The organism is Sorangium sp. So ce204, assembly GCF_051526795.1.
Classification (GTDB): Bacteria; Myxococcota_A; Polyangia; order Polyangiales; family Polyangiaceae; genus Sorangium; species Sorangium cellulosum_B.
The window spans coordinates 5565319-5621575 of sequence record NZ_CP150317.1 but is presented as its reverse complement, the minus strand read 5'-3'; the positions used below and the strand labels follow the sequence as shown (position 1 = coordinate 5621575).

Annotated in this window: 52 protein-coding genes (2 of these 52 running past the window's edge); 15 read left to right on the top strand and 37 right to left on the bottom strand. The window is 70.6% G+C overall.

Annotated elements, in window-relative coordinates; all coding sequences use genetic code 11:
* Positions 1 to 814, bottom strand: partial view of an isoaspartyl peptidase/L-asparaginase gene (locus WMF22_RS20880; RefSeq protein ID WP_437300799.1) — the 5' portion only. The gene continues 83 nt to the left of window position 1, outside the view; 814 of the gene's 897 nt are visible here — the first part of the coding sequence; its start codon is at positions 812 to 814; the stop codon falls past the left edge of the window.
* Positions 815 to 1083: 269 nt separating this feature from the next.
* On the opposite strand from WMF22_RS20880, the gene proS reads away from it, so the two are divergent.
* The gene (gene proS / locus WMF22_RS20875; protein ID WP_437300798.1) at positions 1084 to 2640 is read left to right on the top strand and encodes a proline--tRNA ligase; all 1557 of its coding nucleotides are present in this window, start codon (positions 1084 to 1086) and stop codon (positions 2638 to 2640) included.
* A gap of 88 nt (positions 2641 to 2728) precedes the next feature.
* Here the strand turns inward: proS and WMF22_RS20870 are convergent, their stop codons facing one another.
* The 10 genes from WMF22_RS20870 to WMF22_RS20825 form a co-directional block, all read right to left on the bottom strand.
* Complete coding sequence (locus WMF22_RS20870) at positions 2729 to 3691, bottom strand: hypothetical protein (RefSeq protein WP_437300797.1); 963 nt, start codon at positions 3689 to 3691, stop codon at positions 2729 to 2731.
* 77 nt (positions 3692 to 3768) lie between these two features.
* Positions 3769 to 5412: a serine/threonine-protein kinase gene (locus WMF22_RS20865; RefSeq protein WP_438036797.1), complete on the bottom strand. Its 1644-nt coding sequence runs from the start codon at positions 5410 to 5412 to the stop codon at positions 3769 to 3771.
* Positions 5413 to 5550: 138 nt separating this feature from the next.
* Complete coding sequence (locus WMF22_RS20860; protein ID WP_438036796.1) at positions 5551 to 6162, bottom strand: hypothetical protein; 612 nt, start codon at positions 6160 to 6162, stop codon at positions 5551 to 5553.
* Positions 6163 to 6295: 133 nt separating this feature from the next.
* The gene (locus WMF22_RS20855) at positions 6296 to 7222 is read right to left on the bottom strand and encodes a PfkB family carbohydrate kinase (protein WP_437300794.1); all 927 of its coding nucleotides are present in this window, start codon (positions 7220 to 7222) and stop codon (positions 6296 to 6298) included.
* 187 nt (positions 7223 to 7409) lie between these two features.
* Positions 7410 to 8291: an S-methyl-5'-thioadenosine phosphorylase gene (mtnP, locus tag WMF22_RS20850; protein WP_438036795.1), complete on the bottom strand. Its 882-nt coding sequence runs from the start codon at positions 8289 to 8291 to the stop codon at positions 7410 to 7412.
* Complete coding sequence (gene gmk / locus WMF22_RS20845) at positions 8288 to 8926, bottom strand: guanylate kinase (protein ID WP_012236392.1); 639 nt, start codon at positions 8924 to 8926, stop codon at positions 8288 to 8290. Before gmk ends, mtnP begins: the two co-directional genes overlap by 4 nt.
* 9 nt (positions 8927 to 8935) lie before the next feature.
* Positions 8936 to 9805 carry a YicC/YloC family endoribonuclease gene (locus tag WMF22_RS20840; protein ID WP_437301583.1) on the bottom strand — a complete coding sequence of 290 codons (870 nt, stop codon included), beginning with the start codon at positions 9803 to 9805 and terminating at the stop codon, positions 8936 to 8938.
* A gap of 27 nt (positions 9806 to 9832) precedes the next feature.
* Positions 9833 to 10879, bottom strand: a complete 1047-nt coding sequence (locus tag WMF22_RS20835; protein ID WP_437300792.1) for an SDR family oxidoreductase — start codon at positions 10877 to 10879, stop codon at positions 9833 to 9835.
* Between the two features lie 23 nt (positions 10880 to 10902).
* The gene (locus tag WMF22_RS20830) at positions 10903 to 11220 is read right to left on the bottom strand and encodes a hypothetical protein (protein ID WP_012236389.1); all 318 of its coding nucleotides are present in this window, start codon (positions 11218 to 11220) and stop codon (positions 10903 to 10905) included.
* Between the two features lie 207 nt (positions 11221 to 11427).
* Positions 11428 to 11940: a DUF507 family protein gene (locus WMF22_RS20825; RefSeq protein ID WP_012236388.1), complete on the bottom strand. Its 513-nt coding sequence runs from the start codon at positions 11938 to 11940 to the stop codon at positions 11428 to 11430.
* A gap of 233 nt (positions 11941 to 12173) precedes the next feature.
* Between WMF22_RS20825 and WMF22_RS20820 the strand changes: the two genes are divergently transcribed.
* A complete protein-coding gene (locus WMF22_RS20820) occupies positions 12174 to 12914 on the top strand; it encodes a Crp/Fnr family transcriptional regulator (RefSeq protein ID WP_231864933.1) in 741 nt (246 codons plus the stop codon).
* Positions 12915 to 13164: 250 nt separating this feature from the next.
* Here the strand turns inward: WMF22_RS20820 and WMF22_RS20815 are convergent, their stop codons facing one another.
* The 6 genes from WMF22_RS20815 to WMF22_RS20790 form a co-directional block, all read right to left on the bottom strand.
* Entirely contained in the window at positions 13165 to 14256 is a 1092-nt protein-coding gene (locus WMF22_RS20815; RefSeq protein ID WP_437300791.1) for a TIGR04552 family protein, read from the bottom strand.
* A 93-nt stretch (positions 14257 to 14349) separates the two neighbouring features.
* Positions 14350 to 14529, bottom strand: a complete 180-nt coding sequence (locus WMF22_RS20810) for a hypothetical protein (protein WP_012236385.1) — start codon at positions 14527 to 14529, stop codon at positions 14350 to 14352.
* 507 nt (positions 14530 to 15036) lie between these two features.
* A complete protein-coding gene (locus WMF22_RS20805) occupies positions 15037 to 15480 on the bottom strand; it encodes a hypothetical protein (RefSeq protein ID WP_437300790.1) in 444 nt (147 codons plus the stop codon).
* A gap of 6 nt (positions 15481 to 15486) precedes the next feature.
* A complete protein-coding gene (locus WMF22_RS20800) occupies positions 15487 to 15936 on the bottom strand; it encodes a c-type cytochrome (protein ID WP_437300789.1) in 450 nt (149 codons plus the stop codon).
* Positions 15937 to 16136: 200 nt separating this feature from the next.
* On the bottom strand, positions 16137 to 16760 hold the full coding sequence (locus tag WMF22_RS20795; RefSeq protein ID WP_437300788.1) for an OmpA family protein: 624 nt from the start codon (positions 16758 to 16760) through the stop codon (positions 16137 to 16139).
* A 466-nt stretch (positions 16761 to 17226) separates the two neighbouring features.
* Positions 17227 to 18300, bottom strand: a complete 1074-nt coding sequence (locus WMF22_RS20790) for a hypothetical protein (protein WP_438036794.1) — start codon at positions 18298 to 18300, stop codon at positions 17227 to 17229.
* 253 nt (positions 18301 to 18553) lie between these two features.
* Between WMF22_RS20790 and dnaE the strand changes: the two genes are divergently transcribed.
* Positions 18554 to 22192: a DNA polymerase III subunit alpha gene (dnaE, locus tag WMF22_RS20785; protein ID WP_437300786.1), complete on the top strand. Its 3639-nt coding sequence runs from the start codon at positions 18554 to 18556 to the stop codon at positions 22190 to 22192.
* Here the strand turns inward: dnaE and WMF22_RS20780 are convergent.
* The 5 genes from WMF22_RS20780 to WMF22_RS20760 form a co-directional block, all read right to left on the bottom strand.
* A complete protein-coding gene (locus tag WMF22_RS20780; protein WP_438036793.1) occupies positions 22185 to 23186 on the bottom strand; it encodes an AAA family ATPase in 1002 nt (333 codons plus the stop codon). The two genes, dnaE and WMF22_RS20780, sit on opposite strands and share 8 nt — an antisense overlap.
* A gap of 88 nt (positions 23187 to 23274) precedes the next feature.
* A complete protein-coding gene (locus WMF22_RS20775; RefSeq protein WP_438036792.1) occupies positions 23275 to 23886 on the bottom strand; it encodes a D-glycero-alpha-D-manno-heptose-1,7-bisphosphate 7-phosphatase in 612 nt (203 codons plus the stop codon).
* 7 nt (positions 23887 to 23893) lie between these two features.
* Positions 23894 to 24514: a D-sedoheptulose-7-phosphate isomerase gene (locus WMF22_RS20770; RefSeq protein ID WP_437300783.1), complete on the bottom strand. Its 621-nt coding sequence runs from the start codon at positions 24512 to 24514 to the stop codon at positions 23894 to 23896.
* Positions 24515 to 24577: 63 nt separating this feature from the next.
* Positions 24578 to 25573 (bottom strand): GHMP family kinase ATP-binding protein, encoded by a 996-nt coding sequence (locus WMF22_RS20765; protein WP_012236376.1) that lies wholly within the window; start codon positions 25571 to 25573, stop codon positions 24578 to 24580.
* Complete coding sequence (locus tag WMF22_RS20760; protein WP_437300782.1) at positions 25570 to 26316, bottom strand: nucleotidyltransferase family protein; 747 nt, start codon at positions 26314 to 26316, stop codon at positions 25570 to 25572. Before WMF22_RS20760 ends, WMF22_RS20765 begins: the two co-directional genes overlap by 4 nt.
* A gap of 123 nt (positions 26317 to 26439) precedes the next feature.
* Here WMF22_RS20760 and WMF22_RS20755 point away from each other — a divergent pair, with 123 nt between their 5' ends.
* The 6 genes from WMF22_RS20755 (at position 26440) to WMF22_RS20730 (ending at position 31403) form a co-directional block, all read left to right on the top strand.
* Positions 26440 to 26712 carry a hypothetical protein gene (locus tag WMF22_RS20755; RefSeq protein ID WP_437300781.1) on the top strand — a complete coding sequence of 91 codons (273 nt, stop codon included), beginning with the start codon at positions 26440 to 26442 and terminating at the stop codon, positions 26710 to 26712.
* Positions 26713 to 27082: 370 nt separating this feature from the next.
* On the top strand, positions 27083 to 27679 hold the full coding sequence (locus WMF22_RS20750; protein ID WP_049876294.1) for a hypothetical protein: 597 nt from the start codon (positions 27083 to 27085) through the stop codon (positions 27677 to 27679).
* A 263-nt stretch (positions 27680 to 27942) separates the two neighbouring features.
* Positions 27943 to 28572, top strand: a complete 630-nt coding sequence (locus WMF22_RS20745) for an ATP-binding protein (RefSeq protein WP_438036791.1) — start codon at positions 27943 to 27945, stop codon at positions 28570 to 28572.
* Positions 28569 to 29135 (top strand): SpoIIE family protein phosphatase, encoded by a 567-nt coding sequence (locus WMF22_RS20740; RefSeq protein WP_272099468.1) that lies wholly within the window; start codon positions 28569 to 28571, stop codon positions 29133 to 29135. Before WMF22_RS20745 ends, WMF22_RS20740 begins: the two co-directional genes overlap by 4 nt.
* Positions 29136 to 29142: 7 nt before the next feature.
* Positions 29143 to 29706, top strand: a complete 564-nt coding sequence (locus WMF22_RS20735) for an STAS domain-containing protein (protein ID WP_437300779.1) — start codon at positions 29143 to 29145, stop codon at positions 29704 to 29706.
* 191 nt (positions 29707 to 29897) lie between these two features.
* Positions 29898 to 31403 (top strand): HAD-IG family 5'-nucleotidase, encoded by a 1506-nt coding sequence (locus WMF22_RS20730; protein ID WP_437300778.1) that lies wholly within the window; start codon positions 29898 to 29900, stop codon positions 31401 to 31403.
* A 39-nt stretch (positions 31404 to 31442) separates the two neighbouring features.
* Here WMF22_RS20730 and dusB read toward each other — a convergent pair whose 3' ends face one another.
* The gene (gene dusB / locus WMF22_RS20725; RefSeq protein ID WP_437300777.1) at positions 31443 to 32429 is read right to left on the bottom strand and encodes a tRNA dihydrouridine synthase DusB; all 987 of its coding nucleotides are present in this window, start codon (positions 32427 to 32429) and stop codon (positions 31443 to 31445) included.
* 567 nt (positions 32430 to 32996) lie between these two features.
* Between dusB and WMF22_RS20720 the strand changes: the two genes are divergently transcribed.
* Entirely contained in the window at positions 32997 to 34523 is a 1527-nt protein-coding gene (locus WMF22_RS20720; protein WP_437300776.1) for a serine/threonine-protein kinase, read from the top strand.
* A gap of 384 nt (positions 34524 to 34907) precedes the next feature.
* On the opposite strand, the gene WMF22_RS20715 is transcribed toward WMF22_RS20720, so the two are convergent.
* The 9 genes from WMF22_RS20715 to WMF22_RS20675 form a co-directional block, all read right to left on the bottom strand.
* Positions 34908 to 35408 carry a hypothetical protein gene (locus tag WMF22_RS20715; RefSeq protein ID WP_438036790.1) on the bottom strand — a complete coding sequence of 167 codons (501 nt, stop codon included), beginning with the start codon at positions 35406 to 35408 and terminating at the stop codon, positions 34908 to 34910.
* A 1004-nt stretch (positions 35409 to 36412) separates the two neighbouring features.
* Positions 36413 to 37477 carry a 3-isopropylmalate dehydrogenase gene (gene leuB / locus WMF22_RS20710; RefSeq protein ID WP_437300774.1) on the bottom strand — a complete coding sequence of 355 codons (1065 nt, stop codon included), beginning with the start codon at positions 37475 to 37477 and terminating at the stop codon, positions 36413 to 36415.
* Positions 37474 to 39120: a citramalate synthase gene (gene cimA, locus WMF22_RS20705; protein WP_437300773.1), complete on the bottom strand. Its 1647-nt coding sequence runs from the start codon at positions 39118 to 39120 to the stop codon at positions 37474 to 37476. The genes leuB and cimA overlap by 4 nt, the downstream gene beginning before the upstream one ends.
* An 83-nt stretch (positions 39121 to 39203) precedes the next feature.
* Entirely contained in the window at positions 39204 to 40898 is a 1695-nt protein-coding gene (locus WMF22_RS20700) for a 2-isopropylmalate synthase (RefSeq protein WP_437300772.1), read from the bottom strand.
* Between the two features lie 34 nt (positions 40899 to 40932).
* The gene (gene ilvC, locus WMF22_RS20695; RefSeq protein WP_437300771.1) at positions 40933 to 41946 is read right to left on the bottom strand and encodes a ketol-acid reductoisomerase; all 1014 of its coding nucleotides are present in this window, start codon (positions 41944 to 41946) and stop codon (positions 40933 to 40935) included.
* A gap of 115 nt (positions 41947 to 42061) precedes the next feature.
* A complete protein-coding gene (gene ilvN, locus WMF22_RS20690) occupies positions 42062 to 42610 on the bottom strand; it encodes an acetolactate synthase small subunit (protein WP_437300770.1) in 549 nt (182 codons plus the stop codon).
* A gap of 137 nt (positions 42611 to 42747) precedes the next feature.
* On the bottom strand, positions 42748 to 44457 hold the full coding sequence (ilvB, locus tag WMF22_RS20685; RefSeq protein ID WP_437300769.1) for a biosynthetic-type acetolactate synthase large subunit: 1710 nt from the start codon (positions 44455 to 44457) through the stop codon (positions 42748 to 42750).
* 94 nt (positions 44458 to 44551) lie between these two features.
* Positions 44552 to 45004: a hypothetical protein gene (locus WMF22_RS20680; RefSeq protein WP_437300768.1), complete on the bottom strand. Its 453-nt coding sequence runs from the start codon at positions 45002 to 45004 to the stop codon at positions 44552 to 44554.
* A 106-nt stretch (positions 45005 to 45110) separates the two neighbouring features.
* Positions 45111 to 45341, bottom strand: coding sequence for a hypothetical protein (locus WMF22_RS20675; RefSeq protein WP_437300767.1), 231 nt, complete (start codon positions 45339 to 45341; stop codon positions 45111 to 45113).
* Positions 45342 to 45753: 412 nt separating this feature from the next.
* On the opposite strand from WMF22_RS20675, the gene WMF22_RS20670 reads away from it, so the two are divergent.
* From WMF22_RS20670 to WMF22_RS20655, 4 genes are all read left to right on the top strand, one after another.
* A complete protein-coding gene (locus tag WMF22_RS20670) occupies positions 45754 to 46770 on the top strand; it encodes a hypothetical protein (RefSeq protein ID WP_438036789.1) in 1017 nt (338 codons plus the stop codon).
* A gap of 148 nt (positions 46771 to 46918) precedes the next feature.
* Complete coding sequence (locus tag WMF22_RS20665) at positions 46919 to 48379, top strand: amidase (protein WP_438036788.1); 1461 nt, start codon at positions 46919 to 46921, stop codon at positions 48377 to 48379.
* A 37-nt stretch (positions 48380 to 48416) separates the two neighbouring features.
* On the top strand, positions 48417 to 49613 hold the full coding sequence (locus tag WMF22_RS20660) for a saccharopine dehydrogenase family protein (RefSeq protein WP_437300764.1): 1197 nt from the start codon (positions 48417 to 48419) through the stop codon (positions 49611 to 49613).
* A gap of 43 nt (positions 49614 to 49656) precedes the next feature.
* Complete coding sequence (locus WMF22_RS20655; RefSeq protein ID WP_437300763.1) at positions 49657 to 50241, top strand: gamma-glutamylcyclotransferase; 585 nt, start codon at positions 49657 to 49659, stop codon at positions 50239 to 50241.
* 9 nt (positions 50242 to 50250) lie between these two features.
* Here WMF22_RS20655 and gyrA read toward each other — a convergent pair whose 3' ends face one another.
* The 5 genes from gyrA to WMF22_RS20630 form a co-directional block, all read right to left on the bottom strand.
* Entirely contained in the window at positions 50251 to 52872 is a 2622-nt protein-coding gene (gene gyrA / locus WMF22_RS20650) for a DNA gyrase subunit A (protein ID WP_437300762.1), read from the bottom strand.
* 440 nt (positions 52873 to 53312) lie between these two features.
* Entirely contained in the window at positions 53313 to 53888 is a 576-nt protein-coding gene (locus WMF22_RS20645) for a hypothetical protein (RefSeq protein WP_438036787.1), read from the bottom strand.
* A 226-nt stretch (positions 53889 to 54114) separates the two neighbouring features.
* Positions 54115 to 54531, bottom strand: a complete 417-nt coding sequence (locus WMF22_RS20640) for an HNH endonuclease (RefSeq protein ID WP_438036786.1) — start codon at positions 54529 to 54531, stop codon at positions 54115 to 54117.
* Complete coding sequence (locus WMF22_RS20635) at positions 54528 to 54761, bottom strand: hypothetical protein (RefSeq protein WP_044965251.1); 234 nt, start codon at positions 54759 to 54761, stop codon at positions 54528 to 54530. Before WMF22_RS20635 ends, WMF22_RS20640 begins: the two co-directional genes overlap by 4 nt.
* A 79-nt stretch (positions 54762 to 54840) precedes the next feature.
* A complete protein-coding gene (locus tag WMF22_RS20630) occupies positions 54841 to 55572 on the bottom strand; it encodes a hypothetical protein (protein ID WP_438036785.1) in 732 nt (243 codons plus the stop codon).
* Between the two features lie 182 nt (positions 55573 to 55754).
* Here WMF22_RS20630 and WMF22_RS20625 point away from each other — a divergent pair, with 182 nt between their 5' ends.
* Positions 55755 to 56257, top strand: partial view of a protein kinase domain-containing protein gene (locus tag WMF22_RS20625; RefSeq protein WP_437300758.1) — the 5' end (the start) only. It continues 1039 nt past the right edge of the window; 503 of the gene's 1542 nt are visible here — the first part of the coding sequence; its start codon is at positions 55755 to 55757; its stop codon lies beyond the right edge, outside the window.

Below are 56257 nucleotides of genomic sequence, written 5' to 3'. Positions count from 1 at the left end.
CGAGCACGTCGGGGAACATCGCGACGCCGCGCTGCGCGGCGCGCGCGGGCGCGACGCCATCGGCGAGCCAGTCATAGACGGTCCGCGCGAGGAAGCGGCGCGCGATCTCCTCGCCGACGCCGGTCGCCGCCACGGCGCCGTGCGGGCCAGCGTAGATCCCCGCGCCGAGGAGCGGCACGTCACCGACGCGGCCACGGAGCGAGTAGGTCGACCCGCCCGTCGACGCCGCGGCGGCGAACCGGCCGTGCGTGTCGCGCACGACGGCCCCGACGGTGTCGCACTCGATCGGCTCGGCGTCGAAGTTCCAGAACCGCGTCGCCGTGAGCGCACGGAAGCGCGCCGCGTCGTTCGTTGTCTCGTCGTCTCCACCCTCGCCGCGCAGCGCGGCGAGGGCGCGGGCGTGCTTCCGGCGCGCCTCCTCGGTGACAGGATCATGGTCGGCGAACCCCAGCCGGCGAGCGAACGCCGTCGCGCCGGCGCCGGCGAGGAGCAGGTGCGGCGTCTCCATCACCTTCGCGGCGACCAGGACGGGGTTCTTCACCCGCTCGATGCACGCCACTGCGCCGAACCGTCCGTCGCTGGCCATCACGGCCGCATCCATCTCGACCGTCCGCCCGTCGAGGCGGAGGTTCGAGCCCGTCCCGGCGTTGAAGCGTGGGTCGTCCTCGAGGCGCACGGTCGCTCCGATCGCCGCCGCGAGCGCCTCTCCGCCCTCATCGAGCGCGCGGCGCGCCTCGTCGGCGGCCCTGGCGCAGCTCTCCGAGCCGCTCTGCGGCGCGGTCACCCCGCCGTGCGTGAGGATGACGTAGTTCACGTCGTTCTCCTGCGCGTACCACGACGGCGCGCCGCCGCGAAGGCAGCCTGGCGCGCGGCGGCCGGTGGGGCGAGCGGCATCGCTCCAGCCAGCGGGAGGGCGGCGCGGCTCCGGCGCTGGGACCGCTGCGCTCGACACCCTGCCGCGCTCCTGATACGTCGCGCGCTCAGCCCGGAGCGGGGCCGGCGCCAGCCGACCGTCCGCAGCGGGACGAAGGCGGCCCGGTCGAAGGCCGCCGGCCAAGCCGCCCATCGAGGAGAGCAGAGACCGTGGCCAAGAACGAAGCGCCGAAGACCGCCATTACGCCCACCCGCAACGAGGACTACCCGGAGTGGTACCAGCAGGTCGTGCGCGCGGCCGACCTCGCGGAGAGCTCCCCGGTCCGCGGCTGCATGGTCATCAAGCCGTGGGGCTACGCGATCTGGGAGAACATCCAGCGCGAGCTCGACAGCATGTTCAAGGCGACCGGGCACAAGAACGCCTACTTCCCGCTGTTCATCCCGAAGTCATTCCTCGAGAAGGAAGCCGAGCACGTCGAGGGGTTCGCGAAGGAGTGCGCCGTGGTCACCCACCACCGGCTCGTCCCCGGCCCTGGCGGCGGGCTCATTCCCGACCCTCAGGCCCGGCTGGAGGAGCCGCTCATCGTGCGCCCCACGTCCGAGACGATCATCGGCGCGGCGTTCGCGAGCTGGGTGCAGAGCTACCGGGATCTCCCCTTGTTGATCAACCAGTGGGCGAACGTCGTGCGCTGGGAGCTCCGGACGCGCCTGTTCCTGCGGACGGCGGAGTTCCTGTGGCAGGAGGGGCACACGGCGCACGCCAGCGAGGCCGAGGCGCGCGAGGAGACGCTGCGCATGCTCGGGGTCTACGCGACGTTTGCGCGCGACTTCATGGCGATGCCCGTCCTCGAGGGGCCGAAGACGGCGAGCGAGCGCTTCCCCGGGGCGGTCGACACCTATGCGATCGAGGCGATGATGCAGGATCGGAAGGCCCTGCAGGCCGGGACGAGCCACTTCCTGGGGCAGAACTTCGCGAAGGCGAGCGGCATCAAGTTCCAGACCAAGGAGGAGACCGAAGAGCACGCCTGGACGACGTCCTGGGGCGTATCGACGCGCCTCGTCGGCGGGCTGATCATGACCCACAGCGACGACGACGGCCTGGTGCTCCCGCCGCGCCTCGCGCCCGCGCACGCCGTGATCCTGCCCGTTTACCGGGGCGACGACACGCGCGCCAAGATCGACGAGTACATCGACGGGCTCGCGAAGGAGCTCCGGGCGCAGCGCTTCGGCGAGCGCCGCGTCGAGGTCGAGATCGATCGGCGGGACATCCGCGGCGGCGACAAGCAGTGGGAGTGGGTGAAGAAGGGCGTCCCCCTGCGCATCGAGATCGGGCCGCGCGACGTCGACGCCGGCGTGGCCATGGTGATGCGCAGGGACCGCTCGCCGAAGGACAAGTCGAGCATGGCGCGCGGGGAGCTCGTGGGCCGCATCACCGAGATCCTTGGCGACATCCAGGCGACCCTCTACGCGCGCGCGCTCGCCGTGCGCGACGGCAACACGCACGTGATCAACAGCCGCGCAGATTTCGACGCGTTCTTCGCGTCGACCGGGGGCAAGGAGGCGCAAGGCGGGTTCGCGCTGGCGCACTGGTCCGGCGATCCGGAGATCGAGACGGCGGTGAAGGATGCGCACAAGGTGACCATCCGCTGCATCCCGACCGGGGGGTTCGAAGGGGCGCCGTGGGCCGACGCGCTGACGGGTGAAGGGCAGTGCATCTTCACCGGCAAGCCCAGCCCGCGGCGCGTGGTGTTCGCGAAGTCGTACTGAGCCGCGGCGGTTCGCAGGGCGCGCGCCGGCGCGTCGGCGCGTTCTCTCACCGAAAAGACGCCGCGCGCTTCCTCGCAGCAGCGGCGCCTCAACGGCGAAGGGCCGGGAGCACGTGCTCCGTCAGAATCGCGGGGAGCAGCCGCAGCTGCGCGCAGTGCTCCCCGGGGCCCGTTCCGGCGTAGCCGCGCACGTAGAGGCTGCCGCCGTCGTACATCCGGGTGAGCCGCAGCGCGTCTCCTGCCTCCGCCGCGCGGTCGCCCGGCGCGCCGGGTGCGGCGGAGGGGGCCTCGTCCCCGCTCGAGGTCACCGCGATGGGGGTGGCTCCGAGCTCGCGAAGAAGGAACGTGGCCGCCTCTTTCGTGGACGCGTAGCCGCTGGTCGGGACCTCGGTGTGCGTCAGGTAGAAGACCGGCGCGCCGCGCGCGGCGGCGTTGGCCAGCGCGACGTACGGGGCGAGCTGCCCCTGCGCGAGCGACGTCTGCCCCGGCATGTAGGAGCCATAGAGGGAGTCGAGCAGGATCAGCGCATCCAGGTGGCTGCTCCCGCGCTCGACGATCCTGCCGATCGCGCCGGACCCAGCGCTCCAGGACGACAGCACCAGGCGGCGCACGTGCGCGCCCGCGCTCCCGGATGCGCTCTCGACCTCGCGGTCGATCGCCTGGAGCAGCGCGTCCCAGGTGCCGCCCTCGAGCGCGCGCGCGTAGTCGCTCGATCGGGTCCCCACGTCGACCCCGGCGATGACCAGATCCATGTCCCTGGGCGCCAGCACCTTCCGGACAGGCTCGGCGCCGTGGAAGTGGATCAGAAGATCGTAGCCGCCATCCGAGCGAATCGCGTGCGCCGGCGGGACGAGGAGCCTTCCCAGCGGAAGCGGACGCCATCGCTCATAGACGCCGAACCCTTGGTCGGCAAAGCCGCACCCCGCTTGCGCTTCGTGCTGATCGAGCGCCGCGCGCTCGGGCTCACCGCCCCTGGGCAGGGGCGACGGCTCCGCGGACGCGCTCGCCTGCGCCTGGGCTGGCGAGGCGCTGGACGCTCGGCTCCGCCGCAACAGCAGGGCGCCGCCTACGACGCCCAGGCTTGCTGCCAGGAGGAGCGCGTCGCGGAGCTGCCGCGCCCTGCGGCCGCTCAGAACCCGGGGTTGGTCACGGTCGGTACCCACTTCGTCGATGGACGCTTGCCCGGGGTTGTTCTGCGCGCGCTCGTGGCGCTCGATCCAGCAGCCGTCGCGCTCGGCGTCGCGGCGGTCGTTGCGCCTTTGGCCGTCGGGTCCGGAGCGCTCGCCCCGCGCCCCTCCGGGTCGCTCGCCTCGGGGGCTGACCGAGCATCCACGCCGCCGTGGTCGGCCAGGAGCGTGGGCGCGCCGTCCGGCCTTGGCGCTGCGCCCGTCGTGGCCGCGGTCGCCGCCGGGCCAGCGCCGTGGGCGTGCACCGTGAGCTCCTCGGACGTGCTCTGCTGCGGCGCGGTCCGCCGGAGCCACATCACCCCGGCGCCCAGCAACGTGATGAGCGCGAGCGCAGCGGCTGCGACCCGCGTCCCCGAGCGGCGGCGCGCCGCCGGGACCTCGATCGGGCCCAGCTGAGTGTCCTGGCCAGGCGAGCTCGGGATCCGCGACTCGGATGGCAGCGACGGCAGCGCCTGTCGCGAGGGCGCGGGCGTGCTCCGGCGGGGCGCGGGGAGCTGAGCGTTCGGGTGACCAGGAGGGAGCTGCGTGAAGAAGAGCTCGCTGATGCTGTCGCGAACGAGCATCGCCTCGGGCGGGTGGGCGGCGCGCTCGTCGAGCATGCGGACCGTGTCGCGCAGCGCTGCGCGCCGGCGCTGGTTGCGCTCTCCCAGGAGCCCGCGCACGAACGCCCCGACGTCGTGGTCCGTCACCGTCGGCTCCCTGGCCAGCACGGCCTCCAGGGCGCTCTCCAGCTCGAGCATCGTCTGGTACCGCCGCTCCGGCTCCTTCTGCAGGCACTTCATCAGCACCTGGTCCAGCTCGGGCGGGAAATCCGGGTTCTTCAGGCGAGGCGAGAGCGCCGGTCGCGAGGTGATGTACCTGAGCGTGAGGAGGTCGTTCTCTGCGGCGAAGGGGTGCTCTCCCGTCGTCAACTTGTAGAGCACGATCCCCATCGCGAAGACGTCGGTGCGCCGGTCGACCCGCTCGCCTCGCGCCTGCTCCGGGGACATGTACGGCACCTTGCCCTTGATCTGTCCCGCGGTCGTGTCGTTGTGCGTGCGGTTGGTGGCCTTGGCGACCCCGAAGTCCACGAGCTTCACGTGGCCGTCGTACGTCACGAGGATGTTCTGGGGTGACACGTCGCGGTGCACGAGCCCGAGCAGCTGGTCGTCGTTCTGCGGGTCCCGGAGCTCGTGCGCGGCGTGCAAGCCGAGGCAAGCGCGGCCGAGGACGCGGAGCGCGATGCGCAGCGGGACGGCCACGCCGCGCTTGCTCGCCGCCTTCGCGATGACCGACAGCGCCTCGCCGTCGACCCACTCCATCACGATGTAGAGGACGTCGTCCTGCTCGCCGAGGTCGAGGAGCTCGGCGACGTTCGGGTGATGGATCCCCGAGGCGAGCCGCGCCTCCTCGAGGAACATCTTCTCGAACTGGGGATCATCCGAGAGCGACGGCAGCATCGTCTTGATGGCGACCGTCTTCTGGAAGCCACGACGACCCTTGTGGCGCGCGGCCCACACCGTGGCCATTCCCCCCTGCGCGATGGGCAGGAGGAGCTCGTAGTGCCCGAGCTCCTTTCCCGGCAACAGCTGGGGTTGGGGGTTCATGACGTCGTGCGGCGCGCTCCTGACCGATACGCGGGGACCTCGGAAGCTCGATCAAGTCTAGCCATCCGGACCCTGCGGTCACGATATGTGGTACTGATTACAAATTAGACCAGCGGAGCTCCTCGCCGCGGCAGGGGATCACGCGCCGGGCGGGACCGCCTGTCCCCAGAGCTGCTGGTAGATCTCGCTCAGCTTCTGGTGGGTCTCGGACGAGAAGCCGTTGGTCGCGTAAGGCCAGCGGAAGCCGTCTCCCATGGCCTGGTTGCACGAGAAGGAGACGAGCAGGTCGACCGGCGTGGGGTTGTTCGGCCGCACCATCGAGATGCCCAGGCCGGGATAGAAGCAGTTGCCGCGGTCCGCGGTGAAGCTGTCCTCGTCGCCGAAGACGTCGAGGATCTGGTCCTTGAGCTCCTCGTCGGCGTCGCTGGTCGTGAGCTGACGCTGCTGGAGGATGACGAAGTTCTTGAAGCGCGGCTGCGCGGGCAGGACGGGCGTGCTGGCGGTCTGCCCCGGGATGAGGTTCGGCGGGATGAGCCCGGGCAGCGCCTGCTGCAGCCCCTGAAGGGCTGCCTGCCCCATCTGCTGCAGCTCGGGCGGGATGCCCGGGATGAGGGTGGGGGCCCCGGTCGTCGCCACGGGCGTCGGGGCCAGCTCCTGCCCCTGGAGGCGGAGGACCGTGATCTGCGCCTTGTCCATCTCGTCGAACGGCGCCGTACGGGCCGCGCAGCCGAAGACGAGGGGGGCCAGCAAGGCAATGCCTGCGAATGTACGGGTGGTGAGGTTCATGTTCACTTTGACGGTCGTCTAGCACGGCTATGCGCCGGAAGGTGAACAGCGACCGCACACGGCAGGCGCCCGCGCCCGCGCCGCCCCCGGGCGGGCTTCACATGGTGCTTGCGCCGAACTCGTACAGCGCCCGGATCTCGGTCAGTCGCGCCGCGATGTCGGCTCGAGTCACCGTCGCGATCCGCCGCGTGCCGACCGCTTCGACGCAGAACGACGCCGTCGCCGTCGCATGGAGCATGCCGCGCCGGAGCGCGAGCGGCGTGATCTCCGGCTGGCACGCCAGGTAACCGATGAGCCCGCCGGCAAAGGCATCGCCGGCGCCCGTGGGGTCGATGACGTCCTCGAGCGGGAAGCCGGGCGCGGCGAACACGCCCTCCTCGTCGAAGAGCAGCGCGCCGTGCTCGCCACGCTTGATGATCAGCCGGCGCGGACCGCGGGACAGGATCTCCTTCGCCGCGCGGCGGATGTTGTACTTGCCCGAGAGCTGGCGCGCCTCCTCGTCGTTGACCACGAGCGTGTCGATGCGGCGCAGCATCGCCGCGACCGCCTTCGGCTCCCCCTCGATCCAGAAATTCATCGTGTCGGCGAGGACGAAGCGCGGCGCGCGGACCTGCTCGAGGACGTCGAGCTGGAGCGCGGGATGGATGTTGCCGAGCAGCAGGAAGGGCGTGTCGCGGTAGGTCTCCGGCAGCTTCGGCGCGAACGACGCGAACACGTTGAGCTGCGTGTCCAGCGTCGTGCGATGGATGAGATCCACGTCGTAGCGCCCGGCCCAGCGGAACGTCTTCCCTGGAGCGCGCTCGACGCCCTCGATCGAGATCCCTCGGGATCGCATCGCCGCGAGGGTCTCTTCGGGGAAATCATCGCCCACCACGGCCACGGTGCGCACCGGAGCGAAGCACGAGGCAGCGAACGCCGAGTAGGTGGCCGAGCCACCGACGACGTCTCTTTCGTTGCCGGAGGGGAGCTCGAGGTCGTCGAACGCCATCGAGCCGATGATGAGGATCGCGGATGAGGTCGTCACAGGACGCCTCTTAGCCAGGTTTGTGCGTAGCCGCTAGCCGCGCGTTTCGTTTCTGCGACAGCGCCGCTGCGCCGCGGGAGCACCCGAGGCCAGCAGAGCCCGCCTTTCCCCTCGCGCCCCCCCTCGCGCCCCCTCCGACCCGCTGCGCGGAGGAGCAGGTGCAGCTCCGAGGGGTGCTGAGGTCAGCTCAGTCGGCCTTGCGCCGAGGGCCGATGAGCCACTCGAGCCGCGCCTCTGCGTCGGGCGATGACGCGCCGGTCGCGGTCATGATGCACTTCTCCAGCGCGTTACGGGCCGGGCTCTGCGACACGTCGGGGAGCTTGCGGGCAAGGGACTTCGCGACGTCCCGCGCATACCCGATATTGCGGTTGAGCACGGCGATGACCGCCTCGACGCTCACCGCCTCCTCGCTGACGTGCCAGCAATCGAAGTCGGTGGTGAGCGCGAGCGTGGCGTAGGGGAGCTCCGCCTCGCGAGCGAGCTTCGCCTCGGGCAAGTTGGTCATCCCGATGACATGCGCGCCGAACATACGGAACATGCGGCTTTCGGCCCGCGTCGAGAACTGAGGGCCCTCGATGCAGACATAGGTGCCGCCGCGGTGGACGCGCGCGCCTGTGGCGAGCGCCGCGTCGTGGACGGCGCTCGCCAGGATCGGGCACACCGGATCGGCGAACGGCACATGGGCGACGAGGCCCTCGTCGAAGAACGTCGAGATCCGCCGCTTCGTGAAATCGATGAACTGGTCGACGACGACGAGGTCGCCAGGCACGATGTCCTCGCGCAGGGAGCCGACGGCGCTCACGCTGAGCACGTGCGTGGCGCCGAGCATCTTCAGCGCGCAGATGTTCGCGCGGTAGTTGATCGTCGACGGCGAGAAGCGGTGCCCGCGGCCGTGGCGCGGCAGGAAGAGCACCGTCGCGTCGCCGCCCTTGACCTGCCCGCGCAGCACCACGTCGCTCGGCAGCCCGAAGGGGGTGGAGACCGAGACCTCCTCGACGTCCTCCAGCCACCCCATCTCGTAGACGCCGCTGCCGCCGATGATCGCGAGCACGTCGCGCGTCGCGCTCATCGCTCGAACCTCCGCTCCGAGAGCAGCCGCTCGCAGAGGGCCGCGCGCCGCTGGCGGCGGCACCGCTCGGCGAAGACGAGCGACCGCAGCTGCTCGTAGGCGCGGTTGATCTCGTCGTTCACGATCACGTAGTCGAAGAAGCCGTAATGCTCGATCTCGCCCTTCGCGTTGCGGAGGCGGCGGAGCGTCGTGGGCTCGTCCTCGGTGCCGCGCCCGCGCAGGCGCCGCTCGAGCTCGGCGAGCGACGGGGGGAGGATGAACACGGCGACCGCCTCGGGCAGGCTCGCCTTGATCTGCCGCGCGCCCTGGTGGTCGATGTCGAAGAGCACGCCGCGCGCGGTGGCGCGGGCGATCTCGATCTCCTTCAGGCTCGTGCCGTAGAGGTGATCGTGCACCCTGGCCCACTCGGCGAACGCGCCGATGCGGATCATCTGCTCGAACGTGTTCGGGTCGACGAAGTGGTACTCCCGGCCGTCGACCTCGTTCGGGCGCGGGCGCCGGGTCGTGTGGGAGACCGAGAAGCGCAGGTCGGGGAACTCGCTGCGCAGCCTCCCGCAGAGCGTCGTCTTCCCCGCGCCGGACGGGGACGACACGATGAGGAGGAGGAAGTCGTCACTGAGTGCTTCGGTCGACATGCTCTCCTGTCACTCGATGTTCTGGACCTGCTCCCGCAGGCGTTCGAGCTCCACCTTCATCGCCACGACGTGATGGGAGATGGCGGCGTCCTGCGCCTTGGAGCCCAGCGTGTTCGCCTCGCGTACCATCTCCTGAAGCAGAAAGTCGAGCCTCCTTCCGCAAGGGTCGCCGCTCGGGGCCGCGAGCGCGCCGCCGAACTGGTCGAGGTGGCTCCGGAGGCGGGTGACCTCCTCGGTGATGTCGCTGCGCTCGGCGAGCAGCATCACCTCGGCCTCGATCCGCGTCGCCTCGAAGCCGGCCTCGACCCCCTGGAGCAGGCGCTCGACCCGCTCGCGCAGGCGGCGCCTGAGCGCCTCGCGCGCCTCGTCCGCGCGCGCGACGACCTCGGACGCGAGCGCGCGCAACGTGGCCACCCGCCCGCGCATGTCGCTGGCGAGCGCCTCGCCTTCGCGCAGGCACATGCCCTCCATCGCGTCGATCGCGCGCTCGATGGCCAGCTTGAGCGCCGCGCGGACGGCCGCGATCTCGTGGCCGCCGGCGGGCGCGAAGAGGTCCGGCACGGCGCAGAGCAGCGAGAGCGGCACGTCGGCGCCCGGCGCGAGCTCGTCGCGGAGCTCCGCCAGGTCGCGGAACGCCGCGCGCGCCTTCGATTTGTCGAGCGTGCTCGGGGCCAGCACCGCGCCCTCGGTGCGCACGATGATCTCGATGCGCCCCCGCCGCAGGCGCTCGCGCGCCACCTGCTCGGCGAACATCGTCAGATCGACGAGCTCGCGCGGGAGCCGCGCGCGCACGTCGAGGAAGCGCTGGTTCACCGAGCGGATCTCGGCGACGACGCGCCCATCGGTGAGCGAAGCGTCACCGAGCCCGAAGCCGGTCATGCTCCGCACGAGCCGCCCCCGCTCTACCTAGCTCGCCTTTTGTCCGCTGTCCGAGGCCCCTTGGGCCTTGGGCAGCGGGACCTTGCCACAGGTCACCGTGGCCGACGCGGCCGCGGGGCCCTTCTCACGGAGCGTCCGCAGGTACGTGACCGTGGGGACGATGCCGTCCTCCCAGCGCACGCGGGGCTCGTACCCGATGAGCTCGGCCGCGCGCGAGATGTCGGCGAGCGAGTGGCGGATGTCCCCGGCGCGGGCGGGGAGGTGCTCGACCGCGACGTCCCGCCCGAGGGCCCGCGAGATCTCCTTGCAGAGCTCATTCAGCCCGATCCTGCGTCCGCCGGCGATGTTGATGACCTCACCCTTGAACTTCTTCGACGACGTCGCGCCGAGGAGGTTCGCGAGCACGGTGTTCTCGATGAAGCAGAAGTCGCGCGTCTGCTCGCCGTCGCCGAAGATCGGGATCGGCCGGCTCTGCAGGGCGGCGTCGACGAACCGCGGGATCGCCGCAGCGTAGGCGCCGTCCGGCGTCTGGTTCGGCCCGAAGACGTTGAAGTAACGCAAGCTCAGGGTCTCGATGCCGTAGATGCCCGCGAAGACCTTCATGTAGTGCTCGCAGGCGAGCTTCGTGACCGCGTAGGGCGACAGCGGCATCGGCTCCATGCCCTCGTGCTTCGGGAGGACGGGCGTCTCGCCGTACGCGCTGGACGACGCGGCGAAGAGCACCCGGCGCACGCCCTGGCGGCGCGCCACGTCGAGCACCGTGACCGTGCCGCCGACGTTGACGGCGTTCGACTCGATGGGCGACTCGACGCTGCGCGGGACCGAGCCGAGCGCGGCCTGGTGGAGGATGACCTCGACCCCCTTGGCCGCCGTCGCGACCGCCGCCGCGTCCCGGATGTCCCCCGTGATGCGCTCGATCAGCGACTGGTGGGGGAGCCCGTCGAGGTTCTCCCATCGGCCGGTCGCGAGGTTATCGAGGACGCGGACCCGCTCGCCGGCGGCGGTCAGCGCCGCGACGAGGTTGCTTCCGATGAACCCGGCACCGCCGGTGATCAAGTAGCGAGGCGTGGACATGTGCGTGCTCCCCCAGCGGGCGCCTACTTCTTCTTGAAAAGGTTGTCGAGCTTGGAGCGAGAATCCGCGATGCGCTTCGAGTTGTCTTCCGGTACGCCGTTCTTGAACGTGAAGAAAGTACAATAATTCGCTCTCTCCCGATCCGGGATGTACTCGGCGATGTGCTCCTTGCACTGGTTGTGCGCGGCCGGGTCCCAGTTCTCGCAGTTCCTGCAGCAGTGGAGGTCGACACCGCAGTGGGGACAGGTGTCCGCGCGCTGGAGCTTCACCTCGAAGATGAGCTCGTTCTTGCATTTATGACAGAAGTGGCGCTTCGCCTCGACCTTCGGAATCCAGCTCATGATGTCCTCCGGTACCACGACGAAGCCCGATCTGGCAGAAGGAACGCTCCGCCTCGGGTATGGTCGCAGGTGGTGCGCGCTTATCCTACAGGCGAACTCCCTGCGGATCGGGCACCGAGGCCATGGGCGGACGGCGTCTCGTGGACCGGCAAACGCCGCAGGCGGTTCGCTTGCTCGGCGGAGAGCCCGCCTGCCTGGCGGCGGCGATTACAGCAGCCCCTTGCGCCGCTGGATCTCGCCCATGACCCGCTGGTATTCGATTTCCCAGGTGCGGGAGCCCTCCTGCACGTGGCGGAGCTTGCCGCGCACCTCGGTGTCGAGCGCCTCGTCCATCTCGAGGTACTTTCGAAGGATGGGCCTTATCCGGCGGCGCAGGTCGTGGTCCTCGACGAACACCTCCTCGACGTTGTTCGAGTGCATCAGCATCTCGAGCAGCTGGTCGAGGAGATAATCCATGGTTTCCTCGCCGGTCTTGATTCCTTTCTGCTCCGCGGCCAGGCGCTTGACCCGGTTGAACTCGCCCTGAGGCAGTCCGCGTGCCTGGAGGATCTCTTTCGCCCGCTCGGTCGCTTCCCGCTCTGCGTGCAGGTAGCTCGTGAAGACCGACTCGACGTCGAGCGCGACCTCTTTCTTCGATTCGCACTCGATATCGCGGTTGTCCACGAGCGCGCGGACGAGTTCTTCTGTGAGGGGAGTAATTTTGCCGCTAAAGAGGCGCATCCAACGTCCGTAGCTGGAGGAGCGGTCGAACTGGCTCCCCCGTGCAGGGGTTCATTCACGGGGCGTGCCCGGCTCGAACCGAAAGGTACGGGCCGGGTATCCAGGATGTCAACGCAAGTGGGAGGTTCCGGCACAAGTCGGGCCCCCCCCAGCCGGTGGGGGCCCCCCGGAACAGTAGGACCGCGACACCGCAAACCGCAGGAGCAGCCGCGATGATGATGGGTAAGGATGCGATGGCACGGAGCGTCAGGGTGCAGCCTGGCGCGCTCGGGAACGACGGTGGACTCGACCTGGACTCCCGCAAACGGCGGGTTGTCCGGCGCGGCGCGATCGGCAACGCGGCCTCCCCGGCCACGCAGTCGGCGCTGGCGGACGGAGGGACGATCCAACGCGTCGCGAAAGGGCGTCACCTCGTGACGCAGGGCGACGCAGCGACCGCGCTTGCCATGCTCAGCCTCGGCCGAGTCCGGCTGGTGCGTGGGATGAGCGACGGGCGCAGCCTGTCGCTCGGCTACAGAGGGGCCGGCGACGTGCTAGGCGAGGCTGCGCTCGGGGGCGTCACGGCCCACCGGGAGAGCGCGATCGCCACGGAGGACGTCGAGGCGCTCCTCGTCCCCCTCGCGACGGTGCGCAACCTGATGGCGACCGACGCCAACTTCGCCGCCGCCATCGTGACCACGCTGGTCGAGCGGCACACGGACACCGAGGAGCGCCTGGCGTCCATGCTCTTCCGCAACGTGGAGGCCCGCCTCTGTGAGTTCCTGCTCAAGGCCGCGACGCGCTGGGGCATCCCCGATCCGCGCGGGGTGCTCATCTCCGCGCCGTTCACCCATCAGGAGATGGCGAGCATGATCGGCTCCACGCGCGAGACCGTCACGCTCACCCTGGGCGATCTCCGTCGCAAGGGGGTGATCGAGATCGATCGCCGCCGGATCGTCGTCCTCGATCGCGACGCGCTGAAGGGCCGCATCTGAGCCCGCTCGTCCGGCGGTGTCATTGAGGGGCTGGCAGGCCTCCTCGATCGAGCGCCGTCGGTCACCGTCCATGCTGTTCGCTCGGCGGCCTCTGCTCCGATAGCCCGACTGCTCCCGGCGTCGCAGCGGTGTTCGCCGCCCTGCTCACGCGTGCCGCTCTCCGGGGACCCACCCCCGATGTCTCGCGGATCTCTCCGGTCTGCCCACTCGGTTACGGCGTCTGGACGGCGACTCGCGCCGAGCGCGGCGCCTAGCGATCTCGCTTGGGTCCGCCGCTCGCCGGGTCGCGGGTGGAGCGGACCCCGAGCTTGAGCCTGCGCATGACGGCCTGCTTCTGCCGTTCCTTGTACCTGGCGTGGCTCGCCTCGCCGACCTCGTTCGCCGCCTCGGTCTCGCGGTCGATCAGCTGGAACTCGCACAGGACGAAGATGATCGGCCCGAGCGCCCAGGCCGCGGGCGGCGCCATGTCGAGGATCTCGGCGGGGAGCCGCACCGGCAGATCGACGACGAAGTGGATCACGCGGTAGCTCCGATCGCTGAAGCTGTTGTCGCCTGCCGTGAGCCCGTCGTCGACGTCGGTCTGCAACGCGTCGAGCATCGGCTGAAGGAAGGGCCGCGTCTCGCAGTAGCTCCGGAACCGCAGGATCGTGTTGGTGCTCTCGCCTGGCACGACGTAATTGAACGGGAACAGCCGCTCGGACAGGTACAGGAGCACCGGCAGCAGATCGTCCACGGTGCGGCAGACGATGCGGAAGCGGAGCTTGTCGTAGATGGCCGCCGCGGTCGTGTCGGTCTTCGACAGGAGCTTCGTGTAGAGCGAGTCCTTGTTCTTCCGCCCGCCGATGAACTCGGTGATCGGGAAGCCCGCCGCGAGCATGCCGCCGATCACCCGGTACACCTTCTCCTCGACGAGGTGGAAGACGTCCTGGTCCGACATGGGGATCGAGAAGAGGAGCTCGCGCCCGGCCAGGTGATGGATGATGTGCATCGCCTTGAGGATCGTGCAGGCGCAGAGCTGGCGGTGGCCCTTGGCCGAGGCGAGCAGCAGGATCTCCTCGACCGAGGCCCGGGCGACCGGGCTCGGGATCGGGAACTCGAAATGGCGGCGCAGGTACGCGATCGCCTCGTTCTTGACGCTCTCGAGGTGGGCGCGATCCCCCGGCTCGTCCGGGCGGAACTCCTGCGCCAGCAAGAGATCCCGCGCCGCCTGCTCGCCCTGCAGGTTGAGCCTCCTCCAGTCGATGACCGAGTCGCCGCGCAGGATGAGGTGCACGGACTCCAGGTCCATGAGCGTGAAATCTTCAAGCCGCTTGAGCCGGCCGACCGAGGCGTCTTGCGTCATGACCTCACGCTCCCCGAGCGTAAGCGCCAGCGCTGTCGCGCGCTCGGGAAACCCTCGCGTCGAGGTGCAGCAGGCGGCAGCTGGGCGAGAAAGTCAGGAGACAGGGGCGTTCGGCGGGGCGGGGCTCGAGCTCGGGGTGCGGCCGAGCGAAAGGGTCCCGAGGAAGATGCCGATCGTCAATGCGACGACAGCGGCGTGACCGAGGTACGCGCCACTGCAACCAATGGCGGCGAACGGGGCGAGCGCAGCCAGATACCACGGGGTGATCCTCATCGGTTCTCCTTCTCCGCCTCCAGCGGCACTGTACAGGCCGCATGGTCGCTCCCTCCGGGGGGGCACCACGATGCACCACGGTCGTCCCAGTCAGAGCGTGTAAGTGGTTGTAGGATAAGGTGCCACGCCCTGCTTCCGCGGGCCAAGAAGTAGCGGTTTCGGGGGGAACGCATCAAGGGAATTCGTTCTCACATTCCATTCCCACCCGAAACGTTGCCACTGGAAGCAAGAAAATGTCAACAATAACAACGATTTATAATTAAGAGCGAAGGCCTTTCATCAAGGGCTGCGTGCGGCTTGCTGGACGCGAGGTGGTACCTCACAGACACGCGTCCAACTCACGGCGGTGCCTTGCTTGTCGGTTTCCGGGCGTCAACGGTCTCGTGCGCCGGGCGGCGGCAACTCACGGCGGCGGGGCTCCGGCGCATCCGGATGCTGTCGGGCTCGCTCCAGGAGCGCCGGCCGAAGCGCGCTCCGCGAGGCCGGCGGGAACGCGCGGGGCGCCGTTCAACGCACGAACAGCGTGATCCGGGACTCGTCCGCGAGCGTGACGGCCCGGCTCGTCACGTCGCGCCCGCCCTTCCTGCCGACCGTGATCTCCACCTGGTAGAGGCCGTCCGGGAGCGACACCTTCGTGAGGACAGCCCGTGGGGCCGTGCCCTCGGCGAAGCGCCATGAGCTGTCGATGACCGTCGCCGTGTCGTCCGCACGGTCGCCCGAAGAAGAATCCGTCCACGTCACGTCGAGCTGCACGACAGTCGCTGCGTCGTCGAGCCGCAGCTCGACCTCCCGCTCTTCGGGCAGGCGCTTGAAGAGGATGCTCCCCGCAACCAGCGCACCCAGCAGGAGGATCGCTGGCGCGAGACGCCGGACCCACGGCGGCCGGCCCTCCGGCTCCGCCGGCGTCTCCTCCGGCGCCTCATCGAAATCGTGCTGCGGGGTCGCGCTCATCGAGCTTCAGCGCGCTCGGTTGGTGCGGACGCGCTTCACGAGGCCCTCGATCACCGGCTGCGGCAGGTCGAAGGCGGGCATCTTGTTCTTGCCCTTCCTGATCGTGTCGGCCATCTGGGCGTCGGTCACACGATCCTGCCATGCCGCGTCGGTGAGGTCCGGGGCGCGGACCATCGGGCCTTGCGGGCCGTCGCCGCGCCCGGCCCTGCCGTGGCAGGTGGAGCAATTTCGCTGCCAGGCGAGCTCGATCAGCCCTGGATCGGTCTCATCGGACGCGACCGGCCGAGCGGCTACCTTGCCGCCCTGGCCCTGCCCCTCGCCGGGGTTCGGCGGATCGTGGTCGTCCCGCGTCCACGGGCGGACGTCGCCCGCCCCGGAGGTGCAGCCGGAGAGGCCGACCGCGAGGAGGGCGATGGAAAGGAGGCGACCCAGGGACCTGTCGTGACGTCTCCGCATGTCGTGGAGACGTACCGATAGTGAAGCTGGTGGGGGAGGCAAGAAAAGAAGGATCGCAGGGCGGCGTCGGCCGCCGGCGCGCGGAGAACGCAGCGGCACCGGCCACCGGCGCCGCTGTCAGCAGAAGGGGAGCGCCCCGACGTGCCCGGGCCCGCGGTGAGCGCGGCGCGCGGCACGAAGCGCGCCCGGGCGCAGCGGCGTCACTTGCAGGCGTCGCCGGCGACCTTGCCGCCGCCGTCCACGGGCTGCTTGTCGACCGCCTTGCCCTTGATGGCCGCGATGAAGAACCCGGTGCGGCGGTTCTGGGCCTTGCCCTCGGGCGTGTTGTTGTCGGCGACCGGCTTGGTCTCGCCGAACCCGACGGCGATGAAGCGCTTGCAGTCGTTCCCCTTCGCGACGAGCCAGCGAGCGACCGCCATCGCGCGCTTCTCGGACAGCGTCTGGTTCGCGGCGTCCTCACCGTCCGAGTCGGTATGGCCCTCGACGCGGAGCAGGCTGACGTCCTCCCGCTGCTTCAGGAACTCGTCGACGAGGTTGAGGACCTCGTCGCTCTCGGGCAGGAGCTTGTCGCTGTTCGTCTCGAAGACCACCGGGCCGGGGAGAGAGACCTCGTTGCCCTTGAGCTTGAACGTCAGCTTGAAGCGCGGGCGGGGCTTCTTCTCCTCCTTCGGCTCGGGCTTCGGCTCCGGCGGGGGCGGGGGCGGGGGCTCGGCCACCGGCTCCTTGCCGGCGTTGAACGAGGCGCTGGCCGTGCAACCCGCCGTCGCGGCGGCAGCGCCAATCATCATCACGGCGCACAGAACGGAAGCGACGTATCTACGCATGGACCTTGTTCTCCTCTGAGGGGCACGAGCCAGAGCTCGCATCGGCGACCCGCCGGGCGGACGCCCTTGGACGGCGGCTCGCCATGAATCTTCACCGCCATCGGGTACTTGCGTGGTGGACGCTCGAAGCGATGCCGACTTCTAGCGAAAAGTCAGGACGAACGAAACCAGGAAGAGGGCGCCTCGCGGCCCGCCCACCAGCGGGCGGACCGAGAGAGCGCGCTGGCAAGACCTCCCTTGCCTCAGCGCGTACCCTGGACGGGTGGGGTCGCTCCTTGAGACGCTCGCGGGGGGCGCGACGGCTCAAGCGCGAGCACGATCTTCGCGGGTGGTCGGAGCCAGCGGAGCAGGCTGCACGTCGCAGGCTGTGGGGATTCCGGCGGGCGCGGGCACCCGGGAGGTGCCCGCGGAGCCGAGGAGGCGTGCGCGACGCGGCGGCCGCCGGTGGATGGGAGTCGCGCGGCGATCAGCCTTCGTCAGCGGGCGCCGGCTGGCACGGCACGCCGGTCGTCTCGGCAGGCGGCGCGATCTCGCCCAGCTGGACCGTCTTCGCGGTGAACCCGATGCCGATGGAGATTGCGTCGCACTCCTTGCTCGGGTCCTGGCTGCCATCCTTCATGATGTCCGAGGCGCGGCGGACCTGGTCGAGGATCGTCTCCAGCGCGGCGCTTTCGCAGAAATTCGGCTGTACGGCGCCGATGACGCCGCGGAGCTCCTCGACGAGGACAGCCGTCTCGAGCACGCCCGCGATGGTCCCTTTGACCACCGATCTGTGATCGGGCGCGAGCTCCATCGCGATCCTCACGTTGCGGATCGTGAGGCCGATGATGGTGTCCGAGACCGTCAGGTTCAGCTGGAACGTGACCTGTGAATCCGGGCCCGAAACCCATGTGTCGTCGACGACGTAGCTGGCCGGGAACACCACCTTGGAGCTCTCGACGTCCTGAGCGTCGTCGAGGAGCTCCGGTACGACAGGCCACCGGTCTGCGCCATCCCAGGTGGGCGCCGCGCCCAGCGTGGCGCCGCCGTAGAGCTTCGCGGTGAGGGGGTTGTAGGACGACCGCTCGCCGAGCCCGTCGACCTTCAAGATCACCGTGAAATCGCCGTTGCCGATGGCGTCGCTGACCCGGGTCGACGGCTCGGTCAGGAGGTTGGAGATGAGGCCGACGAGCTTGCTGCCAAAGGCGTTGTCGATCCCGTCGGCGCCGTCCGGATAGACCTCCGAAGGGGCGGTGTCATCCACCGGCTTGCACAGGTCCTGTGATACGGTGCTGGACATCTTGCCGTCGAGGTTGAACCCGTACTGCTTCCAGCTGCCGGCCACCTTCTTCCCGTCGCGATCGGTATCGCCGAGGAAGAGCCGGTCGATCGCGAACGCGACGCCCTCGCCATCCCCCGCCTGCTCCGGCCCCGGCGCGGGTGGCTGACCGAGGTCGACGTCTTGAACGACAGGCGCCGTGGCCTCGGAGCCACAACCGGCAGCGGACACGAGCGCGGTCGCCAAATACACCGCGACGGCGATACGGGATTGACGCATCATCGACCTCACTTTCTGGAAACCCCACCCCGGATCAGGCAAGTGCTCTCGAACGGGCGCACATGCTAGCGCCGGCCTGCGCGGCTCATCAAGGGCGATCCCCGCTGCGCAATGCGCTATATGTGAGCCCGCCGGCGAGCGCTGGTGGATTGTCCCAGCGCCTCCCGAACTCGCTCTCCACCATTCTCCGCGATTCTCCACGATTACCGTTCTTTCCCGACTACCACCACGATGAGAAGCCCCCTGGAAGCCTGCTGTGACCGCTGAGTTCATCCACCTCCACGTGCATTCGCAGTACTCGCTCCTCGACGGCTCGCTGCGCGTCAAGGACCTGGCCGCGCGCGCCAAATCGCTGGGAATGCGCGCCGTCGCCCTGACCGACCACGGGAACATGTTCGGGGCGATTCAGCACTACAAGGCCTGCAAGGACCAGGGCATCGGCGCGATCATCGGCTGCGAGGTCAACGTCGCCCGCAGCTGGGGCGCGGCCGCGGGGCAGCTGTCGCGCTCGGGCGTGGACGAGACGCCCGTCGATCACCTCGTGCTGCTCGCCGCGTCCGAGGAGGGCTACAAGAACCTCGTCCGCATCGTCTCCCAAGGGCACGTCGATCCCGCGAGCGGGCTCGCGCCGAGCGTGCGGCTCGACATGGTGGCGCAGCACAACGCGGGGCTCATCGGCTTGACCGGCTGCATGGGCGGCGTGGTCGCCCAGCGGATCCTCGAGCAGGGCGAGGGGGAGGGGCGCGAGGCGCTCAGCCGGCTCAGGGACTGCTTCCAGCCGGGGAGCCTCTACGTCGAGCTGCAGGACCACGGGCTGGTCGAGCAGTCGGTGCTCAACGGCATCCTGGCGCGGGCGGCGGGCGATCTGGGGCTCCCGCTCGTCGCGACCAACGACGCGCACTTCGGCGCGCGCGAGGACGGCGAGGGGCAGCTCTACCTGTCCTGCATCGCGGCCAACCGCACGTTCGCGGAGGCGAGCGCCGCGCACCACGGCAGCTTCGAGATGTTCCTCAAGCCCGCCGACGAGATGATGCACCTGTTCCGCGACCACCCGCAGGCGGTGCGGTCGACGCTCGAGATCGCCGAGCGGTGCTCGACGCTGAAGCTCAAGCTCGGCAAGCCGATGCTCCCGACGTTCCCGCTGCCGAGCGGGTTCTCGGACTCGGCGTCGTACTTCCGGCACGTGGCGCACGACGGCCTCACGAAGCGGCTCGCCCAGATCGCGCAGACGGGCAGGAGAGTGGACGAGGCGACCTACCGCGCGCGGCTCGACATCGAGCTCGACGTCATCGTCCAGATGGACTTCCCGGGCTACTTCCTCATCGTCTGGGACTTCATCAAGTACGCCAAGGACCACGGCATCCCGGTCGGGCCGGGCCGCGGATCGGGCGCGGGCTCGCTCGTCGCCTACGCGATGGAGATCACCGATCTCGATCCGCTCCCGTACAACCTGCTGTTCGAGCGCTTCCTGAACCCGGAGCGCGTGAGCATGCCCGACTTCGACGTCGACTTCTGCATGGATCGGCGCGACGAGGTCATCTCCTACGTCACCAAGAAGTACAGCAAGGAGGCCGACAAACCCTCCGTCGGGCAGATCGCGACGTTCCACGAGCTCAAGGCGCGGAGCGTGATCAAGGACGTCGCGCGGGCGATGGCGTTCCCCGCGAACGAGGCGCAGAAGATCGCGAGCCTCATCCCGCAGAAGAGCCCAGGGATCATGTACACGATCCCCGAGGCGCTCGAGATCGAGCCGAAGCTCAAGGCCCTCAAGGAGAGCGACCCCACGGTCGCGGAGCTCCTGAAGCAGGCGCAGAAGCTCGAGGGCCTGACGCGGCACGCGGGCATGCACGCCGCCGGCGTCGTGATCAGCGAGGGGCCGCTCTGGGATCACGTCCCCTGCTTCAAGAACGGCGAGCAGCTCGTCACGCAGTACTACAAGGACGACGCCGAGCTGGCCGGGCTCGTGAAGTTCGACTTCCTCGGGCTGAAGACGCTCACCGTCATCGACATCGCGGTGCGGCTCGTGAACGCGCGGCCCGACCTCGCGGGCAAGGAGGGCAAGCGCTTCGACGTGAACACGGTGCCGCTCGACGACACCGCCACCTACGCGCTCCTCCAGTCGGGCGAGACCACCGGGGTGTTCCAGCTCGAGTCGAGCGGCATGCAGCAGCTCTTCAAGGACCTCAAGCCGGACGCCTTCGAGGACATCGTCGCCGCCGTGGCGCTCTACCGGCCCGGGCCGCTCGGCACCGGCATGGTGAAGGACTTCGTCGACTGCAAGCACGGCCGCAAGCCGATCGAGAAGATGCACCCGCTCGTCGACGAGCTCCTCCAGCCGACGTACGGCGTCATCGTCTACCAGGAGCAGGTCATGCAGATCGCGCAGAAGCTCGCGGGCTACACGCTCGGCGGCGCCGATCTGCTCCGGCGCGCCATGGGCAAGAAGAAGCCCGAGGAGATGGCGAAGCAGAAGGCGACGTTCGTCGACGGCTCGCTCAAGAACGGGGTGAAGGCGGAGGACGCCGAGCGCATCTTCGGGCTCCTCGAGTACTTCGCGGGCTACGGCTTCAACAAGAGCCACTCGGCGGCGTACGCGCTGCTGACCTACCAGACGGCCTACCTCAAGGCGCATTACCCGGTCGAGTTCCTCTGCGCGCTGATGACGGCCGACCGCGACAAGATAGAGAAGGTCGTGCGGATCATCGCGGAGGGGCGCGCGTGGGGGGTCGAGATCCTCCCGCCCGAGATCAACGAGTCCAAGACCGACTTCACCGTCGTCTACAGCGCGAAGCCGGCGACGAACGGCAAGCGCGTGACCGGCACCCGGCGCGGAGGCTCGCGGGTGAGGGACCCGTACGATCCGAAGATCCGCTTCGGAATGGGCGCGATCCGCGGCGTCGGCGAGTCGGCGCTCGAGGCGATCCTCGAGGCGCGGGACGCGGGCGGCGCGTTCGCGGATCTGTTCGACTTCGCCGAGCGGGTCGATCCGCGGCGGGTCAACAAGGGCGTGTTCGAGGCGCTCGTGCAGTGCGGCGCGTTCGACGCGAGCCTCCACGCGCGGGGCATCTCGCGGGCGCGGGCGTTCGCCGGCATCGACAGGGCGCTCGAGCGCTCGCGCTCCGCGAGCAAGGAGCGGAACAGCGCGCAGATCGGCCTGTTCGCGGCGGTGGCGTCCAAGAGCGAGGTGAGGCTGGACGATTACCCGACGGCCGAGGACTGGGATCTGCGCGAGACGCTCTCGCGGGAGAAGCAGTCGCTCGGGTTCTACGTCTCGGGGCACCCGCTCGATCGGTACGGCGTGGATCTGAACCGCTTCGACGTGACCGCGGTGAGCGCGCTGGCCGGCATGGATGCCTGGGCCAGGGTGCGCGTCGGCGGGATGGTCGAGGGCTACCGAGAGCGCATCTTCAAGGGGGGCGGCGGCAAGATCGCGTTCTTCGTGCTCGAGGACACGACGGGCCGGGTCGAGGTCAAGGTGCGCGAGAAGCAGATCGAGAGCTACGCGGACCTCTTGAACCGGGGGGAGCCGGTCCTGATCTCGGGGAAGATCAGCTTCCCGATGGTGGACGAGGGGGCCGAGGAGGCCGAGGCCGCGCCGCGCGAGCCGACCCTGCTGCTCGACGAGGTGCAGCCGCTCGCCGACGCCATCCTCGCGCAGACCCGGAGCGTGGCGATCACGCTGAAGTCGCGCAGCGCCAGGCGCGAGCACATCGATCGGCTCGGGGCGCTCCTGCGGGCGAGCCCAGGGGTGTGCCCGGTGCAGCTCGTGATCCAGCTCGACGATGGTGCAGAGGCGGTGCTGTCGCTGGGGCGTGATCTGCGCGTCGAGCCGAACGACGCCATGCTCGGGCGGCTCGAGAAGCTGTTCGGCGAGAAGGTGGCCGAGCTCAGGTAGCCGGCTCGTCCGCGCCCGCGTGCTCGGCGGCACGCACGAGGGCGCCGAGCTTCGCCTCCGCGTCGCCGCGGTCGCTCTGGTGCTTGAGCAGGACGCCGAGCGTGTCGCGCGCGAGCTCCGGCGTCACCGCGCGCTTGCCGAGCAGGAGCAGCGCGCGGGCCCAGTCGATCGTCTCGCTGATCGCGGGAGATTTCCGCAGATCCATGGCCCGCAGGGCGCCGACGAACGCCACGATCTGCGCCGCGAGGCGGGGCTCGATCCCCGGGAGGGCGACCTTCAGGATGGCGACCTCGCGCGACGGAGGCGGGTAGTCCAGGAACGCGTGCAGGCACCGGCGGCGCAGCGCCTCGGTCATCTCGCGCGTCGCGTTCGTCGTCAGCAGGACGAGCGGCGGGTGCGCGGCGCGGATCGTGCCGAGCTCGGGGATCGTGACCTGCATGTCGGAGAGCACCTCGAGCAGGAACGCCTCGAACTCAGGGTCCGCGCGATCGACCTCGTCGATGAGCAGGACGACCGGCGCGGCGCTCCGCAGCGCCGCGAGGAGCGGGCGCGCGATCAGGAAGTGCTCGCTGAAGAACGACGCCTCGCTCCCCGCGATCGCGCGCGCGGCCGCGGCGAGGCTCGCCGCGCCGGCGATCTCCTTCGCGACGGCGTCGCGCAGCAGCTGCGTGTAGAGCATCTGCTTCGCGTAGTCCCACTCGTAGAGCGCCTTCGCCTCGTCGAGGCCCTCGTAGCACTGGAGCCGGATGAGCCCTCGGCCGAGCGCCTCGGCGGCGGCGCGGGCGAGATCGGTCTTGCCGACGCCGGCGGGCCCCTCGAGCAGCAGCGGCCGCGCCATCCGGAGGGCGAGCCAGAGGGCGAGCGAGGTCGCCGGATCGGAGATGTAGCGGGCCGCTGAGAGGCGGGCGTCGAGCTCGGCCGCGGTGGCCGGGGTGTCGTCGCGGGCGCCCCGATCGTCGGGCGCGCCGCCGTCGAGATCCGGAGGAGGCGTCACGGCGGGACGGTAGCACGCCGCGCGCGGGCTATCGGGCGTTGCGGTGCGTCGCGGCGCGGCGCGGCTCCGCGTGGTGCACAAGAGCCCGCTAGCCGCGCGGCCCGGCGAGGATCTCGGCGGCGAGGAGATCGAGGCGCGGCGCCGCGCGATCGGGGCAGGGGAGATCGGCCTCGCCGCGGAGCGGGCACAGCTCGCAGCGGCGCCCATCCATGACGAGGCCCGCCCGCATGCCCGCCGCGCGCGCGGCCGCCACGTCGCTCGGCGCGTCGCCGATCATCCAGCTCGCCGCCACGTCGAGATCGAGGTCGCGCGCGAGCGCCGTCAGCATGCCCGGCCGCGGCTTCCTGCAATCGCACGGGCGGATGAGCGCCGGATCGCCGCCCGGCCCGCCCTCGGGGTGGTGCGGGCACACCGCGAGCGCCGCGATCGCGACGCCGGCCTCGCTGAGCCGATCGACGAGCGCGCGGTTCGTGCGCTCGATCGCCCCCCACGGGACCTGGCCCTTCGCCGCGCCCGGCTGGTTGGTCGCGATCGCCAGCAGGAAGCCCGCGTCCGCGAGGCGCCGCAGGCCCTCGATCACGCCGGGGAGAATGCGGATCTGATCCGGATGAAACGCAGTCACGACGACGCCGAGCTCGTGATCGCGCACCACGTCGATGAGCGTGCCGTCGCGGTCGAGCAGGATCCCGCGCCTCGCCACGCGGCGCTCAGCTCTCGGCCACGAGCTGGAGGAGCCGCTCGCAGATGAGGTGGTGGTAGACCTCGTGGAAGCCCTCCACGTGCGGCGTCGACGTGTAGCCCGCCCGCGTCCTCGGCACGATCACGCTGGCGTCGGCCATCTGGCGCAGGGCGCCGCCGTCGTAGCCGACGAGCGCGACCACCTTGGCCCCCGTCTTCTTCGCGAAATCCGCGGCGGCGACGAGGTTCTGCGACCATGGGCCGGCGCGATCGGCGCCCGAGCCGCCGTGCACGCTCAGGCACACGAGCACGTCGCCCGCGACCATGCGGCCGTCGAGCTGCTCGAGGAAGATCCGGTTGAAGCCGACGTCGTTGGTGAGGGCGCTGAGGAGCGCCGCGTTGTCGCAGAGCGAGGTGCACTTGAAGCGCCGCTTGCCATCGACCCACGTGAACTTGGCGATGTCGCAGGCGAGGTGGCTCGCGTTGGCCGCCGAGCCGCCGTTGCCGCACGTGTAGATGGTGCGATCGCTCCGGTACGCCTCGAAGAGGATCTCGATGACGCGAGCCATGTCGTCGGGGCTCGTCGCGAGGGCGATCTCGGACGTCTCGCGGAGGTACTTTTCGACGAAGTCGTGCGTGCTCTGAGGCATGGCCGATCTATAGCCAGAGTCCCGCTGAAATGCCCAGCGGGAGGGGTGCGCCGGCGCGCCCGCTCACGATCGGTGCAGGTTCGCGACGATGCGCGCGCCGTCGAGATCGAAGCGGAAGCGCAGGACGCGCAGGCCCTTCGCGGCGAGCGCCTCCAGCACCCGGCGCCGCTCCGCCGGCCGGACGTAGAACATGAAGAAGCCTCCGCCGCCGGCCCCCATCAGCTTGCCGCCGAGCGCCCCCGCGCCTCGAGCGATCTCGTAGATCTCGTCGAGGACCTCGTCGGTCATCTTGGACGCGAGCTTACGCTTCTGGGTCCAGTGGGCGTGGAGGAGCTCGCCGTAGTCGTCGAGCCTGCCCGTGACGAGGATGCGGTGCACGTCGCGGCCGATCTCCTTGATGCGGTGCATCCGCTCGACCACCGCGGGCTCCAGGTCTTGCAGCCGCCGGCCCTGCTCCGAGAGCACGATCCTGGCCGGCCTTTCGACGCCGCTCCACACGATGAGCAGGTTGCTCTCGAGCTCGTCCAGCACCTCGTCGCGGACGGGGACGGGCTCGACGTGCACCGAGCCGTCCGGAGAGAACGTGAACGCCGTGACGTTGCCGTAAGCGGCGATGTACTGGTCCTGCTTGCCGATCGGCTCTCCGAGGCGCTCGATCTCGATGGAGCAGGCCTCGCGGGCGAGCTGCTCGGACGACACGAAGTCGCGCTTGTACGTGTGCAGGGCATTGAGGAGGGCGACCGTGAACGAGCTCGACGAGCCGAGGCCCGAGTTCGCCGGGAGATCCGCGACGCTCGTGAGCTCGATCGAGTGCTCGATTCCCAGCATCCGGAGCGCTTCCCGGAAGATCGGGTGCTCGATCGCGTCGACCGAGGGGACGATCTCGGTCTTGGAGTACGCGAGGCGGATGTCCCGGTGGAAGCGCTTGTTGGCCGTCACGTAGATGTACTTGTCGATGGCGGCCGACACGAGGTAGCCGCCGAAGCGGCCGGAGTACGCGGGCAGATCGGTCCCGCCGCCGCCGAGGGAGAAGCGGACCGGGGCGCGAGAGACGATCATCCCCGCTCCTCCGTCGCGGCCGCGGTCGCGAGGGCGGCCTCGAGATCGCGGAGGCCCTGCTCGGAGCCGATCTCGTGGAAGCGCGCCGCGACCGCGAAGGCCCGGAGGAGGCCGCGCGCCGCGAGGTCGCGCTGCACGACCTCGAAGCCGAGCGGCGCGTCGGCCGGCAGCGCCTCGACGACCTCGCGGCGGAGCGCGGTGGCGCCGTAATCGATGTGATCGAGCGCAGGGTCGGGCGGCGCGCCCGCGCGCCGCTTCTCGTAACGCACCACCAGGTCGCCCGAGACCGCGGCGTTCGACGCCTCGAACCGACCCTCGTTCCGGTACACGGCCATCGTTCCGAGCGCGCCGGGGTGTGTGCGGAGGTCCCGGAGCGGGGCCAGGTAGTCGAAGGGGAGGTAGGAGTCGCCGTAGGTCATGAGGAACACGGGGGCCAGCCGGGGCAGCGCGCGGCGCAGCGCGCCGGCCGTGCCCAGGAGATCGGGGCCGTCGTCGGCATAATGGAGCGGCAGGCCCGCGAACCGGTCGCCCATCGCCCGTCGAACGGCGTCGCCGAGGTGGCCCACGCAGAGGACCACCTCACCAAAGCCCGCTGCGGCGAGCCGCTCGAGGAGCCACGCCCCGAACGGCCGCCCGGCCACGGGCAGCAGGAATTTCGGGGTGCGCTCCGTCCGGGGGCGCATCCGGGTGCCGAGTCCGCCGGCGAGGATCACGGCTTGAGGAGGTGAGGCGTCGGCGCGCACGGGGAGGACCTACCATAGACGACGGTCGCCTTCGGGGCGTCTCCAGCGCTCCCCGCAGGCGGCTCGGAGAAAAACGTCGCCACAAACTGTACGGCCGTTCAGGAGGCGGTTACGGTGCGCGCCATGACCAACAAGGACCTCGCTCCGCATCTTCTCCGGACGTTGGTTGCCCTCCAGAGCGAGGGCAAGACGGTGACCCTCGACACATTGACCACGGCCCTTCAGGTGCGTCGGACCGACGTTCGCCGGGCGATCACCGCCCTGCACCGCGAGGGGTATCTCGACGTTCTCAGCATGCGGCTGACGCTCCGCGGGCTCGCCCTCGGCGCGGCCTTTGCGGCGTCGCAGCTCCGCCCGTTGCGCCGCGCGTCGCTCCGCGCCGTCAAGGCTGCTTGAGCACACCCACAGGGCCGCCACCCTGGCGCGGCCGTGAGCGGCGAGTCGACCTCTGCCCGAGCGTGCGGCCCATGCGTGCGGCCCATGCGTGCGGCCCATGCGTGCGGACGGAGGGGCCCGACATGATCTCTCGATGCGTTTCAGATCTTGCCAGCATTTCATTTGATAAAACGGCAAATTCACACCGAACGCGCGCGGCCCCAGCCAGGGATCCGGCGCCCGGTCGCGAGCGCCGACCGGCGCAGGAACACCTGGTTTCTACGGCCTTTGCGGGCCACTGTGTGTGGAAGACGTTGACATTCCGAGGGATTCATGAGACGGCGGCTGCGTGATATCCGATGTCGAGATCGAGAATGAGATTCGCGCTTCCGTGGCCGAGTTCCTGGAGGGCATGAGAGCGCTGGTCCGTAAGGACGTTCTCCGGACCGCCGCGCGGTACCTGCAAGTCGACATCAGCGCCGCTGGGATATCGACCGGGCCGGCCGCGACTCCTGCCAAGCCGGTCCGCAAGGGCGAGCGCGCTCCGGCGCCGAGCCGCCCGGCCGCGCCTCCCCGCAGCGCCCCGTCGCCCAAGAAGCCGACGCGCGCTGCGCCGCGCAAGAAGGCGGCCGCGCCTCGGACGAGCGGAGGTGGCGCGCGTCCGGCCGTCGCTGCGCCGAAGTCGCGCGCCGCGCGCACCCCGGCGCCCGCCGTCGCGGCCCCCGTGAAGGCCGCCGATCAGGCCGCTCCGGCGAGCCCGGTGAACCCCGCGAGCCCGGCGAGCCTTCCGTCCGGGAGCTCTGGGGACGAGATCGCCGAGGCGCTGCTCGCCCATGTGGAGATCGAGCCTGGGCAAGGGATCGACGACCTTGCGTTGGCGATGGGGACCCCTGCGGCGGAGCTCCAGGAGCCGCTCAAGAAGCTCCTTGCGGAGAACAAGATCACCGAGGAGCTGCGTCAAGGCCAGGCGTCGTACTACCCGGCCTGAGCGACCTCGGTGGGCCGGTCAGCCAGGCACGAGCGTTGCTTGGATCCGGCCGTGGGCCGTCCGGTCGGCGCGGGCACGGACGCGGGCACCGACACGGCGACGCCCTGCGCGATGCGGGCGATGGACCGAGCGAGCCCTGCTAGCGCTGTCCGGCCTGAGCCCGGCGGTTTCCGCCTCACAGCTGGCGAACCCGGCGATGCCGTCGCCGCGCACTCGACGCGGACCCGGGGCCCCGGTACCCTGCCGGTCCAGGCGCTTTCCGGATGACTCCCGCGCACGAACAGATTCTCAACGTCCTGCTCGGCTATCTCTCGGCGATGAACGCAGAGGGAGTCCTGCTCCGGGCCATGCGGGAGGCGGAGATCCGGCCCGAGGCGTTCTCGCTCGACGACCTCCCCGACATCCTTCCGAGCATCGAGCGCCGAGCCCGCCTCTATGTGGATCCGACGCGGCTCGGTCGGCTGAGGTCGGAAATTTCGGCGATTGGCGGCGAACGACCTTCGCGGCGCTCGAAGGTCATGGTCATCCACGTGGAGGCCGACATCAGCGAGGCGCGCCTGAGCGCGAAGGCCGTTTGTGATGCGGCCGGCGCAAAGAGCTTCACGTCGCACAAGGTCGCGACCATCGTCAGCGAGCTCGCGCGAAATATCGTCCATTATACCCCTGGCGGGACGATCGAGCTCGCGGTGCAGCGCGACAGCCCGGTCCGCTTCCTCATCGTCGCCGTGGATGAGGGCGCAGGCATCCAGAACCTGCAGGAGATCCTCGCCGGGCGCTACAAGAGCAAGACCGGTATGGGGCGCGGCATCATCGGGGTCAAGCGGCTGGCCGATCGCTTTCATATCGACTCGGGGCCGAAGGGCACGCGGGTGGAGATCGAGGTCCACCTGTGAAGCTCTCCGTGGAGTACGCGATCCTCCCCAAGGACGGAGAGCTCGTGAGCGGCGACGCCGCGTTCGTGCGGGCCGGGGAGGACGGCGTCCTCTTCGCGGTCATCGACGCCCTCGGCCACGGCGAGCACGCGGCGGCCGCGGCGAACGTCGCGCTCAAGGCGCTCGCCGACGCGCCGAGCGGCGAGGACGTCCGCGCCCTCATCGATCGCCTCCACGTGCGGCTCCGCGGCACCCGCGGCGCCGCCGGCATGATCTGTCGCTTCCGGGAGGGGCGGCTCCAGGGCTGCGGCATCGGCAACGTCGAGCTGATGTCGCACGGCACGCGCGTGCAGTGGCTCCAGAGCCCGGGCATCCTCGGCGCATCGCTCAGCAAGGTCCGGATCTTCGATGCGCAGCTCGCGCGGGGCGACCGGCTCGTCGTGTTCACCGACGGGGTCTCCCCTCGCTTCGATCTATCGCTGTTTCGTGGAATGAAGGCCGCGGATGCCTGCCGCGCCCTCATGAGCCGACACCGGCGCTCGCACGATGACTCAACGGTCTTGATCGCCGACATCGAACCTTAGGATGACCATGGAGCTCAAGCGCCTTCCCATCATCAACCTGTGGGACCGGATCCTGGTGCCCATCCAGGGGGACGTGACCGATGACCTCGCGGAGCAGCTGAACACCGAGGTGCTGCGGGCCATCCACGAGAGCGGCGCGAAGGGGCTGGTCATCGATCTCACGGCCGTCTGGATCATGGATAGCCACCTGTGCGCGGTGCTCTCGAACCTGGCCTCCGCCGCGCGGCTCATGGGCACACCGACCATCCTGTCCGGGCTGAGCCCCGAGATAGCGATGACGCTCCAGGCCATGGGGGTCGAGCTCGAGGCCGTGAAGACGGCGCTGACGCTCGAGCAGGCGCTCACGATGCTCGGGCTCGAGGTGCGCCGGGCCGAGGCGCGCGACGAGGACGACGACGAGGACGACGACGACCTGTTCGACGACGAGGACGAGGAAGACGAGGACGACGACGGGTGGGAGGCGGACGACCGCGGCGACCCCCGCCGAGCGCCGACGAACGGGCGGTCCGCTCGGCCCGCGACGAGCATCGATCGGCGGCAGAGCGCGAAGAGCCGGCTCAGGCGCCGCTGAGGACGCGCGTGCGCGTGCGCGTCCACGACGACACGACGACACGACGCCCGAGGCCGCGCGCGCGTCCACGACGACATCGAGGCATCGACACGCCGCACGCGCCCTCGTGACGGCGGGGTGACGGTGATTGTCCGGGTGGGCAACGCCGTGGGTCCCTGGTATGCCTCACGACCGCTCTCCGGGCGATCACCATGGACAAGCTGGATTGCCTCGCCGCCCCGCCGCCCAAGCAGCGGGGGATCTTCTGCAACCGGACGCTGAATCTCCGTTCGATCAAGGCGATCGGATACGACATGGATTACACGCTGATCCACTACCGGGTGGAGGCGTGGGAGCGTCGGGCCTATGAGCACCTCCGGCATCTTCTGGAGAGCGAGGGCTGGCCGGTCGGGGACCTGACGTTCGAGCCGGACCTCGTGATCCGAGGGCTCATCCTGGACACCGAGCTCGGCAACCTGCTCAAGGTGAACCGGTTCGGCTACGTGAAGCGGGCCTTCCACGGCACGAAGCCGATCGACTTCGAGACCCAGCGCGCGACCTACGCGCGGACGATCGTCGACCTCGCGGACGGGCGCTACGTCTTCCTGAACACGCTCTTCTCTCTGTCGGAGGGGTGCATGTACGCGAAGCTGGTCGATCTGCTCGATCAGCGCCGGCTGCCCGAGGTGCTCGGCTACAGCGACCTCTATCGCCGCGTGAAGGATCGCCTCGACGCGACGCACATGGAGGGGCAGCTGAAGGCCGAGATCATCGGGGATCCGGACCGGTTCGTGCTGCTCGATCCGGAGATCCCGCTCACGCTGCTCGACCAGCGGGAGGCGGGCAAGAAGCTCGTCCTGATCACGAACTCGGAGTGGGTCTACACGCGCGCGATGATGAGCTACGCGTTCGACCGCTTCCTGCCGGGCGGCATGACGTGGCGCGACCTGTTCGACGTGGTCATCGTCTCCGCGCGGAAGCCGGAGTTCTTCGCGAGCCGTAGCCCGCTCTTCGAGGTGGTCACGGAGGATGGCCTCCTGCGCCCGGCCGGCCGGTTGCGCGTGGGCGGGCACTACCTGGGCGGCAACGCGGGGCTCGTCGAGCACCACCTGGGGCTGTCCGGCGACGAGATCCTCTACATCGGCGATCACATCTATGGGGATGTGCATGTGTCGAAGAGCGCCTTGCGTTGGCGGACGGCGCTCATCATCCGGGAGCTCGAGGACGAGATCCTCGCGATCGAGGAGGCGCGCGGGGCCGAGGTGCGCCTCGATCTCTGGATGCGGGAGAAGGAGGACGCGGAGCGCGTCTATGCCAGGCTGCGCCTGGAGCTCCAGCGGATGCGCGCCGGCTACGGGCCGGTCGCCGGGGCGACGGAGGGCGAGATCCAGGCGAAGATGAACGAGCTCAAGGCGAGCCTCGCGGCGCTCGACGCGCGGATCGCGCCGCTCGCGAAGGCGTCGGCCGAGACGTTGAACCCGAGGTGGGGGCTGCTCCTCCGCACGGGCAACGACAAGAGCCACCTGGCCCGGCAGATCGAGCGCTCGGCGGACATCTACACGTCCCGCGTCTCGAATTTCCTCCTGGCGACGCCTCACGTGCTGCTCCGCTCGCACCGCGGGAGCCTGCCGCACGATCCCATGGGCGCGCCGCCGGGCGCCGAGCGGCAGAACGGCGAGCCCGCCCCGGTCGACGACGCGACGCCCGTGGGTATGTAGGCTCCGCCGCCGGCCTGCCGCGCCTCAGGCTGCCGCGCCTCAGGCCGCGAGCCGCTGCGCGGCGCTGTCGAGGATGTCGAGGCACCCCGACAGGCTGTCGCAGAAGAGCAGCTCGCGCCGGAGGGCCGACGCGCCGGGGAGGCCGCGGAGATAGCCGGTCAGGTGGCGCCGGGTCACGCGCACGCCGTGCGGCTCGCCGCGCGCCTCGGTGTTCGCGATGAGGTGCGCGCGGCACAGGGCGAGCCGCTCCTCGGCCGTCGGCGGCGGGAGGTGCACGCCATCGTCGAGGAGGGCCCGGGCCTCGCGGAAGATCCAGGGGTGGTCGATGGCGGCGCGGCCGACCATCACGCCGGCGCAGCCCGTCTCGCGGAGGGCGCGGGCCGCGTCGTCGGCGGTCTTGATGTCGCCGTTCACCACGACAGGGATGGACACGACCTCGCGCGCCCGGGCGGCCCAGCCCCAGTCGGCCGCGCCGCTGTGCCCCATCTGGGCCGTGCGGCAGTGGATCGTGAGCGCGGCGACGCCGGCGTCCTCGAGGCGGCGCGCGAGGTCGACGATCGGCATATGGGACTCCGGTCCCCAGCCGACGCGCGTCTTCACGGTGACCGGGAGCGCGACCGAGCGCGTCACGAGCCGGGCCATCGCCACCATCGCCTCCGGATCGCGGAGCCAGCCCGCGCCCGCGCCTCGTCCGGCGATCTTCGGCACCCAGCAGCCGCAGTTGATGTCCAGGAACGCCGGTCCGGCCTGCTCGGCGACGCGCGCGGCCTCGGCGAGGCGCTCCGGGTTGGCGCCGTAGATCTGGATCGCCGTCGGCTGATCGCCGTCGGCCAGGGCGAGCTTGCGCCGCGCGGTCTTGCAGCCGCGCAGCAGCCCCTCGACGTTGACGAACTCCGTCACGCACAGCTCGGCGCCGAGCTCCCGGCCGATGCGGCGGAACACGGCGTCCGTCACGTCCTCCATGGGCGCGAGGATGACGGGGCGGCTTGCGAACAGCCGGCGAAAGCTCTCGGGCGAGATCGGCACAGTGGCGAGCTTTCAAGCATGGATCCGGCCGGTTGACCAGGGCGACCGCCGCGGCCCGAGGCGTGAGGGCCCGCTGAGCTCGAGCCCGCGGCGCCGAGGCGCGAGCGGCGCGTTTCGCCTGATCGGCGCCGCGGGCCGGCGGCCAAGGCGACGAGCGAGACCCGAGCCCCGAGCTGCCCCCGGTTACCCCGCCGCGCCTCGGCGTCCCGCCACGCCGCTCCCCCGAGGCGCTGACAGGATTCATGACCTCACGGGCATGTGTGTGCACGGCGGACGAACACGGCATGTGGGGCGGCGAACGGTCATGTTGGTACGACATCCGGGGTGGGAGACCGCGGGCGGTGCAGCCAGGCATCGTGGCCGAGGAAACCTGCCGCACGAGAAGCCCATAACGCTCGCTTGACGTTCGGCGTGGCTCTGGCGACCCTCGAGATTGCCATGAAGCGCGCGCTGCTCCGAGAGGCTCTCCGCGCTGAGCGCTCGGCCGCGGCGCGCACGCTCAGAGAGCGCGAGACTCGCCCGCTCGGCACGCGGCGCAGCGCTCCGGGCGCCCACGACACGGAGAGCGTGCGTCGCGCGGTCCGCCGCGCTTTCCGGGTCGCGCTCTGGATATGGCCGGCATTCACGCTCGTCGACGTGTTCATGGCGACGGTGCTGTACCCCGCGGCGCCGGTGTGGCGCTGCATCGTCCTGCGCGTCGTCGAGCAGGCGCTCTCCCTCGCCGTGTACCGGCTCTCGGGGCGCCCGACGCTCTCGGGGCGCGTCGTGCTCCTCGGGTACGAGGCCGCGTTCCTCACCGCCGCGATCTTCATCTCGCTGATGGCGCTCGATTTCGGCGGCCTGACGAGCGCGTACATGCACGGGCTCTCCATCGTCGTGCTGCTCCGCACGGCGCTCGTGCCCGCGCCGTTCAGCAAGGCGCTCCTCGCCTCCGCGCCGATGTTCCTCGCCTTCCCGGCGACGATGGGCATCGCCGCGATCTTCTCCCCGTCGATCCTGGCGGCGTGGCTCGATCCGACGACGCTGCTCACGGCCGCGAGCCATTACATCTTCGTCCCTGCCTCGGGGGTGATCGGGGCGCTGTCGAGCCACGTCGTGTGGGCCGCGCAGCAGCAGGTTTATCAGGCGCGCAAGCTGGGCAGGTACCGGCTCGAGGCGCCGATCGGCAAAGGGGGGATGAGCGAGGTCTGGCTCGCGTGGGACGAGACGCTCCACCGCGACGTCGCCCTCAAGCTCCTCCGGACGCGGGACGCGCCGGACCCGGCGGTGCCGAAGCGCTTCGAGCAGGAGGCGCACGCGGCGAGCAAGCTCAGCGATCCGCACACCATCCGGATCTTCGACTTCGGAGCGAGCGACGACGGCATCTATTACATCGCCATGGAGCACCTGCGCGGGGCCGATCTCGCCGCGATCGTGCGCAGCTACGGCCCCATGCCCGTGGCGCGCGCCCTGCGCTTCGCCCTGCAGGCCTGCCGCTCGCTCATCGAGGCGCACGAGGCCGGGATCATCCACCGGGACATCAAGCCGCAGAACCTCTTCGTCACCCGCGTTGGCGACGATCACGACTTCCTCAAGCTGCTCGACTTCGGCGTCGCGCGGATGGTCGAGGGCGGCCGCGACGCCGAGCTCACGAACAGCGGCATGCTCTGCGGGACGCCCGCCTACATGGCACCGGAGGTGTGTCGCGGCGATCGGGCGGATGCGCGCAGCGATATCTACTCGCTCGGGGGCACGCTCTACTTCCTGCTCACCGGGGAGCTGCCGTTCGAGGGCTCGTCGTCGGGGCAGCTCTTCGTCGCCCACATGACGAAGGCGCCCCTCGCGCCGTCGGTGCGGGGCGGCCCGACCGTCCCTCGCGCGGTCGACCGCCTCGTCCTGCGGTGCCTCGCCAAGGACCCGCGTCACCGCTTCCAGAGCGCGCGGGCGCTGTCCGATGCGCTCCTCCCGCTGCTCGACGAGTCTGCCTGGACCGCGGCCGACGCGGAGCGCTTCTGGGTGACCGAGCGCGCGGAGAAGCTCGGGCGCCCGGAAGCGCCGCTCGAGCGCCCCACCGCGGCGCGCGGGGGCTCGACGCGGACCGCCTCCGCCCGGTAGCGCCAGCGCACCGTCGCGCCGCGCGGGCGGCCTCCTATCTCACCTGCATGGGGGGGCACGTGGCGGTGCTACGTGAGAGGACCCGCTTCCTCGTAAGCCGCGTCCAGAGCCTCGTCGAGGCCGACGCCTGAGCCCGGGTACCCCGGACCGCTCGCAGACCCGTGCGGGTGATCCGGGGGCACCGCGGTGGCGGTCGAGGCCCCTCCGCGGCCGCGTGAGGGAGCCTCGACCCGTCAGGGGCCCGTCGCTTCATCGTCCGCTCATGACCCCTTGCCGGCGTCCCGCCGTGGCGAGGACCGAGCCGCGGCGGCGCCGCACCAGGGGCAGGGGCGCGGAGCGGGCGTCAGCAGGGCCTTCTCACGCGAACCGTGCTAGCGCGGCGCCCTACCAGCCGCAGCCGCCGCCCCAGCCGCCCCAGCCGCAGCCGCCGCCCCAGCCGCCCCACCAGGGCCGGAAGCCCCAGCCGCCCCAGCCCCAGGGCCGGAAGCCCCAGCCGCCCCAGCCCCAGGGCCGGAAGCCCCAGGGCCGGAAGCCCCAGCCGCCGCCCCACCAGCGCGCCGCGTCGGGCTTCTCGCCGACCTCCTCCTCGCCGGTCGGGGGCGCCGAGCCGGGGTCCACGGCGCCGACATCGGGCGCGCCGGGGGCCGGCGCGCTGGCGCTTGCTGCGCCGGGGTCCGTGGCGCTCTCGTCCATCGCCGGATTCGCGCTCGACTCCTGATCAGCGGAATCCGCCTCTTCGGCCTGGAACGCCTGCTTCGCCTCGTCGGTCTCGCTCATCACGTCGTCTGTGGGCGCGTCCGACGTCGTCGCCTCGGCCATGCAACCAGCCGCGGAGAGGGCCGTCGAGAGGGCGATGAGCGATGCGAACTTCGTCAATTGGCTCATGTTCCCGTTCTCCTGTGCACATCAATCCATGTCGAATGGAGTCATCGCCCGTCATGGCGACGAGCTTTGACACGCGGGGACCTGAGATCCCCCGCCGCACGATCATGTGTGGTGTTCGGGAGGTGATGTCGATTACCGCAGAAAGGACACCTGAGACACCATGGACGCTTTCTGCGAGGCCGTGCGCGCCGCGAGGGAAGCGTCACGCGCTGGGAGCGAGCCGCGGCCGCCCGGGAGAGCGCAAGCCGCGGCCGCGCGGCGCGCGCCGGCCTCCCACGTGCTCCGGCGGCAGCGCGCGCTCGTCGCAGATCCCGGGCGCCGGACTGCGACGCTGGCGAGGACCGGGCGCGGGGAGGCCCGTCCTCATGAGGCTTCGGCAGTGGTGCCTGGAGCGACAAACGGGTTGAAACCCCAGAAAAGAGCAGGAATTTGAGCCGCCAAGCGCGCCAAGGACGCCAAGATTGTGTGTTGTTCTTGGCGTCCTTGGCGCCTTGGCGGCTCATTTCTCGCTCGATCAACGTGATCGGTGTCCTGGAATGCGAACAGCTCGATCAACGGAGATGAATCGGATGGCGCGGAGCACCCGGGCGTCGGCCGCGAGGGACCGTCGCGCGGCGAAGGATGCTTCATGAAGGCTCGCGCGATCGTGTCGTCCGCCAGGATCTCCAGCGTGAAGGGTGATGGGGGAGAGCCGCGCGACCGCGTCTCCGGAGCACATGCTCCCGCGGTTCGCACAGGAGATCGTCTGGGCCACCATCGGACCCGTCCACGACACATCCCGTCCCGTCCTGGTCGATGATCGGGTGCGAAGAGCGATGGATTCGAGCGAGGAAAACGGTGGACTGGACAGCCTGGGAGCGACGCGTGGGAGCGGCCCGCGAAGGGGCCTCGTGTCCACACGTCGATGACCGTGCAGGGAAGGGGGGAGAAGAGCGCGATTGCGCCGTCGATCGCGCGCGGGGAGCCCCGTGAGGGGCTCGCCCGAGGCCGCCTGGAGGGAGCGCTCAGCCCGCGAGCTTCGCGCGGACCGCCTCGCCCATCCCCTGGGTCGACAGCTTGCCGCCGAGGTCCGCCGTCCGTGCGCCGCCGGCGATGGCCTGCGCCACCGCGCGCTCGAGCACGGCCGCCTCCTTGTCGAGCCGCAGCGAGTGCCGGAGCAGCATCGCGGCGCTCAGGATCGTCCCGATCGGGTTGGCGAGCCCCTTGCCGGCGATGTCGGGCGCCGAGCCGTGGATTGGCTCGTAGACCCCGCGCGTCCCATCACCCAGCGACGCGCTCGGGCAGAGCCCCAGCGAGCCAGCGAGCACGGCGGCCTCGTCGGTCAGGATGTCGCCGAACATGTTCTCGGTGACGATGACGTCGAACGCCGCGGCCGAGGTGATGAGCCGCATCGCGCACGAGTCGACGAGCTGGTGCTCGATGCGGATCTCCGGGTGGCGGGCGGCGACCTCGGTCGCCACCGTGCGCCAGAGCCGCGACGACTCGAGGACGTTCGCCTTATCGACGGACGTGACGAGGCGCCTGCGCGACGACGCGAGGCGGAACGCGAGCTCGACGACGCGCTGGATCTCCTCGTCGGTGTACTCGAGCGTGTCGACCGCGCGCCGGCGCCCGTTCACCTCCTCGCGGAGGCGCGGCTTGCCGAAGTAGAGCCCGCCGGTCAGCTCACGGACGACAAGGATGTCGACGTCCGCGAGCCGCTCCGCCTTGAGGGGAGAGGCCTGGATGAGCTCCGGGAACAGGCGGATCGGCCGCAGGTTGGCGTACAGGCCGAGCCCCTGGCGCAGGGCGAGCAGCCCCTGCTCGGGGCGGACGCTCGCGCTCGGGTTGTCCCACTTGGGGCCGCCGACGGCGCCGAGCAGGACGGCGTCCGCCGCGCGGCACGCGTCGAGCGTCTCCTGCGTCAGCGCCGTGCCGGTCGCGTCGATGGCGCACCCGCCGATGAGGTGCTCTGAGTAGCTGAAGCTGTGGCCGAACTGGGCGGCGACAGCGTCGAGGGTGGCGCGGGTTTCGGCGACCACTTCGACGCCGATGCCGTCGCCGGGCAAAAGAACGATATTGGCCTTCATGCGACCTCGCTGGCAGGCAACGTGGATGTGTACTGCTGTGGCTCTCTCGCTGCGAGCGTGAGCCCATACTCGATCCCGTCCGCGAGCGCATGCCAGGACGCATCGATGATGTTCGTCGACGCGCCGACGGTGCTCCACTGGCGATGCGCGTCGCGGCTGTTGATGAGCACGCGCGTCGTCGCCGAGGTGCCGTCGCGCCCGTCGAGGATACGCACCTTGTAGTCGACGAGCTGGATGTCACGCACGGCCGGGAACACGGGCGCGAGCGCCTTGCGGAGCGCGCCGTCGAGCGCGTTGACGGGGCCGGACCCCTCGGCCGCCGTGATCACCACCTCGTCGTCGACCGCGATCTTGATCATCGCCTCGGCGAAGGTGCCGACGCCCTCGCGCTGGCCCGCGATGACCTTGAAGTCGAGCAGCCGGAACGGCGGCTTGTAGCCCGGCGAGCTCCGGCGGAGCAGCAGCGCGACGGACGCCTCGGCCGCCTCGAACGACGAGCCGCGCGCCTCGCGCTCCTTGATCTGCTCCAGCACCTCGACCTCGGCGCCCGTCGGCACCTCGAGCCCGAACTCCTCGGCCTTGCTGAGGAGGTTGCCGCGGCCCGACAGCTCGCTGACCACGGTCCGCATCGCGTTGCCGACGAGCGCGGGATCGATGTGCTGGTAGGACGCGGGCTCGCGCCGCATCGCCGCGACGTGCACGCCGCCCTTGTGCGCGAAGGCGCTCCGCCCGACGTAGGCCATGTGATCGTCGGGGGAGAGGTTCGCCACGTCGGCGACGTAGTGCGAGAGCTCGGTGAGCCCGCGGAGCGCCCCGTCCGGGAGCGCCCGGAGGTCGAGCTTGAGCTCCAGGTTCGGGATGATCGCGCAGAGGTTCGCGTTCCCGCAGCGCTCGCCGTAGCCGTTGATGGTGCCCTGGACGTGGCGGGCGCCTCCGCGCACGGCGGCGATCGAGTTGGCGACCGCGCACTCGCCGTCGTTGTGGGCGTGGATGCCGAGCGGGTGGCCCAGCGCCGCCTTCATCTCGGCCACGACCGCCTCGATCTGCCAGGGCATCGAGCCGCCGTTCGTGTCGCAGAGCGTGACAACCTCCGCCCCGCCGCGCACGGCGGCGCGGAGCGTCTCGGTCGCGTACGACCGGTCGAGCGCGAACCCGTCGAAGAAGTGCTCGGCGTCGTAGATCACGCGGCGGCCGTGCGCGCGCAGGAAGGCGATGGTCTCCTCGATCATCCGGAGGTTCTCGTCGAGCGTCGTGCGCAGCACCGCCGTCACGTGCTGGACCGAGCTCTTGCCGAAGATCGTGCAGACGCTCGTCCCGGCGGCGAGGAGCGCGCGCAGCCCGGGGTCGTCCTCGGGGGCCAGCGAGGCTCGGCGCGTCGAGCCGAACGCGGCGATCTTCGCGTGCTTCCACTCGATGTCCTTCGCACGCTCGAAGAACTGCGCGTCCTTCGGGTTCGAGCCAGGCCACCCGCCCTCGATGAAGGTCAGGCCGAACGCGTCGAGGTGGCGCGCGATGTGCAGCTTGTCCTCGCACGCGAGCGAGATGCCCTCGCGCTGGGTGCCGTCCCGTAGCGTTGTGTCGTAGACGTCGACGCGGTCCGAGGGGCGGGCGCCCTGCTCCGCGCCGTTATGAGGCGGATTCATAAGGTTCGACTTCCTTGTGCAGCGAGATCGGGTCGCCGAGCCCGTCGCCCCCCTCGGGGGCCTCCTGGGCTCGGCGCACGGCCCTACCTCGCGGTCTCGACGGCGGCGCCGTGGCCGCTCTGGTTGCTCTCTGACGCCGCCGCGTCGTCCTTGGGCTCGACGCCGTAGGTCGCGAGGAGCCGGTTCAGGGCGGTGAGGTACGCCTTCGCGCTGGCCACCAGGATGTCGGTGTCAGCGCCGTGGCCGTGGAAGACGCGCGCCGCGGCGTCGTGCTGCGGGTGCCGCTTGCTCGACGTCGCGTCCGCCCGGACGCGGACGCTCACCTCGCCGAGCGCGTCGATGCCCTCGGTCACCGCGTGCACCGAGAACTCGAGGAGGCTGCTCGGCACGCGGACGATCTCGTCGATCGCCCGGTAGGCGGCGTCCACCGGCCCGGTGCCGATCGCGGCGCGGACGTGCAGCGCCCCGTCCGGCCCGCGGAGGCGGACGGTGGCGGTGGGCATGCCCGTGGTCCCGCAGGCGACCTGGAGCGCGTCGAGCGTGTAAAGATCGTCGGCCTGCGCCCGCGTGGTCGAGACGATCGCCTCGATGTCGGGATCGGTGACGTGCTTCTTCTTGTCCGCGAGCGCCTTGAAGCTGGCGAACGCCGCCGCGAGCTGGGCCTCGTCGAGGTGGTAGCCGAGCTCCTCCAGCCGGTTGCGGAGCGCGTGCCTGCCCGAGTGCTTGCCGAGGACGAGCCGGGTCTGCGTCACCCCGACCATCTCCGGCCGCATGATCTCGTACGTCTCCTGGTGCTTCAGCATCCCGTCCTGGTGGATGCCGGACTCGTGCGCGAAGGCGTTGGCGCCGACGATCGCCTTGTTCGGCTGGACGTTGAAGCCCGTGGCCGCGCTGACGAGGCGGCTCACGGTGGCGATCTGGGTCGTGTCGATCCCGGTGCGCAGCCCGAAGACGGCCCGGCGCGTGGCGAGCGCCATGACGATCTCCTCGAGCGCGGTGTTGCCGGCGCGCTCGCCGATGCCGTTGATGGTCACCTCGGCCTGGCGCGCGCCCGCGCGGATGCCCTCCAGCGCGTTGGCCGTCGCGAGCCCGAGGTCGTTGTGGCAGTGGACCGAGACGATGGCGCGGTCGATCCCCGCGACGTTCTTGCGGATCCCGGCGATGAGCGCGCCGAACTCGCTCGGGATGGTGTACCCGACGGTGTCCGGGATATTGAGCGTGGTGGCCCCGGCGGCGATCGCGGCCTCGAGCACCTGGTAGAGGAACTCCGGCTCGCTCCGGCCGGCGTCCTCGGGGCTGAACTCCACGTCGGCGCACAGGTCGCGCGCGTACGCGACCATGGCCCGCACGCGGTCGAGCACCTCGGCCCGGGTCATCCGGAGCTTGTGCTTGAGGTGGATGTCGCTCGTGGCGAGGAAGGTGTGGATCCGGGGGTGCGCGGCCCGGGCCACGCCCTCCCACGCCTTGTCGATGTCGACCTTGGTGGCGCGGGCGAGGGCGCAGATGATCGGCGGGGTCGCGGCGGGGCGGCCGGGGACCGCTGCCGCACCCACGCGCTCGGCGATCGTCTGGACGGCGAGCAGATCGTCGGGGGAAGCGGCGGGGAAGCCCGTCTCGATGACGTCGACGCCGAGCTTCGCCAGCGCGAGCGCGATCTCGAGCTTCTCCGACGATGTCATCGTCGCGCCCGGCGACTGCTCGCCGTCGCGCAGCGTCGTGTCGAAGATGCGGACGTAATCGGACGGGGGCATCGCTTGATTCGCAATCATCTCAGGCATGGTGTTCTCCGCCGCCTCCCACGAGTGGAGAGGCTCAGTCGCCGGGCTTGATGGTGACGGGATCGATGAACGGCATCATCTTGCGCAGGTTGGCGCCCACGATCTCGAGCCGCTGCTCCCGCTCCTTCGCCCGCGTCGCGTCGAACTTCGGCCGGCCCGCCTCGTTCTCCGCGATCCACTTGCGCGCGAACTCTCCGCTCTGGATCTCGGCGAGGATGCGCTTCATCTCCTCGCGCGTCTTGTCGGTGATGACCCGCGGGCCCGACACGTAGTCGCCGTGCTCGGCGGTGTCGCTGATCGAGTACCGCATGTAGTTGAGGCCGCCGCGGTACATGAGGTCGACGATGAGCTTGAGCTCGTGCAGACACTCGAAGTACGCGATCTCCGGCTGGTAGCCGGCGTTGACGAGCGTCTCGAAGCCGGCCTTCACGAGCTCGCTCGCGCCGCCGCAGAGCACCGCCTGCTCGCCGAAGAGGTCGGTCTCGGTCTCCTCCGCGAACGTCGTGAGGAGCACCCCGGCGCGCGACGCGCCGATGCCCTTGGCGTACGCGAGCGCCTGGGCCTCCGCCTTGCCGCTCGCGTCCTGGTGGACGGCGAGGAGGGCCGGGACGCCGCCGCCGGCCTCGAACGTCTCGCGCACCCGGTGGCCGGGGCCCTTCGGGGCGATCATCGACACGTCGACCGACGGGGGGGGCGTGATCGTGTTGAAGCGGATGTTGAACCCGTGCGCGAACATGAGCGTCTTGCCCGGGCCGAGGTGCGGCGCGATCTGCTCGTTGTAGATGCGCGCCTGCGACGTGTCGGGGGCGAGGATCATGATGACGTCGGCGGCCTTCGCGGCCTCGGACACCGTGGCCACCTGCAGCCCCGCGGCCTGCGCCTTGGGCCGGCTCTTGCTGCCCTCGGGCAGGGCGACGATCACCGTGACGCCGCTGTCGCGCAGGTTCAGCGCGTGCGCGTGCCCCTGGGAGCCATAGCCCACGATCGCGACCTTCTTGCTCTGGATGAGCGAAAGATCCGCGTCGTTATCGTAAAAAATCTTAGCCATCTCTCTCTCCTTACAACCGGGACCCGCACCTCGCGGCTCCCGTCCTTCACGTCGTTCACGTCCCGCGCGCGCTATTTACACCGTCTTACACCGTCGCTACACCGTCGTCATACCGTCACGATGCGCCGTTCTCGGCCGTGCGCACGGGGATCGAGTCGAACCGGGCCTCGGCCTCCTCGGCGCCGCGGGTCATCACGATCATCCCGGTCCGCACCATCTCGATGATCCCGAACGGGCGGAGCACATCGAGCAGGCCTTCGATCTTGTCGCCGGTCCCGGTGATCTCGATGGTCAGCGCCTCGGGGGCGACATCGACGGTGCGCGCGCGGAACACCTCGCAGAGCTGGAGCACCTGCGCCCGGCTCGTCGCGTCCGCCTTCACCTTGATGAGCGCGAGGTCGCGCGCGACCGAAGCGGTGTGGGTGACGTCCCGGACCCAGAGGGTGTTGACCAGCTTGTAGAGGTTCGCCTCCAGGCGCCGCGCCCCGTCCTCGTCCGCCTCGAGGACCAGGGTCAGGCGCGAGATCCCGGCGATGTGGGTGCGCCCGACGCTCAGCGACTCGATGTTGTAGGCGCGCCGCCGGAAGAGGGACGCGACGCGGTTGAGCACGCCGGGGCGGTCTTCGACGTAGGCGATGAACGTGCGCAGGATGGGTCGATCCATGGATGCCTCTTGAAAGTCCCTCTTGTCTGTGGTGCGCCCGGCTCCGGCCGCGGCGCGCTCGGGCGCGCCCCGCCCGTCCGACGGGCGCACGCTCACGCTGGAGCGCGCGCCCAGGGCGCGTGGGTCTGCTGGCGCGTTCACGGGTCCTCCCCGGTCTCCACGATGGGGCTCGGGCGCCGGATCATGTCGTTCAGGTCGGCGCCGGCGGGGACCATCGGATAGACGCTATCCTCCTGCTCCACGCGGAAGTCGACGACCACGGTGCCCGGCGTGGCGCGGGCGCGCTCCACGGCCGCGGCGATCTCCTCGCGCTTCGTGACGCGGATGCCGGTCAGCCCGTGGGCCTCGGCGAGCTTCACGAAATCCGGGCTGCGCATCGGGGTCGCCGAGTAGCGCCGGTTGTAGAAGAACTCCTGCCACTGCCGCACCATGCCGAGGTAGCCGTTGTTGATGACGGCCACGTGGACCTTGAGCCCCTCCTGCGCGCAGGTCGAGAGCTCGCACGCGGTCATCTGGAAGCCGCCGTCGCCCACGACCACCCAGATCTCGTCCTCCGGCTTCGCGAAGCGCGCGCCGATCGCCGCCGGCAGGGAGAAGCCCATCGTGCCGAGCCCGCCCGAGGTGATGAGCTTCCGCGGGTAATCGTGCTTGTAGTACTGCGCTTCCCACATCTGGTGCTGGCCGACGTCGGTTACCACAAGCGCCTTGCCGTCGGTGAGCCGCCAGAGGTCGTGCAACACGTGCGCGGCGTACAATTTCTCGTTGTACGGCAATTGTTGAATGTCACGGACCGCCGAGTCGCCCTTCAGCAGGTTGATGCGATCGACCCACGGGCCGCGGTCGCGCTGCTTGCACCCGGGGATGAGCGACAGCAGCGTGTCCCGGACGTCGCCGATGAGGCCGACATCGACCTTGACATTCTTGTTGATCTCGGACCGGTCGATCTCGACGTGGATCTTCTTCGCCTTGACGGCGTAGGTCTTGAGGTTGCCGGTCACGCGGTCGTCGAAGCGCATCCCGAGCGCGATGAGGAGGTCGGCCTCCTGGATGGCGTTGTTCACCCACGCCTCGCCGTGCATCCCCATCATGCCGAGGCTGAGGGGGTGCTTCGCCGGGAAGCCGCCGAGGCCGAGCAGCGTGGAGGCGACGGGGATCCCCGTCTTCTCGACGAAGGCGAGGAGCTCGCGCGTCGCCTCGGCCCTGACGATGCCCTGACCGGCCAGGATGAGCGGCCGCTCGGCCTCGTCGATGAGGTCGATCGCCTTCTCGATGTCCGTCTGGACGGCGTGCTGCGAGGGGCGGTAGCCGGGCAAGCGGACCTCGCCCTTCGGCGGCTCGAAATCGATCGACGCCTGCTGGGCGTCCTTGGTGATGTCCACGAGCACGGGGCCCGGGCGGCCCGAGCGCGCGATGTAGAACGCCTCGCGGAGGGTGGGGGCGATGTCCTCCACGTCGGTCACGAGGTAGTTGTGCTTGGTGATGGGCAGGGTGACGCCCGTGATGTCCGTCTCCTGGAACGCGTCGGTCCCGAGCAGCTTGGAGGACACCTGCCCGGTGATACAGACGATCGGCGAGGAGTCGAGCATCGCGGTCGCGATCCCGGTGACGAGGTTCGTCGCGCCCGGCCCCGAGGTGGCGACGCACACGCCGACCCTGCCCGAGGCGCGCGCGTACCCGTCCGCCATGTGCGCCGCGCCCTGCTCGTGCCGGACGAGCACATGGCGGATCGGGTAACCGAGGATCGTGTCGTAGGCGGGCATGATCGCGCCGCCCGGATAGCCAAAGACCACGTCCACGCCTTCGCGGACGAGGACTTCCCAGATAATCTGTGCACCGGTTCGTTTCATAATTCCCGACTCCATCGAGTCACGCGGGTGAAGGTGGGGCCCATGGGGGGCGCCTTGGCCGCGGGGTTCCGCCGTTTCTCAGAGGCTCAGCAACTTAGGCGATCGCGCGCTGCAGATCCTCCCGAGGGCCGCCGCCGCTGCTCTCCTCGCGGCGGATCGCGTCGAGCACCCTGCGCGCGTCGTCGAGCGACACGACGCGGGAGCTGCCCGGCGCGCTCGCCGGCTTGGCGCGCAGATCAGCGCGCTGGTCCATGTTGGAGCGCGCGGAGGGCGGGTCGGCATGGAACTCGAACGAGGCCTCCGCGGCGTCGCCGTGCGGGCGCGCGCCCACGAGGCGCGTCGAGGAGCGCTGGGGCGCGCGGACGGCGCCCCCGCTGGCTCGGGCGCGGATCTCGTCGACGAGCGCCTCGAACTCCTCTCGCACGGCGCTCGACGCGACGGGCACCCCACATCCCGCGGCGACGAGCTCGGCGAGCTCCGCGATGCGCTGGCCGACGGCCTCGATCGAGGCGTCCTCCCGATTCTTCCTCGAATGTTCCTTGCTCACCTGATCCTCCTTCGACGACGGCTGCTCTCCGTGAACCCTCAGGCCGAAAAAAACGAAAGCCCCCGGACCATCTCGGTGCGGGGGCCTATCTCCATGCTGTCTCAGCTCAGAGCGGCGGCCCGCAACCGTTCCCGACGCGAATCAGCCCGACGACGTCAACTAGGCTGATGAGCGCAGGAATGACTAGGCCCGCTAGGAGCCCGACGGAAACGCCGCCTTCGACGACGACGGACGAACGCGCCGTCGAGGACGCCAACGAAGCGGGGTGCACAACCTTCTCAGCGAGGGTCCCATCGCCGGAGGCGTGGGCGCTGGCGGTGCACATCGGCTTCTGCATGGCGTAGATGCTTCTACCCTACAGAGCTGCTGCGTCGCGTCAAGTTGTTTCTTTACAGATCGCTTGTTTCTGCGGCATTTCGTGCAGTTTTTTGTTCGAGCGCGCGCACGTGAACCACGTGATGTTCAGCACGGATCGGCGCTGTCCGGGAGCTCGGTCTGCAGTGTCTCGAACGGCGATGCGCTGCGCTCGATGTGCACGGATGCGTCGCTCGAGCGCGACGCCGGGCGAGTCGAGCGAGGCGCGCCGAGCGCGTCGCGTGGAGCGCGCGCAAGCGAGGGCGCGGCCAGGATGCTGGGGCGCCGGGGGAGAGGTGCGCAAACACCGGACGTCGTCTCATGCGCCCCCGAAGTGCAGACTGCTGTCTTGAACTGACTGCCGCCAGATCGCGCGACACACCCATGAACCCGGCATGCAAGCGCATCGCGTCGCGCAGGCGCGCCCTGCCGATCGGACGGTCTCGCCCTGGGGTCTGAAGCGCCGCCGCGTGGCCTCTCTCGGCACGGTCGGGCTCCTCGCGCTGAGCGGCGCCGCGGCGGCCCGCGCCGATCCTGCGCAGCCAGGGGATCCGACGGCGATCGCCGGTGCACAGCCCGCGCGGCCGTCGCTTCCACCCGCGCCGCCTGCGCAGCCACCTGCCGCGCCGGAGAGGCCCGCCGCCGCGGCGCCCCGGACGCCGCCGAGGGCGGCCGCCAACTTCAGCACCTTCCTCGAGCTCCGGGACGATTACTCGATCGGTAAGAACGGCTTCTTCAACGCAGCGGTGCTCCGGGGGGACTACGCCTTCACCAGGAACTTCTCGCTGCGCGCAGACCTGCCGCTCGCGTACGCGGGCGACACCGAGGGCCAGCGCGACATGGGGCTCGGCGACATCCTGATCCGGCCGCTCGTCCGCGTGGTCGCCACGCCGCGGTTCGCGCTGGTCCTGGGCACGGATCTCGTCCTCGACTCGGCGACGAAGCGCGCGCTCGGCGCGGGAAAGAACCAGGTGGCGCCCCTCGTCCAGGCGTACTTCCGCGTGGCGCGGCCCGCGCGGCTGGGGGCCCAGCTGCAGCACGCGGTGTCGTTCGGCGGCGACCCGGAGCGGAACGCCATCCAGAAGTCGACGATCAGGGAATTCGCGATCATCGAGCTGCCGCACGGGTTCTGGGTGAGCCCGGACCAGGCGTTCTCGATCGACCACCGCGGCGTGCACCGCGTCGTGTCGACGAGCGTGCTGGAGGTCGGCGCAGAGCTCAGCGAACGGGTGCAGGTGTACGTCGATCCAGGCATCCAGGTCGATGACCGGGGGGCGGTCGACTGGCTGGTCACCGGGGCGGTGCGGTGGGCCTTCCCGCAGCGAGCGCCGGTGCGCGCGGTCGCCGCCGCGCCGGTGCAGCGCGCGGGCACGGGGCAGGCCGCGGGCGCGGAGCAGGCCACGGAGGAGTAGGCCGCTCGCGCCTCCGGCGTCCAAAAGGACGCCCGGCGAGGGGCGCGCGCGTCTCGCGCCCGGGATGGGGCGGGGGGCGATCGACGGATCCGGGGTGGCGGACCCTTGACCTGGGTCGTCGTCCCGAGCCTGATCCTCGGTCGCACGCATGCTGTCACGAGATCCGCTGCTCCTGCTCTCCGCGACCCGGCTCGCCGCGCTGATCCGCGAGCGCGCCGTGACGTCGGCCGAGGTCGTGGAGGCCCATATCCGGCACATCGAGCGCGTGAACCCGACGCTCAACGCGATGGTGGCGGGCCGGTTCGAGGCCGCCCGCGCCGAGGCGCGCGCGGCCGACGCCCTCCTCGAACAGGGCGGGGCCGCGGGCGCGCCGCCGTTCCTCGGCGTCCCGTGCTCCATCAAGGAGAGCTTCGCCGTCGCCGGCATGCCGAACTCCGCGGGGCTCGTCGCACGCGCCGGCGTGCGCGCGGAGGAGGACGCCGTGACGGTCACGCGCCTGCGCGCGGCCGGCTTCATCCCGCTCGGCGTCACCAACGTGTCGGAGCTCTGCATGTGGATGGAGACGAACAACCGGCTCTACGGCCGGACGAACAACCCCTACGACCCGGCGCGCACCGCGGGCGGCAGCTCGGGCGGGGAGGCCGCGGTGGTCGGCGCGGGCGGCGCGCCGGTCGGGCTCGGCTCGGACATCGGCGGATCGATCCGCATGCCCGCGTTCTTCAACGGCGTCTTCGGCCACAAGCCGACCGGCGGGCTCGTGCCGACCTCGGGCCAGTTCCCGCTGCCGGGCGAGCGAGGGCTCCGCTTCATGACGACGGGGCCGATCGCCCGGCGCGCCGAGGATCTCATGCCGGTGCTCCGCATCCTCGCCGGCCCCGACGCGCGCGATCCGGGCTGTGCGCCGCTGCCGCTCGGCGATCCGGCCTCGGTCGATCTCGGCGCGCTGACGGTGCTCTCCGTCGAGCACGACGGGGTGCGCCGGGTGAGCGCCGATCTCGTGGCCGCGCAGCGGAGGGCGGCGGAGGCGCTCGCCGCCTGCGGGGCGACGGTGATCGAGGCGAAGGTCGACCTCCTCGCGCGGGCGCTCGACATCTGGACCGCGATGGTGGGCACGTCCGGGGGCGTCACGTTCCGGGCGTTGCTCGGCGACGGCCGCCCGGTCAGCCTCCCGCGCGAGCTCGCCCGCTGGTCGGTCCGCCGCTCGACGCACACGCTGCCGGCGCTGGGGCTCGCGTTGCTGGAGGACGTCGGCGGGCTGCTGCCTGCGCGCGTCGAGCGCGCCCTCGAGCTCGGCAAGGCGCTGCGCGCCGAGCTCGTGTCGCGCATCGGCGCGCAGGGCGTGATGCTCTACCCGTCCTATCCGAGCCCCGCGCCGCGGCACTACGCGCCGCTCCTGCCGCCCTTCCAGTGGACGTACACCGCGGTGCTCAACGTCATGGAGATGCCGGCGACGCAGGTGCCGCTGGGCCTCAACGGCGAGGGGCTGCCGCTCGGCGTCCAGGTGGCGGCGATCCACGGCAACGATCATGTGACGATCGCCGTGGCGGAGCACCTGGAGCGCTCGTTCGGCGGCTGGGTGCCGCCGTCGCTCTCGTGGTGCCGGCGATGACGTTCCCGCCCGCGGTCGTGGTATCAAGGCTGCCCCCATGACCAGCGACCGCGCGTACGACGTGATCGTCTTCGGAGCGACCGGCTTCACCGGTCGCCTCGTCGCCGAGTATCTCGCCACCAAGGGCAAGGACGCGCCTGCCCGTGGCGCGGAAGAGCGGCCCATCCGCTGGGCGATCGCTGGCCGGAACGCGGGGCGCCTCGCCGAGGTGAAGGCGGCGATGGAGGCGATCGATCCGGCGTGCTCCTCGCTGGGCGTCATCGAGGCGGCGTCGGACGACGCGGCCTCGCTCGAGCGCATGGCCCGACAGGCGCGCGTCGTCATCACGACGGTCGGTCCTTACACGGCGCTCGGCGAGCCGCTCGTCGAGGCGTGCATCCGCGCGGGCACCGACTACGCGGATCTCACCGGCGAGCCCGGGTTCGTCGACCGCCTCATCGAGCGCCACCACGAGGCCGCCCGCGCGCGGGGCGTGCGGATCGTCAACTGCTGCGGCTTCGACAGCATCCCCCACGACCTCGGGGTGCTCTTCACGGTGACGAAGCTCCCCGCGGGCGAGCCGATCGTGGTGGAGGGCATCGTGCGCGCGCACGCCAGCTTCTCCGGCGGCACCTGGCAGTCGCTGCTCGAGATCATGGCGCGCCCCGGCCCCAGGAAGGGCGCCGCGCGCGGCGAGGACGCGCACGGGGCGCGCAGGGTGCGGGGGCTCAAGACGCGCATCCGCTACGAGAAGGGGCTGCGCGCATGGCTCTGCCCGATGCCCAGCATCGATCCGCTCGTCGTGCTGCGGAGCGCGCGGGAGCTCGACGCCTACGGCCCCGACTTCCAGTACAGCCACAACGTGCAGGTCAAATCCGGGCTGCAGCTCGTGATGGGGATCGCTGGCTTCGGCGCGGTCACGGCGCTGGCCAAGGTGGGGCCGACGCGGGAGCTGCTCCGCAAGGTGCGGAGCCCGGGGGAGGGGCCGAGCGCGGAGGAGCGGGCGCGCAGCTGGTTCCAGGTGACCTTCCAGGGGAAGAGCGCGTCGCGCAAGGTGGTGACGCGGGTGAGCGGCGGCGATCCCGGTTACTCGGAGACGGCCAAGATGGTGGCAGAGTCGGCGCTCTGCATGGCGTTCGACCGCGAGCGGCTGCCGGCGCGCGCCGGGGTCATCACGCCAGTCGTCGCGATGGGGGAGCGGCTCATCGAGCGGCTTCAGGCGGCGGGGATCCGGTTCGAGCTGCTCGAGGGGTGAGCTGCGGCGGCTGACGGCCGGCGCGGTTTGGTACAATCGCTCCGTGCACCGCGAGACGTGGATCTTCGGTTACGGCTCGTTGATCTGGCGGCCTGCCTTCCGCTTCGAGCAGATGGCGCCCGGGTACATCACGGGGTGGGCCCGCCGCTTCTGGCAGGGATCCACCGATCATCGGGGCGTCCCCGGGGCGCCCGGGCGGGTGGTCACGCTGATTCCGTCGCCTGGCGCGCGCTGCTGGGGGATGGCCTATCGCGTTGCCGGGGCCGAGCTCGACGAGGTGCTCCGCGCGCTGGATCACCGCGAGAAGGGCGGCTATGCGCGCCACGACGTGCCGCTCCACCTCGAGGACGGGGCGGCGGCGCGCGCGGAGATCTCGGCCCGATCGGCCATCGTGTACCTGGCCACGCCCGATAACCCCGATTATCTGGGCGCTGCGCCGCTCCCCGAGATTGCCGCTCAGGTGCTCGCGTCGCACGGCCCGAGCGGCTCGAACGTCGAGTATGTGCTTCAGCTCGCCGACGCGCTCGTGGCGATGGGCGCCCACGACGAGCACGTGACCGAGCTAGCGGCCCTCGTCGGCCGTCGAGCTCCCCGTCCGGTCGACCCGACGACCACCGTAGGCCCCTAGCTCCCCGCTCTAGTTGACCTCGCTGCTCCCGTTCCCGCCCGCGTGATCCGCGACCCCGTTGGTCCCCTCCACGCCCGCGCTCGGCGGCGCCGACCCGCCCTCCTCGGCCTCGGCCGCGTCCGCCGCGAAGGCCTCGACGGCGACGACCCGCTCGTCCTGGCCGACGTGCATGATCCGCACGCCCTGCGCGTTGCGCCCCGTCTCGCGGATCTCGCTCGTCTTGGTGCGGATCATCTGCCCGCGATCGGTCACGATCAGCACCTCGTCGCTCGGGCTCACCATGGCGACGCCCACGACCGGCCCGTTCCGCTCGCTCGCGTCGATGAGGATGACGCCCTTGCCGCCGCGGCTCTGGAGCCGGAACTCCTCGAGCGGCGTCTGCTTGCCGTACCCGCGCTCGCACACCGCGAGCACCCGGTCGCGCCCGTCGCCGCTCACGCCGAGGCCCACCACCACGTCGCCCTCGTCGAGCTCGATGCCCTTCACGCCCATCGTCGCGCGGCCCGTCGGGCGCACCTGGTCCTCGGGGAAGCGGATGCTCATCCCGCTCCGCGTCGCGATCACGAGCTCGCGCTTGCCGTCGGTGAGCGCCGCCGTGAAGAGCTGATCGCCCTCCTCGATCCGCACGCCGATGATCCCCTTGTCCCGGTAGTTCTCGTACTCGTTGAGCGCCGTCTTCTTGATCTGCCCGCGGCGGGTCAGCGTCACCACGAACGTCTCGCCGTCGAAGCTCGGCACCGGCGTGATCGCCGCGACCTTCTCCCCCGGCTCCATGCCGACGAAGTTCACGATCGCCCGGCCCTTCGCGTTCCGAGGCGCCTGCGGGATCTCGTAGACCTTCTTGACGAAGACCTTGCCCTTGTCGCTGAAGAAGAAGACATACGAGTGCGTCGACGCCACGAAGAGCTGGCTCACCCAGTCCTCCTCGCGCGCCTCCATCCCCACCATCCCCTTGCCGCCGCGGCGCTGCGCCCGGTACGTCGAGGTCGGCGTCCGCTTCAGGTAGCCGGCGTGCGAGATGGTCACGACCATGTCCTCTTCCTGGATCAGGTCCTCCATCTGGATCTCGGCCTCGGCCGGCACGATCTCGGTCCGCCGCTTGTCGCCGAAGCGCGCCTTGATCTCCTCGAGCTCCATCACGATCACGTTCATGAGCAGCCCCATGTCGGCCAGGATCGCCCGGAGCCGCTCGATGGTCTGCGACAGCTCGCCGTACTCCTTCGCGAGCTTCTCCCGCTCGAGGCCGGTCAGGCGCGACAGCCGCATCTCGAGGATCGCCTTGGCCTGCCGCTCCGACAGGAAGTAGTCACCGCGCGTGTCGGCCTCGGCGCACTCGGGCTCCGGCCGGCCGGCGCGCCGGAGGAACTCGCCGAGCCCCCGGAGCGGCAGCTTCTGCAGGTTCTCCCGCGCGTCGTCCGGATCGCTCGAGGCCCGGATCGTCGCGACGATGCGATCGATGTCGCTCGTCGCCATCCCGAGCCCCTCGACGAGCTCGCGCTGCGACTCGGCCTGCCGGAGCTCGAACCGACAGCGCCGCGTCACGACCTCGCGCCGGTGCTCGATGAAGTGCGAGAGCGTGTCCTTCAGGCTCAGCACCGCGGGGCGGCCGTTCGCGATCGACAGGTTGATGACGCCGAACGTCGCCTGGAGATCCGTCAGCCGGTAGAGCTGGTTCAGGACCACCTGCGGGAAGATGTCCTTCTTCAGCTCGACGACGATCCGCATCCCCTCGCGGTCGCTCTCGTCGCGCACCTCGCTGATCCCCTCGATGCGCTTCTCCTTCATGCACTCGGCGATCTTCGCGACCAGCCGGGCCTTGTTCACCTGGTAGGGGATCTCGGTGAAGACGAGCTGCTCGCGGTCGCCCTTCATCGTCTTCTCGACCTGGCTGCGCCCGCGCATCGTGATCGAGCCGCGGCCGGTCGTGTACGCCTGCACGATCCCGCTCTTGCCGTAGATGAGGCCGCCGGTCGGGAAATCGGGGCCCGGGACGAGGTGGAGCAGCTCCTCCAGGGTGACGTCGGGGTTGCGGATGATCGCGATCGTCGCGTCGATGATCTCGCCGAGGTTGTGCGGCGGGATGTTCGTCGCCATGCCGACGGCGATGCCGCCGGAGCCGTTCACCAGGAGCTGCGGGAACTTCGCCGGCAGGACGCTCGGCTCGAGCTCGGAGTCGTCGTAGTTCGGGACGAAGTCGACCGTGTCCTTGTCGAGATCGGCGAGCAGCTCGACGGCCATCCGCGACAGGCGCGACTCCGTGTACCGCATGGCCGCGGGCGAGTCGCCGTCGACCGAGCCGTAGTTGCCCTGCCCGTCGATGAGCGGGTAGCGCAGGCTGAAGGTCTGCCCCATCCGGACGAGCGCGTCGTAGACCGCGAGATCGCCGTGCGGGTGGTACTTGCCGAGGACGTCTCCGACGACGCGCGCGCACTTCTTGTGCGCGCCGGTGGGGCCGATCTTCTGCTCGTTCATCGAGTAGAGGATCCGGCGGTGCACCGGCTTCAGGCCGTCGCGCACGTCCGGGATCGCGCGGCCGATGATCACGCTCATCGCGTAGTCGAGGTAGCTCGTCCGGAGCTCGTCCTGGATGCTGACCGGAACCTTCTGCTGGATGTTCGACGTCTCTTCCATGGGGGACCTGCACCCGAGGCGCGGGGGGCGGGCGCGGCGCGCGCTCGGCCCCCGTCGTAGAGGCCCATCCCAGCGCGGCTCGAGCGTCGAGCGGAGCAGCAGAAGCGGCCCTGGCCTCGATCGACGAGCGACGAGGTGGAGTCCGGCCTTCGCCGCCCGCCCTTATGACCCACGCTGTTCAGGGGATGCGACGGATGCGTTCAGGTACTCCAAGGGGCAGGCTGGCGCAAAGGGTTTGCCGGCCTCAGAGGGTGTTCCTTCCCGCGCGCGGCGGGCGCGGATAGCGGCCTGCCGCCGGCTCCTCGGCGGGCGCCGCGAGGCGCCGCCGAGGGCGCATCAGGGGTGCCGGACAGCGCGGCGGGAGCGCGGGAGCGTCCTGGGCGGGGGCGCTGGACAGCGCGGCGGGAGCGTGAGGCGGCGCAACGGGGACGCCGGAAAGGTCAGGGCTCGACGCGGGTGGGCAGGGCGCACGTCCGGACGACGATTTCTACGTCCTTTTCGGCCACGATCGAGCCGGCGCCGTCCGGGACGTCGGGGTCGGGGCCGGGGCACTCCCACGTCCAGGTCGGGTCGGCCTTGTCACCGTTGGGGAGCAGCATTTCGGGGTTGCCGGAGGTCGCGCCACCTTTGGGCGTGAGCTGATCGGCGAGCTCCCCCCCGTAGCCGTCGATCCTGACCGTGTACTCGTGCCCCTCGACGACGGAGGTGAACGACACGCTCCACGCACAGGAGATTGGCGGCGACGAGGCGAGGGGGGACGGCCCGCCCTCCGCGCTGTTGTCGATGAGCGTGGCGACGTAGCTGCGGATGGCCTCCGGCTCGTCCGAGCCCGAGCACTGGACGTCGCCGCCCAGGAAGGCGAGCGGGTCGATGGTCACCGACGTCCCGAGCTGCAGGTCGTCGTCGTTGTTGGACCCGTCGGCGCAGGCCGTGAGCGCGAGGACGGCGAGCGCCAGGGCGCACCGGCCGGTCCGGGGTCGCGGGGAGCGCCCGCGCGCGTGATCCGCAGCGAACACCGCAGCGAACAAGGTTCCGAAACCAGCTCGAGCTCGGCCCATCGGCAGGGGGCACTAGTCCAAGCCGGGGAACGGCGCCACATGAAACGCGGCCCAGCTGCGCGGGCACGGCGCGCGGCCGAGCGAGGCCCGCCGCCGGCGGCGGCGCTCGCGGGCGAGCTGCCGGATGCGCCGCTCGCGCTCGCGAGGCGGTGATGAGCTCGCGGAAGCCGCGGGCGCCCGCCCTCTACGGGAACCGACCCCGCAGCGCCTCTTCACGTCGAATCTCGATGACGAGAGGCCGATTCATCCGGAGCAGCGCGACCGTGGCGCGGCCTGTCGGTGTTTTCCCGGCGATCAACAGCTCGCCCGTGACGTCGAAGTGGTCTTCCCAGCGACCCCAGCGAGGATGGAAGAGGCTCGCGCGGTCGCCCGTGGTCGGGTCCTCTCCATGGGTCCGCGCTCCCTTGCGCAGGGAGCACGACACACAGGCGAGCGCCAGGTTCTCCAGGGCGGTCAGGCCACCTGCGTGCCGTGGCTGGATGTGATCGACATGGAACGTGGCCTCCTGGCTGACCTGGGAGAGCCGGCAATACTCGCATCGATCGGCGGCACGCTTGCGGACGCGACGCTGAAGCGCCGCGGGCACGCCGTCGCCGCTCATCGCGTCAGCGCAGGCTCCTTCCGCGATGCGCGGAGGCGCAGCAAGCTGAGCAACTCGGCGAGATCGACGAGCCCCTCGGCTTCGATGGCCTCATCCGCCGATAGCTTCTCCCCGCGATCCTGCTTGTCCAGGAGCGCCTGCAGCCTGCGATCGACCCCCGCCGGGAGGCGGAGCTGTGCGAGATCGGAAGGGAGCTCCACATCAACGTGGACTGTTGCCGGTGTAGCCATCGTCGAAGTCCTCCCTGAACCTAGCAGGTTGGTGCGAGGTGGGCGATCCGTCAGTCCGAGGGGGCTTCCTGCAGCTGTATCAGAGCCCGCCGGAGCCGCCGTTGCCGCCGCCGTTACCGTCGCCGGAGCCGCCGTTGCCCGCGCTGCCGCCGCCAGAGCCGCCGTTGCCCGCGCTGCTGCCGCCGGCGCCGCCGTTGCCCGCGCTGCTGCCGCCGGCGCCGCCGCTGCCCGCGCTGCTGCCGCCGGCGCCGCCGCTGCCCGCGCTGCTGCCGCCGGCGCCGCCGCTGCCCGCGCTGCTGCCGCCGGCGCCGCCGCTGCCCGCGTTGCCAGAGCTGCCGCTGCCAGCGCCGCCGCTGTTCGGGGCGGCGACGAACGCGCAGGCCTCGAGCGCCTCCGCCTGCGCGGTGATCACCTTGCAGGGGGTGATCGCGCGGTCCACGCCCGCGGCGAGCGGCGCCGCAGAGCACTCCGCCATGGACGCGACCTTGGCGCTGGCGCAGGCGCGCGCCTCGCCGACGGCGGCAACGCAGGCATCGACCTGGAAGGTCGTCGGCTCTTCCACGGTCTGGCCGCCGCCGGCGCCGTTCTCGAAGCCGTGCAGGCACTGGTCCCAGTAGAACTCGACGCAGGTGTTCACCCGCTCTTCGACGTCCCCGGAGCCGATCCACTCCGGGCACACGGCGGCCGCCTCGCACCGGGCCTGCTCGATCCGCCGGCAGGCGTCGACGCCCACAGCGTCGTTGCCGCAGCTGGGCGCTGTGATGAGGGTCACGGCGCCGAGGCCGAGCAACGCGGCCGCGGCCCAGGGCACGGAGCTCCGCCTCGCGGCGGAGAGGACGGCGAGCGCAGACGAACCCACCCGGCGGAGCTACCACGCGGCCGCCAGAGGCGTCGAGTTTTCCGGCACACCAGCTGCCCACCCCACCTCGAGAGGCGCGAACGGCGACCGGACAAGGCCGGTCCGATCTATGCTCCCAGGGCCGCGATCACCCCATGGATCCGCCGAGCCTCGCGCAGCTCCGACCCGACACGCCTTTCCATGGGCGGTACCGCGTCGTGCGCCCCATCAAGACGGGCGGGATGGGGGCGGTGTACGAGGTCGTGGACGTGGTCACGGACCGCCGCCGAGCGCTCAAGGTGATGCTCGCCGGATCCATCCAGGACCCGGCCCAGCGCGCCCGGTTCGCCCAGGAAGCCAAGATCACGGGCGGTATCGAGAGCGACCACATCGTTCACGTCTCTGATGCCGGCATCGACGCCGACTCGGGGATGCCGTTCCTCGTCATGGACCTGCTCCAGGGCGAGGAGCTCGCGAGCCTGTCGGCGCGCCGCGGCCCGCTGCCGCCAGCCGAGGTGGTGCTCTACCTGGGCCAGGTCGCGCGCGCGCTCGACAAGATGCACGCGGCCGCCATCGTCCACCGGGACCTCAAGCCGGCGAACCTCTTCCTGACGAGGCGGGACGACGGCTCTCCTTGCGTGAAGGTCCTTGATTTTGG

What these genes read in the sequence shown, in the direction of transcription:
- WMF22_RS20865 (WP_438036797.1), bottom strand. Translation starts at nt 5,412, where the DNA reads ATGAACCCCCAACCCCAGCTGTTGCCGGGAAAGGAGCTCGGGCACTAC.
- mtnP (WP_438036795.1), bottom strand. Translation starts at nt 8,291, where the DNA reads ATGAGCGCGACGCGCGACGTGCTCGCGATCATCGGCGGCAGCGGCGTC.
- gmk (WP_012236392.1), bottom strand. Translation starts at nt 8,926, where the DNA reads ATGTCGACCGAAGCACTCAGTGACGACTTCCTCCTCCTCATCGTGTCG.
- WMF22_RS20840 (WP_437301583.1), bottom strand. Translation starts at nt 9,805, where the DNA reads ATGACCGGCTTCGGGCTCGGTGACGCTTCGCTCACCGATGGGCGCGTC.
- WMF22_RS20835 (WP_437300792.1), bottom strand. Translation starts at nt 10,879, where the DNA reads ATGTCCACGCCTCGCTACTTGATCACCGGCGGTGCCGGGTTCATCGGA.
- WMF22_RS20830 (WP_012236389.1), bottom strand. Translation starts at nt 11,220, where the DNA reads ATGAGCTGGATTCCGAAGGTCGAGGCGAAGCGCCACTTCTGTCATAAA.
- WMF22_RS20825 (WP_012236388.1), bottom strand. Translation starts at nt 11,940, where the DNA reads ATGCGCCTCTTTAGCGGCAAAATTACTCCCCTCACAGAAGAACTCGTC.
- WMF22_RS20820 (WP_231864933.1), top strand. Translation starts at nt 12,174, where the DNA reads ATGGCACGGAGCGTCAGGGTGCAGCCTGGCGCGCTCGGGAACGACGGT.
- WMF22_RS20815 (WP_437300791.1), bottom strand. Translation starts at nt 14,256, where the DNA reads ATGACGCAAGACGCCTCGGTCGGCCGGCTCAAGCGGCTTGAAGATTTC.
- WMF22_RS20810 (WP_012236385.1), bottom strand. Translation starts at nt 14,529, where the DNA reads ATGAGGATCACCCCGTGGTATCTGGCTGCGCTCGCCCCGTTCGCCGCC.
- WMF22_RS20805 (WP_437300790.1), bottom strand. Translation starts at nt 15,480, where the DNA reads ATGAGCGCGACCCCGCAGCACGATTTCGATGAGGCGCCGGAGGAGACG.
- WMF22_RS20800 (WP_437300789.1), bottom strand. Translation starts at nt 15,936, where the DNA reads ATGCGGAGACGTCACGACAGGTCCCTGGGTCGCCTCCTTTCCATCGCC.
- WMF22_RS20795 (WP_437300788.1), bottom strand. Translation starts at nt 16,760, where the DNA reads ATGCGTAGATACGTCGCTTCCGTTCTGTGCGCCGTGATGATGATTGGC.
- WMF22_RS20790 (WP_438036794.1), bottom strand. Translation starts at nt 18,300, where the DNA reads ATGATGCGTCAATCCCGTATCGCCGTCGCGGTGTATTTGGCGACCGCG.
- WMF22_RS20770 (WP_437300783.1), bottom strand. Translation starts at nt 24,514, where the DNA reads ATGCCTCAGAGCACGCACGACTTCGTCGAAAAGTACCTCCGCGAGACG.
- WMF22_RS20765 (WP_012236376.1), bottom strand. Translation starts at nt 25,573, where the DNA reads ATGATCGTCTCTCGCGCCCCGGTCCGCTTCTCCCTCGGCGGCGGCGGG.
- WMF22_RS20755 (WP_437300781.1), top strand. Translation starts at nt 26,440, where the DNA reads ATGACCAACAAGGACCTCGCTCCGCATCTTCTCCGGACGTTGGTTGCC.
- WMF22_RS20745 (WP_438036791.1), top strand. Translation starts at nt 27,943, where the DNA reads ATGACTCCCGCGCACGAACAGATTCTCAACGTCCTGCTCGGCTATCTC.
- WMF22_RS20735 (WP_437300779.1), top strand. Translation starts at nt 29,143, where the DNA reads ATGGAGCTCAAGCGCCTTCCCATCATCAACCTGTGGGACCGGATCCTG.
- WMF22_RS20730 (WP_437300778.1), top strand. Translation starts at nt 29,898, where the DNA reads ATGGACAAGCTGGATTGCCTCGCCGCCCCGCCGCCCAAGCAGCGGGGG.
- WMF22_RS20715 (WP_438036790.1), bottom strand. Translation starts at nt 35,408, where the DNA reads ATGAGCCAATTGACGAAGTTCGCATCGCTCATCGCCCTCTCGACGGCC.
- leuB (WP_437300774.1), bottom strand. Translation starts at nt 37,477, where the DNA reads ATGAAGGCCAATATCGTTCTTTTGCCCGGCGACGGCATCGGCGTCGAA.
- cimA (WP_437300773.1), bottom strand. Translation starts at nt 39,120, where the DNA reads ATGAATCCGCCTCATAACGGCGCGGAGCAGGGCGCCCGCCCCTCGGAC.
- WMF22_RS20700 (WP_437300772.1), bottom strand. Translation starts at nt 40,898, where the DNA reads ATGCCTGAGATGATTGCGAATCAAGCGATGCCCCCGTCCGATTACGTC.
- ilvC (WP_437300771.1), bottom strand. Translation starts at nt 41,946, where the DNA reads ATGGCTAAGATTTTTTACGATAACGACGCGGATCTTTCGCTCATCCAG.
- ilvN (WP_437300770.1), bottom strand. Translation starts at nt 42,610, where the DNA reads ATGGATCGACCCATCCTGCGCACGTTCATCGCCTACGTCGAAGACCGC.
- ilvB (WP_437300769.1), bottom strand. Translation starts at nt 44,457, where the DNA reads ATGAAACGAACCGGTGCACAGATTATCTGGGAAGTCCTCGTCCGCGAA.
- WMF22_RS20675 (WP_437300767.1), bottom strand. Translation starts at nt 45,341, where the DNA reads ATGCAGAAGCCGATGTGCACCGCCAGCGCCCACGCCTCCGGCGATGGG.
- WMF22_RS20670 (WP_438036789.1), top strand. Translation starts at nt 45,754, where the DNA reads ATGCAAGCGCATCGCGTCGCGCAGGCGCGCCCTGCCGATCGGACGGTC.
- WMF22_RS20665 (WP_438036788.1), top strand. Translation starts at nt 46,919, where the DNA reads ATGCTGTCACGAGATCCGCTGCTCCTGCTCTCCGCGACCCGGCTCGCC.
- WMF22_RS20660 (WP_437300764.1), top strand. Translation starts at nt 48,417, where the DNA reads ATGACCAGCGACCGCGCGTACGACGTGATCGTCTTCGGAGCGACCGGC.
- gyrA (WP_437300762.1), bottom strand. Translation starts at nt 52,872, where the DNA reads ATGGAAGAGACGTCGAACATCCAGCAGAAGGTTCCGGTCAGCATCCAG.
- WMF22_RS20640 (WP_438036786.1), bottom strand. Translation starts at nt 54,531, where the DNA reads ATGAGCGGCGACGGCGTGCCCGCGGCGCTTCAGCGTCGCGTCCGCAAG.
- WMF22_RS20635 (WP_044965251.1), bottom strand. Translation starts at nt 54,761, where the DNA reads ATGGCTACACCGGCAACAGTCCACGTTGATGTGGAGCTCCCTTCCGAT.